This window comes from Mucilaginibacter straminoryzae (genome assembly GCF_022953055.1).
Classification (GTDB): domain Bacteria; phylum Bacteroidota; class Bacteroidia; order Sphingobacteriales; family Sphingobacteriaceae; genus Mucilaginibacter; species Mucilaginibacter straminoryzae.
Genome location: NZ_JALJEJ010000003.1, coordinates 1 through 57671, shown reverse-complemented (window position 1 = coordinate 57671; position 57671 = coordinate 1). Strand labels below are relative to the sequence as shown.

Below are 57671 nucleotides of genomic sequence, written 5' to 3'. Positions count from 1 at the left end.
ACAACCCGTCAGCCTGCTTGTTCAGGGTATTCAACTGAGAATCGATCGCGTTAATTTCGGTTCGCTGCCCGTTATAATATTTCATTACATCGGCGTGATCCTTCCCCTTGTATTCCATATTGAACTTCTGCATCCAATTGCTCATGCGTTCGTCTGTAGTTTGCAGGTCTTTACTTAAAGCAGTAGCAGAATCTTTTCCGGCAGTAATGAGGTTATTCTTCAGCAAAGAATCAAGTATCATTTTATGATCAACCGCTTTGCCGTCGGCTTCCATTACCGTTTCGTGCTTCGCTAAAATATCGTCCAGTACTTTTTTTTCTTCCTGTTTATCGTTGTTACAGGCAGATGCAGTGATGGCTAAAAGAAGGGCTAAGGCTGACTTTTTCATGGTGCGCAAATTTAATATTTAGCTTTAATTGGATTGGTGCATATTACGGATAAAAAAGATATAATCTGTAACCGGTAGTTTATCAAGCTCCGCAGTTTTCAGCAACTGGCCTATCTGCGCACGATGATGAGTGCCATGATTTACAAGGTGTGCCAATATATCACTTAAAGTATCACTGAAACTATCTCCTTTGGAATTCACATAACTAACCTTACGATTAAGATCAGTTTCACGGTTTAAAAAATTTACCCAAAGCTGATGATTCTCTTCATTAATTTGGTACAAATCGTCGGGTTCCCACTCGGGCCATATCGCACCTTTCTGTGCATTGGGATCACCAACACAGCGGCCCAACCAAACCTGTTGCGCACCTAAAGTGTGGCTCATCAGGCGGATGGGCTCTGTCGGATTACCCATTTCTTTAATTGACTGTAGAATCAGTTTATTAGCATAGTAGTCGTAAGCCAAAAGCTTCAGGAAGTAATCTTTCATAGGAGATAGCGGTAAACCGGAACGAAATTAATAGCTTTAACCAAATTTAAAGAACCAACTGCCTTAAAATACAGTTATATCTATATGAATCCTTTTGAAGTAGCTATTCCTATGAAAGATCATCCGATGATGATCACCGTTAAACCGGGAGAAAACGAAAATACGTACGATCTTTTTTACGAAGACGAACTATGTGGTTATATGATCTGTAATGAGCATAATGTTTGGATTTACGAGCCGCACCATCATGCCGCTCTATTGCTGGACGCTGATCAGATCCAACATTTGGGTAGCGAGATCAGTAAGCAGACCAAATGCTGATACAACATCGAAGAAATACTTATAAACCCACTATTAACAGGAAAAGGCTTGCCAAATTGGCAAGCCTTTTTTTTTTCGCGTAATCGCAAGGAACGAAGCGATCTCTTTTAATGGAGCGGCCCGATACTATCCTAACAAAACTGCTTTAGTAGCATCCAGAATTTTGAATGAATCTTCAGAGCTTGGCGCTTCTGAGTAAACACGCAAAACAGGCTCGGTTCCTGAAGGACGGATCATTACCCATGAACCATCTTCAAAGAAGAATTTGAAACCATCCAGATCTTCGCTGCGGGTGATATTATAGCTACCGAATGCTTTATAAGCACCTGATTTGCAATTTCTGATGATCTGTTGCTTCAACTCTTCAGTTACATGTAAATCGTAGCGTTCTACCGCAAATTTGCCAACAATATCATAGATCTCCTGGATCAGATCAGTCAGGCTTCGGCCGGTTTTCGCCATGAATTCCCAAATGATCAAACCGATCCAGATACCGTCACGTTCAGGGATGTGGCCGTCTACAGCAATACCGCCAGACTCTTCACCACCCACCATAAATGGTTTGCCAGAGTTCACGATCAGGTCGCAGATATATTTAAAGCCAATCTTGGTTACGGTGTTGTTCAGCCCATAGTGATCACAAAGCTTTTGAATTTTGCTGGTACAAGAGAAGGTAGAATACACTTCGCCGCGTTGTCCTTTCACTTTGTACATGTAATGGATCAATAACAGCAGGATGTGGTGCGAATCAACGAAGTTGCCATTCTGGTCATAAAGGCCGATACGGTCCGCATCGCCGTCGGTAACTAAGCCGCAGGCAATTTCACCTTCAGACATTTTAATCACGTCTTCAAACTGCTGCAAGTTACGCTGAATCGGTTCCGGAGCCTGCCCTTCAAAGCCTGGATTGTGATCACAATGCAGCATGGTAATTTCAGGGAATAAACGCTGCATTACATTTTGGCCTGCACCGTACATGGCATCGTAAGCCCACTCTTTTCCGGAGTTGCGGATAGCTTCCAGATCAAAGCTGTTTTCTACGTGCGTAATGTACATTTGCTCCAGGTCTACCATTTCAACCAGGCCGTCTTTCTTGTAATCGTCAAGAGATTTCAGGCTAAGCTCAATAGTATCCGGGATCTGGCTTTCTACTTTTTCGATATCGTCCGGTGTTGCTGGTCCACCATATGAAGCCTTAATTTTATAACCATTATAAGCAGGTGGGTTATGGCTTGCAGTAATGATGATACCGGCCGAAGCATTTTGACGTACTGTACCTAACGAGATCATCGGCGTTGAAACGAAGGTATTTTCCGCGCGATAAACCTTAATGCCTTCTGAAGCTAAAACACGGGTAGTAACATCCGCAAATAACGGGCCGGCGAAACGAGGGTCGTTACCAACCACAGCAGAAGGGTTTTCAAAATTTTGTTTCAGCCAAAGCGCGGTGGCATACGCAACGCGTTTTACGTTTTCAACTGTAAAATCGTCTGCAATGATGGCTCTCCAGCCATCGGTACCAAATTTAATTTTGATCATTATTGTGGATATATAGTGTTTAAAATCCTATTTTTAGCGCCTCAGAAACGGGTTTAGTCGCTCTTGAAGCATTATGCCACGGTGGTAATACCCGTGGTTTACATCAGCACAGTGCCCGGAATACAGGTACAAGGATATAAATATTTGTCATAAACAGAAACTAAAAATGAAAGTTTTAAAATTTGGCGGAACATCTGTAGGTAGTCCCGAACGGATGAAAAGTCTGCTAAATATCATTAATCCAGCGGAGCGGCAGATCGTTGTGCTTTCGGCGGTATCAGGCACCACTAACAGCCTGGTAGAGATTGGGCAAGCTTATTTACAAAGCGATAAGGCAAAAGCAGCCGAACTGATCAACGCACTGAAGGAAAAATATCAACTGTTTATTGAAGACCTTTATACCGACACCAAATACCTGGAACAGGGCAGGGAAGTAGTTGCTTACCACTTTGGCCTATTAAGCCAACTTGCAAATGATCTTTTTACGCCGATAGAAGATAAGATCATCTTAGCCCAGGGCGAGCTATTATCTACAACGCTTTACCATATCTACCTGCAGCAAATTGGTGTGCCTTCGATACTGCTACCGGCCCTTGACTTTATGAAGATTGATGAAGACCAGGAGCCCGTTGTTGATTATATAACCGAACATCTAACTCCGTTACTCAATAAGCACCCCGAAAATAAGCTGTTCATCACACAGGGTTATATCTGCCGCAATGCTTTTGGCGAGATTGATAACCTGCGCCGCGGCGGCAGCGATTATACTGCTTCTTTGATTGGCGCGGCTATCCGCAGCGAAGAAGTGCAGATCTGGACAGACATTGATGGCATGCACAATAACGATCCTCGCATAGTTGAAGGTACACAACCTATCCGCCGTATTTCTTTTGATGAGGCAGCAGAACTGGCCTATTTCGGAGCGAAGATACTTCACCCCCAAAGTGTGTTTCCGGCTCAAAAGTACAAGATACCTGTTCGCCTGCTGAATACCATGGATCCAAAAGCAGAAGGAACCCTGATCACTCACGACAGCCAGACCGAGGGCATTATCTCTGTTGCGGCGAAGGACGGCATTACGGCTATTAAGATCCAGTCGAGCCGGATGCTGTTAGCCTATGGTTTTTTACGCCGGGTGTTCGAGGTTTTCGAACGTTATAAAACCGCTATAGACATGATCACCACCTCAGAAGTGGCCGTTTCCGTTACTATTGATGACACCACCCGGCTGGAAGATATAATCGCTGAACTTAATACTTTTGGTAAGGTAGAGACGGATGTAAACCAAACCATTATTTGTGTGGTGGGCGATTTTGCAGCGGATAAACATGGTTATGCTGCACGTGTGTTGGAAGCCGTGAAGCATATTCCAATCCGGATGATCTCTTATGGCGGCAGTGATCATAATTTATCGCTACTGGTGAAAACAGAACACAAAGCAGAAGCATTGCGCAGCCTGCATAGCCATTTATTCTAATTATTTAATACGACTTGATTAATGTTCAGCAACGATACCATACAACGTTTTAAACAAACCGAGACACCATTTTACTATTACGATCTGGGTTTATTACGCAATACTTTAACTGCCTGCCGCGATGCGGCTGATGTTTACGGTTATCAAGTGCATTATGCCATGAAAGCCAATTTCAACCCGAAGGTGCTTCAAGCAATTCAGTCTTTTGGCTTTGGCGCAGATTGTGTAAGCGGTAATGAAGTGAAATCGGCTGTAGAATACGGCTTCGGAAAAGACAAAGTGGTTTTCGCGGGTGTTGGTAAATCTGACCGGGAAATCAATGCCGCCCTCGACCTGGATATTTTTTGTTTTAACGTAGAATCGGTTCAGGAACTGTTAGTGATCAATGATCTGGCAGGGGCAAAGGGTAAAAAAGCAAAACTGGCTATCCGGATCAACCCGAATGTTGATGCACATACCCACCATTACATCACTACTGGGCTGGACGAGAACAAGTTCGGGGTAAATATGTGGCAATTGCCGGATGTAGTGGATACGCTGAAGAATTGCCAAAACCTGGAACTGATCGGTATCCACTTCCACATCGGTTCGCAGATTACTGATCTGGAAGCTTTTAAAAGCCTTTGCGTAAGGGTAAACGAAATGAGCGTTTGGTTTGAAGAACGCGGTTTCAATATTAAAGTACTGAATGTTGGCGGTGGCCTTGGCGTGAACTATTACAAGCCTGATACGGACAATATCGCCGATTTTAACGCTTATTTTAAAGTATTTAACGACTTCCTGACCGTAAAACCCGGACAAGAGGTTCATTTTGAATTAGGCCGTGCTTTGGTGGCACAATGTGCCTCTTTGATTGCGAGCGTTCTTTACGTGAAAAATGGCTTGAAAAAGAACTTCCTGGTACTAGACGCAGGCATGACCGAGCTGATCCGCCCGATGTTGTACCAGGCCTATCACCAGATTGAGAATTTAACGCAGGACGCGAAAGCCGAGCCGGTGAAATATGACGTAGTAGGGCCAATCTGCGAAAGCACAGACTGTTTCCGCAAAGATGTAGAACTACCGGAATCGTTCCGCGGTGATCTGATCGCTGTTCGAACCGCCGGTGCTTACGGCGAGGTAATGGCTTCGCACTACAACCTTCGCGACCAGGTACAGAGCGTGTACAGCGAATAAAATTTTAACGTTAGTTTTCCTTCCCCTTTGGGAGGGTCAGGGAGGGGTTTCTAATGGTAGTTACCCCTTCCTGTTCCTTCTCTTAGCATGGGACCATAGCGCAACCCGCTAATGGTTTAATTTATGCTTCCTATCCAATCTACTCCGTAAATTCCGACACTATGCAGACGTTCTACCAATTGCCCGATGTGGTGTTGTAAATGTCGCAAATTGTAAAGATGTAGCTCAAACTTATTCATGGGCAACCACTCAAAGCCCGACGGAGCTTCCATATCCTGCCTATAAATCTTAACATGGAGCGTATCAATTATTTGCCGGGCCAGTTCTTCCATTTCTATTTTAAGATAAGCCTGACTAACAATAATCGCTGCTGAATTCCCTAACTGATGGGCACCTAAGCGGTGACCTGCCCAGGGGCTGAATAGTGTTTCATTGTCTGATAGGTATAAGGCTGTGAAATGGAGCGAATGATAGACGATTTGCCAATAAGGACTCTGATGGTTGGTATCATCCCATAGCTCGTCAGGACATTTGCTAATGGTTTGTATAAGCATTTTAAGTGATGCGCTGTATTGCGATACCAATTCCTGTTTCATTCTTTTAAAAATTTACTATAACAAGTTTAATGAAAATAACTGCGCCTAAATAGAGCGTAATTATGGAAGCAATACGCCGCGTCTGTAACTATAATTTGTAGAGACACGAGGTATCGTGTCTCTACAAATTCAGCAAGAAATAAATTGATTCTTTTTCTTAGACCGTAGAGACGCAATACCTTGCGTCTCAAATTACAATTTAGATAAGACACGAAGTATTGTGTCTCTACAAATTTAGCAGGACATAACCCGGTTCTTCTTTTGAAACCGTAGAGACGCAATACTTTGCGTCTCGAACTATAATTTAGACAAAGCACCAGGCATCATGTCTCTACAAATTTAGCAGAACACAACCCAGTTCTTCCTTTGAAACCGTAGAGACACAATACCTTGCGTCTCCAACTAAAATTTAGACAAAGCACCACATATCGTGTCTCTACGATATGCTGTAATCGAAAATGAGGTCACTTGATTCTTGGTTCTTGCTTCTAACCTATTAACATAAACATCACATCAACTGCACTTTAAATTCATAACCTATACCGACCTTGTATCAAAACGGAGGTGTTATGAATTTCGTAAGTAAAGTATTCAGAATATTTAGCCGCATCCGCGAGCGGGTGATGCTCAAAAGAATGAGTTCTGCGTTTATGCACTAATTGCACGTGCATTCTATATTTCCTGTTTGCCTGTTATAGCTACGGCAATCAATCTTTTTGCGAAAACTTTAAGCGCCCTTAATTAGTTTCTTGTTTCTTTGCATGTTTTTTAAGGGGCTGTATTACTAATGGATCAAATAAACAGGAAACTATTCGGCGAAGATTTTTACTGGGGCGTATCATCGGCGGCACTTCAAACGGAAGGTGCTACCACCGCTGATGGTAAAGGCCAATCCATTTGGGATGTATTCGCCCAAAAAAAAGGGAAGATCAAGAACGGCGATCACCCCCTTACTGCATGCGACTTCTACAATCGTTATCGAGAAGATATCGACCTGATTAAACAGCTGGGTATCCCTTGTTTCCGCTTCTCTATCTCCTGGACACGTATTCTACCTAAAGGCACCGGTGAGATTAATATTCACGGCATCCAGTATTACAACGAGGTGATTAACTACTGCCTTGAAAAAGGCGTACAACCCTGGATTACCCTTTATCACTGGGATCTACCGCAGGACCTGGAAGTACTTGGCGGCTGGACCAACCGCCATATTGTGGAATGGTTTAGCGAGTTCGTGCGCATTTGCGCAGAAAGTTTTGGCGACCGGGTAAAGCACTGGATGGTGATGAATGAACCTTCCGTATTTACCGGTGGAGGTTATTTCCTGGGCATCCATGCACCGGGAAGGAGTGGATTGCGTAACTTTCTACCTGCCACACACCACGTAATTTTAAGTATTGTTGCCGGGGCAAAAATATTGCGCGAGCTTTTACCCCCGGATGCGCAGATCGGAACGACGTTTTCCTGTTCGCATATAGAACCGCTTACCAATTCAAGCAGGGATGTGTCTGCGGCTGCTCGTGCAGATGCATTGATCAACCGGTTGTTTATTGAACCTATACTTGGTTTGGGCTACCCTACAAAAGAGGTGACAGCTTTAAAGAAAATAGAGAAGTATTTTAAGCCCGGCGACGAAGACAATTTACATTTTGATTTTGATTTTATCGGCCTGCAAAATTATACGCGTGAGATTGTGCAGTATTCTTTCTTTACGCCGTACATAGGCGCCAGCCTTGTAAAAGCAGAAAACCGGAATGTGCCGCTTACGGAAATGGGTTGGGAGGTTTACCCGCCTGCGATCTACCAAGTGATCAAAAAATTCAGTCAGTATCCTCAGATTAAAAAGATCATCATTACCGAGAATGGAGTTGCCTTCCCGGATGAAGTGGTGAACGGCGAGGTGAACGATGATAAACGTATAGCTTATCTACAGGATTATCTTGCCCAGGTTTTGAAAGCAAAAAACGAAGGCTGCAACGTACAGGGCTATTTTGTGTGGACGCTACTGGACAACTTTGAATGGGCAGAAGGCTATCACCCACGATTTGGTTTAATCCGCGTCGACTTTGACACACTGAAACGAACCGTCAAAAAATCAGGCTATTGGTATCGCGATTTTTTAAAAAGCTGATTATTTAAACGCATCTAACCCGGTAACATCCATACCGGTAATCAGCAGGTGGATGTCATGCGTACCCTCATAAGTCACCACAGATTCCAGGTTCATCATATGGCGCATAATACTGTATTCGCCGGTAATACCCATACCGCCCAGCATCTGCCTTGCTTCGCGGGCAATATCTAAAGCCATAGCTACGTTGTTTCGCTTGGCCATAGATATCTGTGCAGCGGTAGCCCGGTTTTCGCTTTTTAACGTTCCCAGGCGCCAAGCCAGTAATTGTGCTTTGGTAATCTCGTTGATCATCTCCGCTAATTTTTTCTGTTGAAGCTGAAAACCCGCAATGGGTTTACCAAACTGAACACGTTCCTTAGCATAGCGCAAGGCAGTGTCATAACAATCCATTGCCGCACCAATCGCGCCCCAGGCAATACCATAGCGCGCCTGGTTGAGACAACCTAACGGGCCCTTTAACCCAGAGACATTAGGGAAAATATTTCCTTTGGGCACTTTTACGTTATCGAACACCAGTTCGCCAGTAGCAGATGCCCGCAGCGACCATTTGTTGTGTGTCTCCGGTGTGGTAAAACCTTCCATGCCGCGTTCAACAATTAATCCTCGGATTTTCCCTGATTCATCCTTTGCCCAAACCACGGCGATATCCGCAAACGGTGCATTAGAAATCCACATTTTGGCGCCATTTAACAAATAATAATCGCCCGCATCTTTAATATTGGTGACCATTCCGCCTGGGTTAGAGCCATGGTCTGGCTCTGTCAATCCAAAGCAACCCATTAATTCGCCTGTCGCCAGTTTAGGGAGATATTTTTTTCTCTGCTCTTCGGACCCATAAGTGTAAATGGGGTACATCACCAATGACCCCTGAACTGATGCCGTAGAACGGATACCTGAATCGCCCCGCTCCAGCTCCTGCATCATGATGCCGTAAGCGGTATAATCCAATCCCGCGCCGCCATATTCAACAGGAATCGTTGGGCCGAAAGCGCCCAGTTCGACCAATCCGCTTAGCAACTGCTTCGGGAACTCGGCGCGCTGGGCGTAATCTTCAATCACCGGGCTCAATTCTTTTTTTACCCAGCTGCGTACCATCTCCCTGATCAGCTTATGCTCTTCAGATAAAAGTTCATCAACAAGAAAGTAGTCGGGTGATTCAAAAAGGTCTGTTCTTGGCATAATTGGTAGTAACTTGGTAAGCAAATCTAATGAAAGCGCGCGTTTCCTGCTCATTTTTATATGCTTTAATTTACTTTTGACACATGATTGAAGTTGCTTTGCACGAAGCTGAATTTTTTGCCCGCCACGGTTATTACCGGGTAGAGCAGGACCTGGGCAACCGTTTCCTGGTGGATATTGCGGTAAGTTTTAAACCTGCGGAAAATTTAAACGAAGACAACCTTTTACATACCCTCAATTATGAAAGGCTGCACCAGATAGCCGAAGCAGAAATGGCGGTGCCGCGTAAGTTATTGGAAACTGTGGCGCAAGGCATACTGGATCAGATCCGTGCAGAGTTTGGTTTCGCTGAAGCCATAAAAGTACAGGTGCGTAAACTGAACCCGCCGTTGAAAGGGCAGGTAAAGGCATCTTCGGTGACTATTACTTATCAGAAATAAAGCATGGACTGCGACCGTATAACCCCTGAAATCTTAGCCTTGTTTATTCAGGCTGTTGGTGCCGATGCAATTTTCACTAACGAAGAAAGCCTGGAAAAATACAGCCATGACGAGACGGAAGACCTTCGCTTTTATCCGGAAGTAGTCGCCAAACCGTCAACCCCGGAACAGGTTGCCGCTTTATTAAAGCTATGCAATGAATATTTGATTCCAGTTACACCACGCGGTGCCGGTACAGGTTTAAGCGGGGGCGCTTTGCCGGTAAATAAAGGGCTGGTGATTGCAATGGAACGGTTTAACCAGATACTTGAAATTGACGAGGCGAACTTGCAGGCTACGGTTCAACCTGGTGTGATTACCGAAGTTTTTATGAATGCCGTTGCAGAGAAAGGCTTACTTTATCCTGTCGATCCGGCCAGTAAAGGGAGTTGCTTTATCGGTGGAAATGTAGCGCATGGTTCAGGTGGCCCGAGAGTTGTAAAATATGGCACCATTCGCGAATATGTTTTAAACCTGCAGGTGGCATTACCTGCAGGCGAATTGATCTGGACAGGGGCTAATACCTTAAAATATGCCTCTGGTTATAACCTTACGCAGTTGATGATCGGTTCTGAAGGGACATTGGGTATCGTAACGGCGATTGTGGTTAAATTGATCCCTAAGCCCACGCACGACGTTTCGATGCTGGCCTCATTTCCCGATAATGAATCTGCCTGTGCTGCGGTATCTGCAATTTTCAGGGCGGGTATTATTCCTTCTGCACTGGAATTCATGGAGCGAACAGGAGTGGCGTGGGTGATGGAACACGAAGGCGTTGTTTTCGATTTAAAAGACGATGCCCAGGCATTTCTGTTGATTGAGGTAGATGGCAATAATCCCGATATGATTTTTGCTGACTGCGAAAAGATCAACACCGTTTTAGAAAGCTTCAACTGCCTGGACGTTTTACTTGCCGATAGTGCTGCGCAAAAAGAAGAGCTTTGGCGGATGCGGAGAAGAATGGGTGTTTCAGTAAAATCTAACTCGGTTTATAAAGAGGAAGATACCGTAGTGAAACGGGCAGAACTACCAAATTTGATCAGAGGCATTAAAGAAATTGGCAACCGGTACGGCTTTGAGTCCGTTTGCTACGGCCACGCTGGTGATGGCAACCTGCATGTGAACATCATCAAAGGCAGCATGAGCGACTACGATTGGAAGAACAAGCTGAATGATGGCATACGCGAAATATTCGAACTTACCGTAAAATTGGGCGGCACGTTATCCGGCGAGCACGGGATCGGCTATGTGCAGAAAGCCTTTATGCCCATAAAGTATTCGCCTGTCCATTTTGCGTTATGGAAAGGAATCAAACAGGTATTCGACCCGCATAACATCCTCAATCCCGATAAGATCTTTTAGTTAAACTATTCATTATTAAGAATTGGAGATTTGCACCTATTCTTATCAATTGGATTATAAAAAATAAGTTATGCGCTGGGAAGATTGGAATCTACAAGAGGTTTTTCCGCGATAAATATATCAAATTTTATTTTTTGAATATTTTGATTTGAGTCCGATTGTTTTAATCCGCCTCCAATATTCGCAAAAGCTATCTTTATACCTCCTTTGGCACTATTTTCCGAGGTTTCATTCACTACAACAGAAACGTCGAATTCAACTCTTTGTCCAGACTCTTTAGTTCCATGATGAATATGGCTTGTTAGTCGAAACCGATTTTTTTCTTGATTAGCTTCTTCAACGCCATTTACAATATCCAATAACGACTGTTTTATGAAATCTTTCAACTCCATTTGAATTATTAATAAGTTAGTTGGTATTTGTGATCAAACCAGGCTCGTCGTAATGGATCATGCTCTCGCGTTCCTCAGTCGGGATCGGGATAGATTCTTTTGCACCATAATCATAACTGATACAAACAGATTTACCGGTGGTGCAAATCTCTTCGGAGCCCTCAGCGGTTTCTCTCGTCAATAAATACATCACATCAAAGCTGCTGGTCCCGATACGTGAAGTGCGAACGTAGCAGTTGATTTTATCGTCGATGGTGAGCGTTTTAAGATAATTTATCTCTGACCGCCCCAAGATAACACCTGCTTTATTAAAATCCCATTTGATCGCGTCGCGCCAATACGCAAGTCGTGCAATCTCAAAAAATGTGAAGTAAATGGTATTGCTTACGTTTCCATAAGCGTCGATGTCCGAAAAGCGGATGGGAATAGGCGTTTTGAAGTTATAATCAGCAATAGTTTCAGCCATGTGGTGTCAAAATGTCTTTTGTTTTCCTGCACACAAGCCAAAATGTCTGCTTTCGCTTCTTTTTCGGCCTTGGTATAACAGTTGATTAGTATGTAAACGAAGTTAATAAACAAAAATTCTGGAGGATATAAAAATGACACTTGTAAAATTTAATCCAAGCAACAAAAATAATGGTTTAAACCCTTGGTTCGGCGATGTATTTGAATCAATTTTTAACGACTCATTCGTAAGCGACCGTTTAGTAAGCAGAATACCTGCGGTGAACATTGCAGAAACCGAAAACGAGTTCCACATTGAACTGGCCGTACCTGGTTTAAAGAAAGAAGATTTTAAAATCAACCTTGATAAGAACGTGTTAAGCATTTCTGCTGAAAAGAAAAGCGAAAACAACGAACAAACCAAGAAATACAGTAAACGCGAATATGCTTACAATTCATTTGTACGCTCATTCACTTTACCAGAAAGCGCTGACCAGTCAAACATCGATGCTGAGTATACCGATGGCATCTTGAAGCTGACTGTAGGCAAAAAAGAAGAAGCTAAAGTTCAGACCAGAGAAATCTCTGTAAAATAACCTGAACAGTCTAATGGTCCGTCAGGAATAACTCCGGGACTTATACAAAAACAAAAGTTTTCATAACGAGGTGTTGGTTTAGTTGATGAAGGGCGGTTGCTGATAAGGCGTCGCCCTTTTTATTTGGTCCCTCCTTAACGCTCCCCGAAGGGAGGGAACTAAACAAACCGCTTTACGTCGTAGGGCTTTTTTTCACCATTTATAAGTCTCCCCTTTGGGGAGATTTAGAGGGGCCATGGCTGCTAATTCCTCATATTGATATACTGCAGTGGTTGGCCAAAATCCTCACCACGGCAAAGGCTGATCACCGCCTGCAAATCGTCTATCTTTTTTCCCTGCACACGCACCTGATCGTCCATAATAGACGCTTGTACCTTTAAGCCGCTGTCCTTTATTTTCTTGACAATCTTTTTAGCGGCTTCTTTATCAATTCCTTCCTTAATTTTAATTTCCTTACGAATCATGTTACCAGAGGCATAATGCTCTTCACCCATGTCCAATGCTTTAGGGTCAAGCTGCTGTTTAATCATCCGGCTGATGATGGCATCCTGTATAGCTTTAAGGCGCATATCATTTTCGGTAACGATAGTGATCTCGTTTGATTTTTTATCTAATTCTACGGTACTTTTAGAGTCGTTGAAATCATAACGGTTCAGGATTTCCTTTTTGGCGTTGTTGATCGCGTTATCAAGGGTTTGTCCATCTATTTTACTAACTATATCAAATGAAGGCATATCGGTTCTGTTAATTTACTGCAATAGTAGGCTTATTACTTAAAACTGTCAACTTTAACAGTGAAGCAAGCTATTGTTAAAACAGGCTTCTTAAAATTAAGTTAATATTATTTTAACAAATAAAATAGCAGATTTGCGATCATACCTTTTTTACCGAGGCGCAACACTTAATGGCTCAAGATAAACGCATACCTTTAATCAACCGCGAGATCAGCTGGCTTTACTTTAACGACCGTGTTTTACAGGAAGCCGCAGACCCCACCGTGCCCCTGATCGACCGTATCCGTTTTCTGGCGATATTCTCATCAAACTTAGATGAGTTTTACCGAGTAAGGGTAGCCACGCTCAGCCGCCTTTCTAATCTGAACGAAAAGGCCAAGGCTTTACTGGGATACAATCCCAAAAAGGTATTATCACAGATTAAGACCATTGTTGTACGGCAGGAACGCAAGTTCAATAACCTCTACGAGAATATTATCGTTAAAGAACTTGCTGAGGAAAAAATATTCATCCTGAACGAAAAGCAGCTGAACGTTACGCGCGGCGCATTTGTGAAAGAATATTTCACAAATAAGTTATTGCCCGCACTGGTACCGATCATGTTGGATGACAGTCAGCCACTGCCTGAACTGCGCGACCGTGCGATCTATTTCTTTGTAAAATTAACTACCCAGAAAAAAACACGTTACGCACTGATCGAGTTTCCGGATAACCTGCCGCGTTTCCTGGTGCTGCCAAACACCAATAACCTGAACTTTATTATCCTGCTGGACGATATTATCCGCTATAACCTGGATGATATTTTCTTCATTTTTGATTATGAAAGTATAGAGGCTTATTCCATTCAGTTGACCCGCGATGCTGAGCTGGATCTGGATAAAGAAGTGAGCGAGAAGTTTATCGATGCATTGTCTAAAAGTTTACAAAAAAGACGTAAGGGTAAACCAATGCGGCTGCTGTATGATTCGGAAATGCCTGCTGATATGGCAAACTTCCTGGCGAAGAACATGCATCTGCATTCAGAAAACCTGATACCCGGGAACCGTTACCATAATTTTAAAGATTTTATCAAGTTCCCGAACGTTAACAAACCTGAACTTGAATATAAGCGCTATCTGCCGCTACCGGTTCAGCATTTGACTATCGGCAAAAGCCTGATCGCCCAGATTGCCAGGCGCGATTATTTGCTGAGTACCCCATACCAGCCCTTTGACTATATCATTCACCTGCTTCGCGAGGCGGCTATCGATCCGAAAGTACGTGAAATCAGCATTAGCCTTTACCGGCTGGCGGAAAACTCCAGTGTAATCCACGCGCTGATCAACGCCGCGAAGAATGGCAAGAAAGTCAATTGCGTGATAGAGCTTCGCGCAAGATTCGATGAACAAAATAATATTTACTGGAGCAATAAGCTGGAAGAAGAGGGCGTAAATGTGGTTTATGGCGTACCGAATTATAAGGTTCATGCTAAAACCTGTCTGATCCGCCGGAACGAAAAAGACAAGAACGTTTACTACGCGATATTATCTACCGGTAATTACAACGAAAAAACGGCGCAGATCTACGCAGATCATACCCTGTTCACTGCAAATGATAAGATAACTGAGGAACTGTCCCTTTTCTTTAAGTCGCTAACTAAATCGCAATTACCTAAAGGTTTCAAGCACCTGATTGTATCGCCGATAGATTCGAGACCTGCACTTGAAAAGCTTGTCGACACAGAAATAAAAAATGCAAAAGCCGGAAAGAAGGCTTACATCATTTTAAAAATGAACAGCCTTTCAGACGAGCAAATGATCGCCAAGCTGTACCAGGCAAGTGCAGCAGGGGTAAAGATTCAATTGATCGTGAGGGGAATGTGTTGCCTGATTCCAGGTGTTAAAGGCGTAAGCGAAAATATTCAGGTAATCAGCATTGTAGATAAATACCTGGAGCATGCCCGTGTGATGATATTTTGTAATGACGGCAAAGAGAAGATCTTTCTGACATCTGCAGATATGATGACACGTAATATTGATAACAGGGTAGAGGTTGGCTTCCCTATTTATAACAAAGCCTTGCACCAGGAGGTAAGGGATATCATCAACATACAATTACAGGACAATACCAAGGCGCGCGATTTGAATGCGCGCGGCACCAACAGGTATCATAAAACGAATGCCGATACTGCACACCGTGCGCAGATAGAAATTTACAATTATCTAAAATCTAAATAAATTGAGATACGCAGCTATAGACATAGGCTCTAACGCAGTAAGATTACTGATAGCCGACATCGTCCAGAACAACAATACGGTATCTTTTAAAAAGAATACGCTGATCCGGGTACCGTTAAGGTTGGGTGATGATGCGTTTTTGAACCAGTTTATCTCGCCTAAAAAGGAAGAAGACCTGGTGAAAACCATGCGTGCCTTTAAAAACCTGATAGAGGTTTACAAAGTGGACGATTATATGGCCTGCGCCACCTCTGCCATGCGTGAAGCACAAAACGGGCCGCAAATCGTAGAGCGGGTAAAAAAAGAGGCTGAGCTAAACCTGGAGATTATCCACGGCGAGCGCGAAGCAAATATTATTTACGCCAGCCACATAGAAGATAATATTGATAACACTAAAAACTACCTGTATATAGATGTTGGCGGTGGCAGTACAGAGCTTTCGTTGTTCTCTGCGGGGAAGCTGTTTGCTTCGCAATCCTTTAATATCGGCACCATACGTATACTGGACAACCAGGACCGGGAAGAAACCTGGGAAGAAATGAAAAAATTTATTGTAACCAATACCCGTAAGTTTAAAAACGTAATGGGCATCGGTACCGGCGGAAATATCAATAAGCTTTATAAATTATCGGACGAGAAGGATAGCGCACCGTTGAGCTATGCAAAACTGAAGGCTTTATATAACTACCTTAATTCGTATTCGCTGAAAGATCGCATCAATGTACTTGGCCTAAACCCGGACCGTGCAGATGTGATCATCCCTGCCTGCACCATCTATTTAACAGTAATGAAGTGGGCCGATATCAAGCAAATATATGTTCCAACCGTTGGTATGGTAGATGGCATTATCCAAACGTTGATTGAAAAGAACATCAGGTTGTAAACTTATGCTTTGTTTTGCATTATTTTTTAAATAAATGTTTGCAATATTAAAATAATTACTACTTTTGTAATGCCCTCTCAAGGGCATGTTTTTCATAGGTAGATGTAGGGTCGAGTACGAGTTATTCGACCCTTTTTTTATTTATATATCCGTATACTTGTCCCCGTATTTATTCTGCTCGAAACATGAGGAAAATAGTTGTTGCCGTTACCGGCGCAAGCGGTGCCATTTATGCAAAATTGCTGTTAGACCAGCTGGTGAAGCTACAGGCGCAAATAGCAAAAGTAGCGGTAGTGATGTCTGATAACGCGAAAGAAGTATGGCGTTATGAACTTGGTAACGACGAATACCAGAACTACAACTTCGATTTTTATTCAAAGAAAGATTTCATGGCCCCCTTTGCCTCGGGTTCAGCGCGATATGATACCATGATTGTGGTGCCTTGTTCTATGGGGACGCTTGGGCGTATTGCATCAGGCATTTCTGATGACCTGATTACACGTGCGGCGGACGTGATTTTGAAAGAGCGCCGGAAGTTGATTTTGGTAGCAAGAGATACCCCTTTAAACCTCATCCAGATTCGCAATATGGCAACAGTTACTGAAGCAGGGGGAATTATTTGTCCGGCAGTGCCGTCATTCTATAGCAGACCGCAAACCATAGAAGAAGTAGCTATGACGGTAGTAAACCGCGTGATAGACTTAATTGGCTTAGAAAACGATAGTTACCGCTGGATAGAAGAACAATAACATAAGCAGAAAGGCGCCGTTGAGCGCCTTTCTGCTGTAATAACTATTAAACTATGCTTAGTTACCCGTGCTAGCTGGTGCAGCGGGCTTGGCATTCTTCACGTAAGTGTCCATCCACTTGTTAATCTCCCAAAGTTTATGCAGCAGGTTTTCGCGACCTCGATAGCCATGCGCCTCATAAGGAAGGAAAACAAAACGGACTGTTCCCCCAAAACCTTTTATCGCGTTAAATAAGCGTTCGCTATTGATAGGGAAGGTGCCGGGGTTATCATCCGCATCACCATGAATTAACAACAATGGTGTTTTAATTTTATTGGCGAAGCTGAACGGGCTCATATCGTAATACAATTTCGGGTCGTCCCAGTAGGTACGCTCTTCATTCTGGAAACCGAATGGGGTAAGGGTACGGTTGTAAGCACCGCTTTCAGCAATACCAGCTTTAAACAAATTGGTATGCGCTAACAGGTTAGCCGTCATGAAAGCCCCATAGCTATGGCCGCCAACCGCTATACGGTTCCTGTCACCTACGCCCATTTCTGCCAGTTTGTTAATAGCTGCCTCTGCGTTCAATTGCAATTGTTCTACAAAGGTGTCATTAGGTTTTTTACCCTCTTTCGCTACAATCGGCATTTCTGCATTATCTAAAATAGCGTAACCATTGGTAACAAAGTAAACCGGACTGCCGCCACCGATGGTAGTAAATCGATTTTCTGAGCCGCGTACCTGTGCAGCATCATTGGCCGAATTAAACTCGCGCGGGTAAGCCCATATCAACACAGGCAAGGGGCCGTCTTTATCTTTATTATAACCTTTGGGCAGATACAAATCGGCAGTAAGATCTATCCCGTCTGCACGCTTGTATTTGATCTTTTGTTTACTTACACCCACTAACTGCGGATAAGGATTTGCGAACTTTGTAATGGCTGTTAAGCTGCCCGGGCGGGAAAAGTCACGGATAAAATAATTCGGCACCTCTGTCTTCGACTCACGGCGGGTAATGATCACCAACTTAGTAGGGTTAACCACATCTACAACACTTTCGAAAAAGCCTTCTTCGCAGCGCCAGATGATCTCACTCTTTTTAGTTTCAAGGTTATACTTTGCCAGGAAAGGCAGGTCACCTTTAGGTGACGCACCCACCGGATTGTTATAAAGTAATTCTTTGCCGTTATCGGTAGTGGCAATTACATCACGGTCGTATTTATTTTTTTGTGTAACCGGGAATCCAAGTGCATTATATGCATCGGTTTCATTCCGGTCATAAAGTTTTTCAACCGTTCCCGATGTAGGGTTAAACCTACTCACCCGGCTTTGCTGTTTGCTCCTTAATCCTTCGCTGATCAGTGCGACAGTCGCATTACCCCATTGAACACCGCGATAGCGCATCTGCGTTTTAAAAAGTTCTTTTCCTTCGCCCGAAAATGGTGCGTTAAGCGCATACACGGCATCATGATAGTCCACTTTTTTTCGGATCATGCCACTATCTAAAGGCATAGCCCAGGTGATGGTAGCAGGTTCATCATCGCGCCAATCGAAAGAACGCGGAATGTTCTGTACGTTGTCATAACCAGAAGGACGACCCTCTGCCGATGGCAGGTTAGCCAATGTTTTGATGGCTTTACCGTTAACGTCTTCAATCTCTACCTTAGACGGAAATCCGCCGGCGGTTACCAGGTAAGAGAATGGTTTATGCAATGTGCGCACCAGCATGTATTTTTTATCCGGCGATAGGGTGACGTCTGAATAGATCTGGGGTTTACCAATAGCTGTTTCTAAACCATTTTTGTTTCGCACCAACTGCGAGGTGGCATAAAACTCGAACAACTGTTCGTCATAAGGAGACTTGATCAAATCCTCGTAAGTGGCGCTTGGGGCAGCTTTACCTAAATTCTGCTGCACCACCGGGCCTTTGGGCATCGCCGGTTTAGCAGGAGCCGCACTTGCCGGGGCTGTAGCTACATAATACTGTAGCGTGTTGGCATCTGTCCAGGTTACGCGGGAATTAAGCACCGTGTTCAGCGAACGCTTATTCATCTTAGTGGCTTTGTGTGTTGCCACATCGATCACATAAATGTCTACACCCTTAGCGGTAGTTTGGGTAAATGCTATTTTGGTTTCGTTTGTGTTCCAAACGGGTATACCGGCAAACAGTGGCGAAGGCAGCCCTACCACGGGGAACGACTGACCTGTTTTGATATTCTTTAAGGTAAAGCCGCTGATAAAGTTCTGACGGCTCAGTGCAAAATTATTCGGGTTGATCCGCAAACCGGCTATGCGCAATTCCGGCCGGGCCAGTTCTTCTACAGAGGGGTAGGAATTACGGTCGCTTAATAACATCCATTCGGCTCTAGAATCAATGCTTACGCCCGGAGTAGGTTTTGCCAGCAGCAGATCGGCCATTTCTTTTGGCGGCATCTGGTAGCTTACAGCGTCCTGCGCTTTTATCCCATAGGGCAGCAGCAGTAACAAGTACAGGTAAAGTTTTTTTGTCATAACAACAAGGAGTTTCGAATACGATGAAGTTAGTTATATTCTTAGCTCGCTGTTAGCAACAGATGTAAAAATGCTGATATACGGTTAACCCTTAGTTTCTGAATGAGTTAACCTGCGTTCGATACGTTTATCCGGCACCAGCCAGATCAGGGCTACCAACACATAAACAACCATACCTCCAACGGCATTAAAATAAGAGACTGTAATGCCAATGGTGTAAAGTATAATAGATAAAATACCTTTGTAATCCTTGCCTATCGCGACTGCTAAAGCCGAATTTTCGCCCGTGTGTTTAACAAGCGTCCGGGCTAGGATGTAGTAAGAAATTCCGCAGATTAAAAGAATGCAACCATAACAAAACACGGGCCACTTAGAGAAGGAATTCTCACCAATCCACGCGGTTACAAAGGGGATAAGCGAGAGCCAAAAAAGCAGGTTATGATTTGCCCACAACACAGCGCCGTTTATACGTTCTACCAGGTAGATCATGTGGTGGTGGTTGTTCCAGTAAATGCCTACGTAAACAAAACTGAGCAGATAACTGAAGAAAACCGGCAACAAATGCACTAAAGCACCTAAATCAGCAGTATGCGGCACTTTTAGTTCCAATACCATGATGGTGATAATGATTGCTAATACGCCATCACTAAAAGCTTCCAGCCGTCCTTTTTTCATGTGTTAAACCCTATCCAAAGCTGACTAAGATAGAAAATGATCGACTAAGCACCAAGCAGCGCTTTTTGGAGTTTATCAATTTCTATGGGTTTGCGTAAAAAGCCGTTAAAGTAATTTACATATTCGCTTTGCTGTTCGGCCGTAATATCTGCGGTAAGGGCATAAATAGGCGTTTGGGAATTGGGGTTCCTTTGATTGCGGATATGGGCGGCAGCGTCAAAACCATTCATCTCGGGCATGTGAATATCCATCAGTATCAGATCGAAACACTTCGTCATTGAAAGTTCTACCGCTTCCAGGCCTGTTTTTGCATGCTCTGATGTAATACCCCAGTTGGATAATAATTTTTTTGCGACCATTGCATTAATCATATTATCCTCCGCCAGTAAAATATGCTGCGACTGTATTTTATTATGCGTCTGGATATTGTCTTTCTGTTCCGGCAAGGCCCTTTTTAATCTCAGATCAAAATAGAAGACCGAACCTTTACCCAGCTCGCTTTTTACAAATATTTCACTCTGATGTAGTTCTATCAATCGCTTAACGATAGCCAGGCCTAAACCAGTCCCCCCTTGCTTGCGGGTGGTAATAGATTCTGGTTGCGAAAAACTATCAAATAGTTTACCGAAATAATCAGCAGGAATTCCCAGGCCGGTATCTGAAACCATAAATCTCAACGTATCCCGGTATTCGTCGCCATCAATTTTTTTGATATTCAGTTTTACGCTTCCTGTATCTGTATATTTTATCGCATTACTGATAAGGTTACCCAAAATCTGCATCAGCTTGGTATCATCCATTTCATACCAGCTCCAGATGTTTCGGTCAATGTGCAATTCCGGTTTCAGGCCTTTTTCAACGGCCATCTTTTCGTAAGTAAGCACAATCCTTCTCATCAGTTCGCTAAACTCAAAGGGTCGCATGCGCAGTTGTACCTTGCCTGCATCAAGCTTAGTAAAATCGAGTATATCGTTAATGATATTCAGTAAGTTATCTGAAGCAAACTGAAGCGAATCTATCAGTTCTCTGTCGGCCTGATTGGAAGATTGCTTCAGCATAGAAGAAATACTGATAACTGCATTCAGAGGTGTGCGGATCTCGTGGCTCATGGTCGACAGGAAATCCTGTTTCATTTTAGCCGTCTTCTCTGCAATCTCCTTTTTCTCCATCATCTCATCCCGTTCGCGTTGCATGCGCGCTTCCCGTTCAAGCGCCTCCATCTTTATCTTCAGGTCGTAATTCTCAATTACCTTTACGGTCTGCGTATTAATCACTGCCTCTTTCTGTTGCAGAAACTTTTCGAGGTAAGTCAATGCCACAACGGGTGCGTTTTCCTGTTTGTAGATCTCGTACAACAGGTAGTTACACTTAATGATGATAAATGTGGTGTTTAGCTTCGTGCTATAGTTAATGGCTTCGAGCGCTTCTATTTTGGCATCGGCCAGCCTACCCATCGCTTTATATAATACGGCTTTGCGGTAGTAAGCCATACCAGTACCTAATGCTTCTTTTGCATCGAGATGAATTTTCAACGCCTCTGACAGATCTTCTTCTGCTTTTGTAAATTCTCCGGTCCTGATATAAATTTTAGCCCGCCCATACAACGCAAAAGCTAATCCGCGGATATCGCCCGACTCTGTTTTTAACCTGATTGATCTTTCTATCAGTTCGGAAGCTTTAGTAATATCGCCTTGTTTCAGGTAGATGCCGGATAGGGGATTATAAGCGTTCGATATCAGGTTATTATCCTTCACCTTTTTAGCAGCGTCGATAGAATTCTGGTAAGAACGGATAGCGCTTTTAATATCGCCAATGAATTCGTAGATGGTACCTAATGATTTTTCTGTTCGTGCCTGGTTATGATAATCCTGATACTTTTTAAAAATAATCAGGCTATCGATCAGGTAGATCAGCGCCAAATGATAATGATCTGTTTTATAATAAACGCCTGCAATATTATACTTTGCACTGGCCACGCCTTTTTCATCCTGAAGCTGCTCATAAAGTTCTATGGCTTCCTTCGCCAATTTTATAGACTGGCGGTGCTGCCCGCTGATCATATAAAATAAGGAAAGGTTATTCAGACTTTTGGCAGTCAGCTGCGGATAATTATACTCCCTACTATGCGAGAGCGCTTGTTTAGCCAGTTCTATGCTTTTGTTAAGGTTGTGAATGCGGATACGGTAAGCCTCGTCAATGAGTAATTGAATATCTTCAGCGGAACAGTAAGGATGAGTCATTATCGGATTGGCTTTTACCAAAAAAGCAGCAAGCGCTGCCTCTTATAATCAGTTTTATTAAAAACTAATGTAATAATATTATCAATATAAACAACATAATTTTCTCACAACAAAAAAATTATAAGCTATTCTTAGTAATTATATCGTTAATGATTATATCTGCGTGTATCCGCGAGTTTTCTATAAACCACAAATGGGTGTCCATACCGCCGCATACTACTCCCGCAAGGTATACCCCAGGCAAATTGGTTTCCATGGTATCCGGGTTATAATGGGGGATGAACCGTCCATCGTCGCTCAACTGAATACCCATACTTTTTAAAAAGTTGAAATTAGGTTTATAGCCCGTCATAGCCATTACAAAATCATTTGGAATAGTAACCAAGCCATCTGGCGTTTCAATATCAACTTCAGTTTGCCGTATAGCTTTCAGATTAGAATTAAAATAAGCCTTAATACTACCTTCCTCTATCCGGTTAATAATATCCGGGCGAACCCAGTATTTAACGCGGTGGCTAATCTCGCTGCCCCTGATCACCAGGGTCACTTCGGCGCCTTTACGCCAGGTTTCCAGCGCAACGTCAATAGCTGAATTGCTCGACCCCACTACCACTACTTTTTGCAACGTATAATAGTGCGGGTCCTGGTAGTAATGTTTCACCTTTGGCAGATCTTCGCCCGGAATATCCAGGTTTACAGAAATATCATAAAAGCCTGTAGCGACAATTACTTGCTTTGCCAGGTAAGTAGCTTTGGGGGTGGTAATTTTATAAACGCCTTCCTGCTTTTCAAATCCCGTTACTTCTTCAAACAACCTCAGGGGTAAGTGATTAGACAACGCTACACGTCGATAATACTCCAGCGCATCTGCCCGGTTGGGCTTAGTATGGGTAGTAACAAACGGAATACCACCGACCTCCAGCTTTTCAGAGGTGGAGAAAAAAGTCATGGTTGAAGGGTAATTATACAGCGAATTAACCAGCGTACCTTTTTCTATAATTAAAAAACTAAGGTTTGCTTTCTGCGCTGCTAAGCCGCAAGCGATACCGATTGGTCCGCCGCCAATAATTAAAATATCTAAAACCTCTGACATGATCTGTTAAGCAAGTACATCGTTAAAATCCTTGCGCCGGGCAAAAACGCCCTGTGCATAACTACAAGACGGCACGATGCGTAATTGATTTTTACGAGCGTAATTTACGCTGTTTTCAACCAATAATTCGCCAAGGTGCCGTCCCTGATATGCTTCTTTTACGTGAGTATGATATATGGTGATAACTTTAGGTTCAGTTATCGCGGCATACATCTCACCGATATGGGCCGAATCTTCTGCTATAAAAAATAACAGTTCATCATCGCCCTTATTTTCCAATTCTACCCGCATGCTTCATAGTTTTATTATAAAGCGCTAAAGCAGGCACAATGTTTAGCTTAAACTTTAGCCGCCTGTTCTGCCTTGGCATGGTCTGCCAGGAATTGCGCTAAGCCATTGTCTGTTAACGGGTGCTTCAGCAGGGCGGTAATTGCACTCAGCGGACCGGTGATTACATCGGCACCAACTTTTGCACAATTTACAATATGCATGGCATGGCGAACAGAAGCAGCCAGGATCTGGGTTTCGTAACCATAGTTGTCATAGATCAGACGGATATCTTCGATCAGTTGCATACCGTCGGTAGAAACATCATCCAGACGGCCAATGAAAGGAGATACATAAGTTGCACCTGCTTTGGCAGCTAACAAAGCCTGCCCAGCAGAGAATACCAGTGTACAGTTGGTACGTATACCCTGATCGGTAAAGTAACGGATAGCTTTTACACCGTCTTTAATCATCGGTACTTTTACCACAATCTTTTCGTGCAGTTTGGCTAAAGCTTCGCCTTCGGCAACCATTTCGTCAAAAGTGGTCGAGATTACTTCAGCGCTTACATCGCCATCCACAATTTCGCAAATGGCCTTATAATGGTTGATCACGTTATCATGACCAGAGATACCTTCTTTAGCCATCAAAGATGGGTTAGTGGTTACCCCGTCAAGAATACCTAAATCGTATGCTTCTTTGATCTGTGCCAGGTTAGCTGTATCAATAAAAAATTTCATGTGGTTAATAAATTGATTTGTCTATTTAGTGATTTGTTGATTCGATGATAGCAATAATGTAACAAACCCAGCGCTTTTTTCTGCAAGATTATCCAGAGACGGAGGTTTGATCATGGTTAATGGGATGGAAGAAGAGCCCCGATTAGCTAATTAACTAATCGACATATTAGCTAATTTTAAAAAATAAAAAAGGGGCAAGCACCTTTTATCGCACCGCTACAACCCTCTACCCTTGCTGCGTTCCCACCCTGGGGGAGTTCAAGAGGAGCTGGTCGTAAAAGACTTACCCCGGCGCAAATATAGAAAAAAGCAGTGCTTTTGTAAACTGTTTAACGCATTTGCTGCTGATGCGCTGATAATGAAGCGGATAATTTTATTTTTTCTGAAGTTCTACCGCTAAATCCTGTTCCCTATAGAACTTAAACTCGCGGCAAATACTCCATTTAGAAGATGGGTTTAAGGTTTCTTTTTCTAAAACGGTTAAATTATCCAGTAAACATTGCGCTTTGAACGGAACAAACCTGAAATGGGGCCATAGCCGCAGGAACTGGTTTTCGTTAATTGTCCGTGCCACGGTGATATGCGGTGTCAGCGATTTTCTGTTGATACGCATGTGCTTGCAGATCTGGTTAAACCAGTTATCGCTTTGCAGGTTAAGATCAATAGCCGCATAGATGGTGTACGTATTATTCTTGTGGACAAAGAATTTGAAGTTGTTAACCGTTACACTAACCGGCTTTAAGGTTTCCAGCTTTCTCTGTAAAATATCCAGTGCCGGCTGAAACATAAAGGGTTTTTGCCTAGGGTACTGGGCAATAGAAATATGTGCGGTCGACTTGCAAGAAGGATATTCGCCGACAAGGCTTTCCGCAACTGCTTTATAATAGGCTATTTTACCGGTAACAAATTCATCCGGCCTTAATAACAACATGTAGTCTCTGTATCCGCTCATAATTTTGTCAAAACAGGCATCAAAAATGCTAATATTTTTAGTAAATTATCAAAAATTTTTTCCACATTTGTAGTATGGAAGCCAAGCGGTATTTCGTGCATATTGATCTGGATTCTTTCTTTGTTTCCGTGGAACGGAAGTTTAACCCTGAGCTGATTGGCAAACCGGTGATCATCGGTGGTTCTGCAGACAGGGGAGTGGTGGCCTCCTGTAGTTACGAGGCAAGGAAATTTGGCGTGCATTCCGCCATGCCCACCCGCCAGGCACTAAAGCTTTGCCCGGATGCCATCCTGATCCGTGACTCGCATGGTCGATACAGTGAAGCGTCGCGTGAGGTGACAGAGATTATCCATGATTCTGTTCCACTGTATCAGAAGACATCTGTAGACGAGTTCTATATAGACCTGACTGGGATGGACCGGTTTTACGATCCGTATGAGATTGCCACCAATTTGCGGCACCGGGTTACCCGTGAGACAGGTTTGCCAATTTCATTCGGCATGGCCTCCACTAAAACTGTCGCTAAAATGGCAACTAATCAGGCCAAGCCCAATGGGCAGCTTTATGTACAGCATGGTAAAGAAAAGGAGTTTATGGCGCCTTTACCCATTGCCAAAATACCGATGTTGGGTAAGGCTACCTGCCAGAAACTATACGGCTATGGCATCGAAAAAATAGGCGATCTGCAACGGGTAGAACTTCGTTTTTTGCAAACCATATTTGGGAAGGCCGGACTATACATTTGGGAAAAAGCCAGAGGACTAGATAACAGCGAAGTTGTACCCCATACCGACAGGAAGTCTATTTCTACAGAACATACCTTTCATAACGACGTAAAGGATGAGAAATCGCTGGAGAATATCCTGATCTCGATGACCGAAGAGCTTTCTTTTAAATTACGAAAAGAAAGTAAGGTAGCTGGTTGCCTGGCTATAAAGATCCGGTACAGCAATTTCGAAACGCACACGGTACAAGAAAAGATCAGCCTGACGGCTGCCGAACACATCCTGATACCAGGCATCAAGAACCTGCTGAGAAAAGCGTGGGACAAAAACAGGGCCGTACGACTAATTGGCGTAAGATTAAGTAACCTGGCCGGCGGCGGCTATCAGATCAATTTATTTGACGACAATGAAGAGCAAATTAAGCTTTACCAGGCGATGGACACCATCAATTTTAAATTTGGTGATAAAACGGTATGCCGCGCAGCCGGAATGGAAATTGGTACCCGCAATTTTAATCCGTTTCATCCGAATAATTCTTGAGGACTTTAGGGGAAGCTCTACCTTAAATACTAATAAGGTTTGCTACGTTTTTCGTGTCGGAAGTGGTATTTGAAGGCCTTGACCCCTCCCTAACCCTCCCGTGGGGAGGGAATTACTAAATCTTTGAGATCATAAAGATTAATGCCTTCTCCTTTGTGTATAAACCAGCAAGATAAAAGGGGGGCGTTAAAAGTCCTCCCTATTGGGGAGGATTTAGGTGGGGCCTCATTCACGCCATACTCCTCCGAAGGAGTCCTTTAGACCGGCCCGACCGTTTGGACGTTAGCCAATGCTCTCTTTTAAACATCCTTGCATCATTTCGGCAATGCTTCCAATACCGCTTTCACCAAACCATCCATACTTTCGTTCTTGATCCAGCGGGCGACAATCACCAAATCGTGCTCGGTGTCGCAATAGATCATGTTGGTACCATTGCCGATATGCACCCAGGCTTTCTCCGGAGCAGAGGGTAGCAGCTTTTTATCGGTATTTAAAAACCAGTTCATGTAACCGTAACCGGTGTTGGCGGTAGTGGGCGTTAACGCCTTCGCCACCCATTCCTTGCTGATGATCTGTTTGCCATTCCAGTTACCATAGTGCAGTGTCAATAGCCCAAACCGGGCCATGTCATAAGCGTTAATGAACATGCCACCGCCCCAGTGGCCACCACCGCTAACCGATTGCATAATTTGCCCGTCGAGTACGATCCACGAATTGCGGTAACCGTACCAGCGCCAGGTGCTTGATGCGCCTATCGGGTCCATTACATTTTCTTTCAATACCTGTGGTAGCGGCTTGCGCCAAACACAGGTAGCAGCCAGAGCTAGCGCATTAACGCGTACGTCGTTATACTTCCAAGTGCTGCCGGGTTCATTCCTTTGGCGAAGTTTGTACTGCTCAATATCTCCCTGCGGCCGGTCGGCCCAGTCTGGTTTACCCCATAACGTACCTTCCCAATCACTGGTCTGGCGCAGCATTACCTCCCAGGTCAAACGGTGATTATGAGGTGAAGCGAAGGGATAGATGAGATCATTCTGATTACTTTCCGACCCGTTACTGCTGCCTGGTTGATACACCTGCACCATATCTACATAGTTGCTTACCGTATCGTCGGTGCTTTTAATTAGCCCGCGATCAACCGCTATACCAATTACCGAAGACAAAAAGCTTTTAGTTACACTATGGGTAATATCTACTCGTTTAGGGTCGCCCCATTGCGCTACGATATAACCTTTATAGATGATCAACCCGGCGGGCGCACCACGCTCATTAAGCGGGCCAAGCGCTTCACTAAACGGCTCTTTACCAAAACTTTGATATTGTGATATAATACCATTTCTGGAGGATTTAGCTTCGTTAGCGATTGCAAAACTAACGGCCTGCTGAAGCTTACGTTCGTTTAGTCCTATTTTAGCAGGCATACGCGCTTCCCAGGTATTGGCCGGAGGAAAGTAGTTATTCAGTTTCGGGGCTTTCTGCGCGAAAGAAAAACAACTGATAAATGTAAACGCAAGAAGTAAATAGGATTGACGATTCATAAACGAAATATAGGGTTAATTGCACTACTATGCATTCGCACTTCTAATTTACCATAAATGAAATATTGGCACAGTAATAGCAATACAAATACTGTAATTGCTATACATGAAAACGCCAATTAAATTACCAAAAATAAAATTCGATAAAGTTAAAGCCGATCTTCGCGAAGCGTTCAGGAAACTATCAGAAGGCGGTTTTCAACAGATCTTCAATCATATCGATCAGCTGACCATCAAAAGAGGTGTCGATAAACTGGGACTTGACGGATTTATCAACCAGTGTGCCATACTGGCAGCCGGTTCCGGTGCCGTTGCCGGTATTGGCGGTATTTCTACCATGATTATTGGCATTCCTCTTGATCTGATCAATCTGATCACTCAGCAATTCAGGGTTACCATGGCTATTTCTTACCATCGAACCGGTGAATATAAACTTACGTTTGAAGAGTTTATCATCATCGTCGCAACGGCTTTTAAGGTAGATACAGGCGTTACCGTTACCAAAGCCATCATGGAAGAAATTGCCGAAAAAATGATGTTAAGCTTTGGCTCTAAAACAGCAGAACGATTGGTGCCTGTAGTCGGTGCCGTGATTGGTGGAGCAGCAAATTATTTGTTTATCAAGCGCATGGCCGAGAAAGTGAAAGAGTTAAAAGGCAACAATAACCAGGTGATACACATCAAATAAACCGTATTAGTCAATAAAGCACTGATAGATAAAAATTTATTTGGTGTAATGGCCGATAATTTCTTCAGGGATGCGTAAGCCTTTGCCTGTTTTGATATCAATCATCACGTAATCAAACCATCCGTCACAGCTCACTTTTCCGGTAGATTTGTTCGTAATGGTAAATATTACCCGGCAGCCCTTCTCGCTGATGGTTTCTATAGCAGTCCGCACCAGGAAATAGTCGCCCATTATCAGCGGACGTTTATAGTCTAAATGTACCTTGCGCACTACCCACCCGAAACCAAGCTCTAAGAATTTCTCCATGCCCATGCCGTAAAAATCTTCCATGTGCTCATAGCGTGCAGCCATTACATAATCCATGTATTTGCTGCTGTGTACGTGCTGAAACATGTCGATATCATCCGGGCGAACACGGTATTCGGTCTCGAAACTGGCGTATTTTTTCTCTTCCATTTAAATAGTCATTTGTCAATGGCCTTTGGTTACTGATGATCAGTTTCCATGTACGATTGACGTGTCAAATGTAGAGAAACAAACGAGGAAACAGGCTAAGCGGTTTGCTGCAATTCAATAATCTTTCCTCTTACGTCTGTTTTAAAAAAAGCGGACACCAGGTTAGAGAGCCCTTCAGTTTCTATCAGGAAACCATCATGCCCCTGGAAGCAATGCAGTTCTGCAAATGCAGCTTTAGGGATATGCTGAAAAAGATATTCCTGCTCCTCGATAGGGAATAAAAGATCTGTACGGATGCCAATTACCAGCGTTTTTGCAATGATATTGCTCAGCGCTTTTTCAATGCTTTTTCGTCCGCGGCCCACATCATGCGAATCCATTACTTTGGTTAAGTACCAATAACTATAGGCGTTGAACCGCTTCACCAGCTTTTCGCCCTGGTAACTCTGGTAAGAAGAAGCGCGGAAGTTATCAGTTACATCGGCCTGCTCTTCCTGCTGTGTAAGTCCATACGTTTTATAGTTGCGGTAAGAAAGCAAAGCAAAACTTCTGGCTGCTTTTAAACCTTTAGCGCCACCGTCGGGCTTATTTGCATAGAAGGTGCGATCGGCTGTGATGGCCATCCGTTGCGATTCGTTGAACGCTATACCCCACGGAGAGTGTTTGGCGTTCGTCGCAATCAGGATCAGATTTTTAATCCGGCTTGGCTCAGAAATGCTCCATTCCATCGCCTGCTGTCCGCCGAGTGAACCACCGATCAGGGTTTGGATCTGCCCGATACCCAGATGTTCGGCCAGTAGCTGATGTGATTTTACAATATCGCGAATGGTAAACTGTGGAAAGCTGAGGTAATAAGGCTGGCCTGTTGCCGGGTTAATACTTAATGGATTAGTGGTACCATAAGGCGAGCCTAAGATGTTAGCACATACAATAAAATGTTCTTCGGGGTTAAAAACGCATCCTTCACCAACAAAACCTTTCCACCAATCAAACACATCGGAATTTGCGGTGAGGGCATGGCATACCCACACCACATTATCACGATGCTTATTTAAGTTACCGTAAGTATGATACCCGATCTCGAGTCCTTCGATCTTGCGTCCCGATTCTAAAACAAATTCTTCGGGATGTTGATATATTTCCAAGCTCATTTAATACGCTTACCAGCTATCCTAAAATTTTAACTACGCTAATTCAGCTTCAGGCTGTAGTTGTTTAACTTTTTCGAATGCCTGCTGAAAATCTGCCTTGATGTCTTCGATATGTTCGATACCCACCGCAACACGCAAAAGGGCAGGTGTTACCCCGGCCGAAAGCTGCTCTGTTTCAGACAACTGCTGGTGAGTGGTAGCAGACGGCTGGATGATCAGTGTTTTGGCATCGCCAACGTTGGCAAGATGACTTACCAGTTCAAGGGAATCAATAAATCTGCCTGCGTTTTCTTTATCGCCTTTTACTTCAAAAGAAAGCACTGCACCGAAGCCATTCTTCAAGTATTTTTTTGCCAGTTGATGGTGCGGAGAAGATGGCAAACCCGGATAGTTAACTTTTTCTACTTGCGGGTGTTGCTCCAGCCATTGGGCTAATTCAAGCGTATTGTCTACGTGGCGTTGTACACGAAGGGACAATGTTTCCAAACCCTGGATGAACAGGAAAGAGTTGAAAGGTGATTGCGACGGACCAAAATCGCGCAAGCCCTCTACACGTGCACGGATGATATACTGGATGTTACCAAACGGGCCGCCGATGCCGAATACATCGTTAAATACTAATCCATGGTAACCTTCTGCAGGTTCTGTAAATTGCGGATACTTGCCATTACCCCAGTTATAATTTCCACCGTCGACGATTACACCACCAATGCTGGTACCATGCCCGCCGATCCATTTCGTAGCAGATTCAACAACCACATGCGCACCATGTTCTAACGGGCGGAACAGGTAACCCCCGGCGCCGAATGTGTTATCTACAATAAATGGCACATCGTGCTTAGTAGCCAAAGCACCGATCTTTTCAAAGTCGGGGATACTGAAACCGGGGTTACCAATGGTTTCGGCGTAAATTGCTTTGGTGTTACTATCTATCAGGCATTCAATACTTTCCGCGGTATCATCTTTAGCAAAACGCACTTCTATACCCAGGCGTTTAAAGGCTACCTTAAACTGGTTATAAGTTCCACCGTACAGGTAAGGCGAGGTAACAAAGTTATCGCCGGCCTGCAAGATATTGTTTAATGCCAGGAACTGTGCTGCCTGCCCCGATGAAGTTGCCAAAGCAGCCACACCGCCTTCAAGCGCAGCAATACGCTTTTCGAACACGTCCGTAGTAGGGTTCATTAAACGGGTATAGATGTTACCAAACTCTTTTAAAGCAAACAAGTTAGCGCCGTGCTCGGCATTTTTAAATACGTATGAAGTAGTTTGATATAATGGCACTGCGCGTGCACCTGTTGTCGGATCAGTTTCCTGTCCCGCATGTAATTGCAGTGTTTCGAAGCGAAGATTTTTTAATGTTGACATAATTAATAGGTTTGGTAGTTAAACTTAAATTGATACACGAAGGCAGATTGGTCAATCAGCCAGTTACACGTATAAAATCCTTAAAAGAGGGGGAGTAAACGTGCCTGCAGTTAACAACAGCAGCAACACATGCACATACAGCTATTTGCTTTAACCGGAATTAAAACAACGTTTGACACTTTGTTAGGTGTAAGAATTTGCTGAATGATGCTTAAAATAGTTTTCATTTTTTATCCATTTATATTTCCCGGGTTAATTATTTCCGGGTCAGGAATTGGCACCTTCTTACTCGGTAAGGGTTGCCAGCGGGTCAGTTGAGCCTGTTCTCTCGCCGCTTCTATATAAATCAAAAACCTATGAGGAGATTGATCTTGGTATCTCTACCAAATATTGTTTCAAAGGTAGGTGTTTTAAAAAGTAAATTCCAAATTAAATTCTATTTTTTTAAATTTCCTTAATAAACGATAGCAAAAAACAAGATAAATTAATGATAATTTAATAACCGGCCACAAAAATAAACGATTCAAAAAATCGAACTTTATTAAATTTAATCAATATCCCGACTATGAACTACCTAACCATTACCATCGTTGCTGTAGTTGTAATTCTTTTGCTGGTATTTCTGATACGCCAGAATAACCGTGATAAAAAGAACCTGGAACGGCAGATAGAAGGCTCTGAACTTAAGCCCGAAAAGCACAAAAAAGAGGATGAGAAATTCTAAATCTCGCCCAGGGCGGCGGCTATATCTTCAATCAGGTCGTCAATGTGTTCTAAGCCAACAGAAACCCGTAAAAGATTTTGCGGCAGGGTGCTGTCCGGCCCTTCGTTAGATGCGCGCTGCTCGATCAGGCTTTCCACACCACCCAGGCTAGTTGCATGGGTAAATATTTTGCAGGATGCCGCTACCTTAAATGCTTCTTCCTTGCCGCCTCTTACTACAAAAGAAAGCATACCGCCGGCATAGTTCATCTGCTTTTTCGCAAGTTCATATTGCGGGTGCGAGGGCAAGCCCGGATACATTACTTCTTCTACTTTGGGGTGCTTTTCCAGGTATTCTGCCAATAACTGCGCGTTTTGTACGTGGCCGCGCATGCGGTAAGGCAGGGTTTTTATGCTGCGGGTAAGCATATAGCAGTCCAGCGGCGAAGGAATAGCCCCGCCCAACTGTTGTATCTGCCTGATTTTCTCCCACCATTCATCTTTAACCGGGGTAATCAAAACACCACCGGTAATATCGCTATGCCCGCTCAGGTATTTTGTAGTCGAATGCATCACCAGGTCGGCCCCTAACGTTAGCGGCTGCTGGCAAACAGGAGAAGCGAAAGTATTATCACAAGCTACTTTAATGTTTCGCTCGTGCGCTAACTTAACCAGCGCGTCAATGTCCGTTATTTTCATCAGCGGATTAGAAGGCGTTTCAATCCACAAAAGCCCGGTGTTGGGTCTGATTGTTTTTTCAAAAACAGAAATATCGGTCAGGTCTACAAAATCAAATTCCAGGATACCTGCAAACAGGGTCTTCAATTGGTTACGCAAACCGTGGTACATATCGTCCGGCCCGATCACGTGGGTACCCGGTTTTAACGACTGGAATACAGCCATACCTGCTGCATTGCCAGAAGAGAAAGCCGCCGCATCTGCGCCCAGCTCCAGCTTGGCCAGTACATTCTCCAGCAGCTCGCGGTTGGGGTTAGCCGCACGGCTGTAAATATACCCCTTCGGATAATCACCTGTTTCATTTCTTTCAAAAGTGGTAGAAAGTACAATAGGCTGAATAACTGCTTGCGAAGCTTCGTCGGTTCTGTTGCCCGCGTGTATGGCGATGGTCTCGATATGCATAGCTTCAAAATAAAGAAGAATTTTCGAAGTGTGCTGTTGCGAAATAGAAATATAGAACGTAACAATTTAAAAACAACCCGATGAAAAAAACTTTACTTATCGCACTAAACATCGCTGTAGCTTTGGTTTCATGCAAAAAAGACGACATTAGCCACCAGTCCGAATTTAATAAAAGCTACCAGGCCTGGAAAAACTTTCAGCAAGAAGTAAATAATTCTTACAGCTACACTGTTAACTATGGTTCTGTATTTGGTTTTGCAGCAGATACTAAAATAACCGTTACAAACGGGGTGGTTACTAAACGCGAGTATAAAGCAATCTATCCCGCAAATAGCCCTGCACCGGTTAATCCGGTGGTGTGGACAGAAGACCAGGGACAGATCGGCAGTCACAGCGATGGCGCACCTGCGCTAACTTTAGATCAGATTTATGATAAAGCTAAAAACGAATGGCTGAACGTAAATACCAAAGATAATGATGTGTTTTTTGAGACGAAAAATAACGGAATGATCTCTGGCTGCGGTTATGTGCCAAAAGGTTGCCAGGATGATTGTTTTCGCGGTATCACCATTACCAATATATCGCGGGTTGTTAATTAAACCTAACCCGGGTTAAATAATTCTTTACATTTCTTACATGTAACTGATATGCGTTAACGCAGGGATTATTACTTTTGCAAAAAGTGATTTAATGGACGCTGACGAACAAATACAGTTATTATTAAATGACGACCGCCTTTCTGACGATCTAAAAAATATAGCCCGAAAAGTTTCAAACCAACAACGTATTACCTTTGATGAGGGTGTACTGTTGTTTGAAAAAGGAGAACTTGCCTATCTTGGTGTATTAGCGAATTATATCCGCAACAAGCGCCACGGCGATAAAACCTACTTTAATCGAAACTTCCATATCGAGCCGACTAACCTTTGCGTTTACGATTGTAAGTTTTGCTCTTATTCTCGCCTGATTAAACAACGATCAGAAGGATGGGAGTATACGATGGAAGAAATGCTGGACATCGTAAAAAAATACGATAACGAGCCGGTGACAGAGGTACATATTGTAGGTGGAGTTTTACCACAATATGATATGCCTTTTTACGCGGAACTTTTCAGCCGTATTAAGGAACACCGTCCGGAGCTGCATGTGAAAGCACTGACGCCTGTTGAATACCACTATATCTTTAAAAAAGCTAAAGTGGATTATGCAACAGGGATGGCCGCCATGAAGGCTGCCGGGTTAGAGTCGATGCCGGGGGGCGGCGCCGAAATTTTCCATCCCGAGATAAGGGAGCAGATTGCCAAAGACAAATGTACCGCCGATCAGTGGTTGGATATTCACCGCGAGTGGCATAAATTAGGCATGCGTTCAAACGCCACCATGCTTTACGGCCACATTGAACAGTATTGGCACCGGGTAGACCACATGGAACGCTTGCGCCAGCTACAGGACGAAACCGGGGGATTCCAAACCTTTATTCCGCTAAAATTCCGTAACCAGGATAACCAGATGTCGCACGTGCCGGAATCAAGTGTGATCGAAGACTTGCGTAATTATGCCGTTGCACGCATTTACCTGGATAATTTCGACCATGTGAAGGCATACTGGGCCATGATCAGCCGTACCACCGCCCAACTTTCTTTAAATTTTGGTGTTGATGATATCGACGGTACTTTGGATGATACTACCAAGATCTATTCCATGGCAGGTGCAGAAGAACAGCACCCGGCCATGAGTACTAAGGAACTGGTACAGTTGATAAAAAATGCGGGAAGGCAACCCATTGAAAGGGATACGTTGTATAACGTGGTGACAGATTATACGAACTACGAATTTCCTGAAGAAACCAAGCCGCAGTTTTACAAGCTGCCCGTTGTGAACTAAAACACTTTACAAACTAACAAATACGCTACTATTTAAATGGTTCTTAAAACTTTATACATCGTTCGTCACGGACAAACAGATCTTAATAAACAGGGTATTGTACAGGGACGGGGGATGGATACTGATTTAAACGACGAGGGCCGCAAGCAGGCCGAGCAGTTTTTCAAGGCTTACGGTTATCTGCATTTTGATAAGATCTATATCTCTATGCTGAAACGTACGCAGCAGAGCATACAACCATTTATTGATAAAGGGATTCCGTTTGAAAAACTTTCAGGCCTTGACGAGTTAGCTTGGGGCGTGCAGGAAGGGCAACCCAGTACACCGGAAACTAAAGCAGCTTATTTAAGTATTATGCGGAAGTGGACGTCCGGAGATCTGGATGCCAAGTTTGAAGGTGGTGAAAGCCCACTGGAGGTACAAGCGAGACAACGCGAGGCCATGGCACATATCATGAGCAAGCCAGAGGAAAAGAACGTGTTGATCTGTATGCACGGCCGCGCCATGCGGATGCTTTTATGTCTGCTGACAGATACGCCGCTTACCAAAATGGAAAACTTTCCGCATCAGAACCTGGTGCTTTACAAACTCACTTTCGACGGCGAGAAATTCACCATCGTCGATTTTAACAATTCTATTCATTTACAATATTTTTAATCTGCCTTGAATAAGATACGCATATCTGCTGTAAGCTATACCAACACCAAACCGTTTTTGTATGGCCTGCAGCATACCGATATTATTAATAAAATTGATTTGAGCCTGGATATCCCGGCAGAATGTGCACAGAAACTGATAGACGACCGGGTAGATATTGGTCTGATACCGGTAGCAGCTGCGTTAAGCTTACCCGAGTGGCACATTGTTTCTGATTATTGCATCGGCGCTGTAGGCGCAGTTAATTCAGTTTTTATTTTTAGCAACTGCGAAATTCATGAGGTAAAAAAAATTCAATTGGATCCTCAGTCGCGCAGTTCAAACAACCTGGCGAAGGTGCTGATGAAGAATTACTGGAAGATTAGCCCCGAGCAAATAACAGACGCTGCCGATTATAGTAACTCGCAAGATCCGTATACCGCTTTTGTCCAGATCGGCGACCGTACTTTTGGTAAAAAAGATAAATATGCTTACGTATACGATCTGGCAGAAGAATGGCAAAAATTTACCGGTCTGCCTTTTACCTTCGCAGCCTGGATTGCTAATAAGCCCATCCCTCAGGAGTTTGTGGACGAGTTAAACAAATCTTTACAGTTTGGGCTTGATCATCGCGAGGAGCTTTTTAAAGAATTGCCGATGCGGGAGGATTTTGATATCCGCGATTACCTGATGCATAAGATAGATTTCCCTTTAACTGATGCAAAGAAACAGGCGCTTTACCTGTTTTTAGATTATATTAAGGCGCTGTAATCTCCGGTTTTTATAAAAACGCCATATCGTCCTCTGGTTAAAAGCAAGGGGATTTTTTATTGCTGATTTCTCAAAACATATTGGATTAAAATCTATTGGATAGATATATTTAGAAAAATATATCTGATATGAATACAACACCCTTGAAAGGCCAGGCGGCCCTCATCACCGGTAGCGACAGCGGGATAGGCAAAGGCGTGGCGTTGGCCATGGCTAAAGCAGGAGCGAAGGTAGTGATCAACTATGTTCATAATAAGAAACATGCCGAAGAGGTAGTTAACGAAATTACAGCTGCCGGCGGCGAGGCTTACAGCTGGCAAACAGACGTAAGCCAGGAAGACCAGGTGCTTGGTATGTTTAAGGAAATGTTCAGCCGCTATGGTACCATTGATATCCTGGTGAACAATTCCGGCTTACAGCAGGATGCTAAGCTGGTAGATATGACGCTTGAACAATGGAACAAAGTAATCAGCGTAAACCTTACCGGGCAGTTTCTTTGCGCCCGCGAAGCCGCGAGGGAATTTATCCGTAGGGGCGTGGTTGATGGCGTAAGTAAAGCGGCTGGAAAAATCATTTGCATGAGCAGTGTGCACGAAGTGATTCCATGGGCAGGGCACGTTAATTACGCATCGAGTAAGGGAGGAATTTCGATGATGATGAAAAGCATGGCGCAGGAACTGGCTCCGCATAAGATCAGGGTAGTGGCAATTGGTCCGGGTGCTATTCAAACACCGATCAATAAATCAGCGTGGGAGACTCCGGAAGCTTTGAACAAACTTTTGGAACTGATCCCTTACGGGCGTATCGGTCAGCCGGAAGATATTGGTAACCTGGCGGTGTGGCTTGCCTCTGATGATGCTGACTATATCACCGGCACCACCATATTTAGTGATGGCGGCATGACCTTGTACCCCGGTTTTGCAGATAACGGTTAAGGTATTTGGTTCAATTATATCGAAAGCAGCTCAAAAAGGGCTGCTTTTTTTATATCCCAACGTTACCTTATTGTTAAATATACACTAACTAAAACTCACTAACTTTAACAGATTTCAAAAAAGAGCAAGAAATAAGGGTGTCAAAATTTACTTTTTATAAAAAACCTATATTTATTATCAAATTCACATAAAAATTAAATTTTATTTTTCAATTTTTCAATATGTATTTATATTTGTTGCGGATTTAAAAATTAAGAACTATGAAAAAGATTATTTTAACCGCAGCAGTTGCTGTAACTTTATGCACAAGCGCTTTTGCAATAGATAAAGAAAAAGCAAAAGCGGAGTCTAAAACTTCAAACGTTTCTTATCAGGCTTTAAACCAGTTCGAAGCTCAGTTCAGCGGTGCAGAAAATGTAAACTGGTCATCTACCAACTTCGGCGAAAAAGCTGAATTCGTTTTAGACGATGTTAAAATGAGCGCGTTCTACAACAGAACAGGCGAGTTTTTAGGCACTACCCAAGCCGTTGCCTACAAAAAACTGCCTTCTTCAGCTAAAAAAGAAATCGAATCAAGATATAAAGACTACACTGTAGGCGAGGTAATCAAATACGAATCTGCAGAAAACACCGATGGTCTTGACCGCCTTTTAGGTTCAGTTGAGCCGGTAGCTTATTTTGTTGATTTGAAGAACAATAACGAAGAAATCGTAGTGCGTGTTACACCTCAGGCTGGTGTTTACTACTACACCAAACTTAAATAATTAAGGTTTAAAAATTAAGCTTAAGGGCAGTACCAAAAGGTGCTGCCTTTTTTGTTTATAGGCTAAAATGGCAACATAATAGGGAAAAAACTGTTATTCCCTTGTTATGCCTAAAGTAATTATTGTATCTAACCGCTTGCCGGTTAAAGTAAGTAAGGACGAATCGGGCTACCAGCTTTCGCCGAGCGAAGGAGGTCTGGCAACCGGTTTGGGATCTATTTATAAAAAAGATGATAACTTATGGATCGGCTGGCCCGGTCTGGAAGTTGATAACGAAGACGAGCAAAAGCAGGTTAGCCAGCAACTGCAGGAAATAAGCCTTTGCCCTGTTTTTCTTACGCAGGATGAGATCAACCGGTTTTACGAAGGTTTTTCTAACGAGGTACTTTGGCCGGTGTTTCATTATTACGCATCTACCTATGCGCATTACCACCGCGCCAATTGGGAAGCATACAAACGGGTTAACCAAAAATTCTGCGATATGGTGCTGGCCAATGCCGAGCCAGGCGATACTATCTGGGTACACGATTATCAACTGTTGTTACTACCCGATCTGATCCGTAAGGCCATGCCGGACGTTGCTGTCGGTTTCTTTTTACACATCCCGTTCCCTTCGCACGAAATGTTCCGGCTAATTCCCTGGAGAAAAGAGTTACTGGAGGGGATTATCGGCGCGGATCTCATTGGTTTCCACACCTTCGATGATGTAAGGCACTTCCTGAGCGCAGTAACGCGGATCCTGCCTGTACATGCCTCTGCTAATATTTTAACTTGTGGCGAACGCAGCATCGTGATCGAATCTTTCCCGATGGGTATAGACGATAAGAAATACGACCAGCTTGCCCGCAGTGCCTCGGTAAGGGAAGAGTCTGAACATATTTGTGAAACCTTTAAAGAACAAAAATTAATACTTTCTATAGACCGGCTGGATTATAGCAAGGGTATTCTGCAGCGCTTACAGGCTTTCGAGTTGTTACTAGAGACACATCCCGAACTACACCGGAAGATTTCGTTATACATGATCGTGGTACCATCGCGGGATCAGGTGCCGCAGTATAAAGAACTTCGTGATCATATCGACCGCCGGGTGGGTAACATCAATGCCAGATACCGCAATATCGACTGGAGCCCGATTCAGTATTTTTACCAGTCTTTCCCGATAGAAACGCTTTCTGCACTGTATAGTACGGCCGATGTATGCCTGGTAACGCCCATGCGCGACGGCATGAACCTGGTGAGTAAAGAGTATGTAGCCAGCCGCGTGCAGAATGACGGCATTCTGATCCTGAGCGAGATGGCGGGGGCATCAAAAGAGCTGATCGATGCGATCATCGTTAATCCTAACAATACCCACGAGGTGCGCGATGCCATTGTTACGGCCATCAATATGCCTGTAGAAGAGCAGCGGCGGCGGATGATCCAGATGCGGTATAATGTATCAAAGTTCAACATCGGGCACTGGGTGAAGATATTCATGGACCGGCTGAACGAAGCCAAACAATACCAGCGGTCTATGCAAACCCGGCATGTGAGTTCTGCCACCAAACAGTCGATCATCAACCGTTATATTAAAACAAAAAAACGGCTGATCTTTTTAGATTACGATGGCACCCTGGTTGATTTTAAACCAAACGCCGATATGGCTTTACCAGACGGGCAACTTTACCACTTGCTAAAATTGCTGGCTGCCGATCAGCAAAATGATGTGGTATTAATTAGCGGACGTAAGCACGAGAATATGGACGAATGGTTCGGTGACCTACCGGTAATGATTGTTGCAGAGCACGGCGCATGGTCTAAACCGGAGGATGGCGACTGGCAACGGATCACCGGGCTATCCAACAACTGGAAGCAGGATATTTACCAGATTATGGAAACGTATGTGGACCGTACGCCCGGTACTTTAATCGAAGAGAAGACCTTTTCACTGGTATGGCATTACCGTACGGCGCCGAGGGGTTTAGGAGAGCTTAGGGCGAACGAATTAATGAATACCCTTAAATACATGCTGGCGGATAAAGGCTTACAGCTGCTGCCTGGCAATAAAGTTGTGGAAGTAAAGAATATGGAGATCAGCAAGGGGAAAGCTTCATTAAGCCTGTCGCAGATGAAAAACTATGATTTCATTATTGCTTTCGGCGACGATACCACTGACGAGGATATGTTTAAAACTCTGCCGGAAAGTGCAGTAACGATAAAGGTGGGGAGCAATCTTTCTGCTGCAAAATTCTACCTGCGTAACCCTGCCGAGGTTAGAACCTTATTGAACGATTTTATAGAACAGCACGAGCCGCAGGAATATTAACTGTACTTGCGGCTCAGCTCTTCGCTTAGTTTGTATGCATTATCAATGATCTGGCTTGGATAACCTGCAGATTGCAGTACAGCAATTGCATTCCGGCGTTTCAAAATACCCGGTTTAATTTTATAATCGAATATCAAACGGGTATCTGCCGCTGTTTCTTCGAACGAATAGGGTTCATACTCGTCGCCCAGCAGTTCGGCCAATTCAAGGTCGTGCGTAGAAACGAATACAAAGTTCGGGAACGAAGTCAGGTATGAAAGGATAGCTTTAGAAGCTGCAACCCTTTCAATGGTGTTTGTTCCTTTAAAGATCTCGTCGATAATGATTAGGCAGTTCCCTTTATTACCTGCTTCTAAAATTCCATGTATAGCCGTAGCTTCTGCCTGGAAATAACTCACCGACTCCTGAAGGTCATCCGTAGTTCGGATGCTCGTACATAACTTTAATAGGGGTGCGCGATATTGTTTGGCTACAGACACATATAATGTTTGTGCGAGTAGCGTATTTACAGCAACAGCGCGGATGAATGTTGTTTTACCAGACATGTTCGAGCCTGTAATCAGCACGCCGCGATCTGCCCGAACGGTGATTGAATTTGAGGAACAATCGGCAATCAGCGGATGATAAAGTTCTTCGACGGTAAAAACGCCGTCCTTATTAAAATCAGGCTTTGAATAGTAGTGCAACCCTTCCATAAGCGAAACCGCGCTGGATACGACATCCAGGTAACCAACATATCGGTATAAAACTTCTATACTTGCCGCATGGGCATTTACCTTATCTATGGCATTGATAAACACCCGCGGTTCTACCAGGAGCAATATTTTAACCAGCTCCCACAAGGCGAACCCCAGATCGGTTTGGTCACCCGCAGCGCGGCCATCAAGCGTGATTAGCCCAAGCCCATTATTGATGGGTACCAGCGTCTTCAATGCCTGTTCCACCTCGGGGTGCTGATCTGACGGTGCAATCGTAACAAGCGCTTTCGCAGATTTAATCAGCTGCTTTAGCTGCGGCAGTGAACTTACAAAAGCGGCTATTTTATTTTTGTTGGTATAGTGTAGGTATAAATTATATAACGTACTAAATAATAGTAAAATAAATGGGATTTGATGATGCGTTATTGCAAGTAATATAACCAATCCTAACCAGATGATCCATGAGAAACGAATGTACAACCGGTCGGCGTCAGCATAAATCAATGTCGCTTTTTTCAGGAAAAGCTCGGGTAGGAAATAGGCGTTTTTATGATCAAGCTGATGCAGCAGCAGGCACACTTGCAGGCGCTTTTGCGGATCGCTCACCAACTGTTCTGCTGCGGCATCGAACGCCTTCAGCTCGTCCAGATCATAATCTTCACCCCGCAAACGATCGTACAAATATTGTTGACCTGGCCTTGAATTGGTGCGGTCAATAAATTCAAAAAGCTTTTCTAAGTCAATATCATTCGCTAAAGCATCTGACAACGCACTTAAGGGTTTTCGGTTGTAATATGCGCTGATCTTTTTAAAATCGAAGTTCTCATTTTTAGGCTTACCCCATCCTTCTACAATCTCGTCTATCAGCGCTTTTTGTTTTGCCCTTTGCTTGATGACGTTGATGACTGAAATAATTGCAATAATAACCGGGACAAGGATCAGCCAGAGTATCATAATTTACGACAATATAAATTGAGCGGTATTGCGGCTTAATTGTTCCAGCAGTATCTTTCGGTTTTCGGTGAGGTGCTTTAAATCTTCCGCATGATAATGACGTACGGTGATCAGCGTCAGCCCGGTGTTGTACTTCACGTTAAAATCCTGTTTCAGTTGCTGTAAGATATTGTCAAACTTTCCGGGCTTATCGTCAAAGCAAACGCTAAAACTAAGGGCAGAAACCTGCATGGTGTTAATTTTTACATGGTTAGCCGCGAAGCAATTAAAAACTGCGCTTAGATGCTGTTCGCTGATAAAGCCGTAGTCTTTAGCCGATACCGATAACAAAATTTGCTCCTGCTTAACAATAATGACCGGCTTTTCAAATTCAGCAGCCGCGGTTGCCGATATAACGGTACCCGGAGCTTCTGGATCATTAAAAGGCTTTACCAATAAAGGTATACCTGCATTTTGCAAAGGCTTTATGGTTTTAGGGTGGATGACGCCCGCACCATAGTAGGTCATTTCTATTGCCTCTGTATAAGAAAGATGATCAAACTTAACGGTATCGGTAAAATGTTTCGGATCTGCATTCAGCACGCCGGGTACGTCTTTCCAGGTGGTTACAGATTCTGCCTTTAAACAGGCTGCAAAAATGGCTGCTGTATAATCTGAACCTTCACGGCCAAGGGTAGTGGTAAAGTTTTCAGATGTTCCGCCAAGGAAGCCTTGAGTTACTACTACCTGGTTCGCTAATAAAGCGGGCACATCCTGCTGAATATGCTCGCAGGTTTTTTTCCATTCAACTACGCCTTCGCGGTAAGTATTGTCGGTATGGATATACCCGCGGACATCTAACCATTTACTTTTGACGCCCGCCTTGTTCAAATAAGCATTTACGATGCGTGTAGAAACCAGTTCGCCAACGGAAACAATCTGATCGTAAATGAAATCATAATCGTCATGCGGTTCGTCTTCCAGCATCCAGTCAATCTCTACAAAAGTGTTCTCGATGTCGTCAAATATCTGATCATTTGGCTCGAACAACTGTTGTACGATATTAACATGGTATTCTTTTATCTCATTGAAAATCTGATGTAATGAATCAGACTGTTGAACATAAGCTTTAGTTAAATTTTCTAAGGCGTTCGTTGTTTTACCCATCGCAGAAACCACAATCAGCAATTGCTGTCCGGCATATTTCCGTACAATCTCTGATAGGTTGATAATACCCGCTGCGTCTTTAACAGAAGCGCCGCCAAATTTGAATACAAGCATTTATAAAAGGGTTGGCAAGAAATTTTGTTTAAACTGACTAATTAATGTTTAATGTATTGCGAAACTACCGTACCCGGCTTCAGCAACGACTTGATGTTGTGATATGGTATCAGCAGATCGGTCTGCCCGGCGGCATAGGGTTTAATCTCGTATTGATTGTACAGGAAACGTATACCTACCGGCGTAATCAGGTAGTTATGGTTCAAGCTGAATTTGCCGTCATTGAAGAAATAGTTTTCCTTCAGCGAAGCATCCGGTTTCAGATTTTCCTGCTTACGGAAAAGCTTCTCTGCCACTGCATTCAGTGGGGCCCAGTAATCTGGTTTCAATACATCATCTAAGCTGATATTTTTATGCTCGCTGGTATTCCAATTAATGAAAGAGGTAAACTCGCCACCATGGGCACCGCCGGTATAAGAATAGCCATCTACCTGTATGGTTGTCAGGCTGGAATCTTGCCTAACTACTACCGCTTCACTTTCCAGTGTATAAAACATGCCTGGCCGGTCGCTGTTGGCGCTGCCTGCTTTATCTGCTTTATAGGCAGACATGAATTTCTCTGTCTGAACTTTCCATGAAGTATCTGCTTTCTCCAAAGGGAAGAAGGCAGCCAGCCGGAGCCTGACAGAATCATTCAAAGCAGCCTGATGTTTAAAAACCGGGTATTTAATTTTTACTACTGTACAAGCGCTATCCGGTTTACTGCCGCAATCTTCTGCGCGTTGTTTAAAGGTTTGATACTGATATTGTAAAGTATCCTTGGTTATGCCCGACTTAACCGCCGGCTGTTTTGCAGAGAAATTACAAGAACACGCAATTAAAGCTATAATTGCAGCAGTAGCACTTAACTTCATAATTTATAATTATTTATCTGTTCTTTACTTAGAGAAGCATTCAACCATCCGGCTTCCAGCCCGGCTTCATATTTATTGTAAAAATTAATAGCAGGTTCGTTCCAGTCAAGCACCTGCCAGCTCATGCCATTAAAACCAAGCTCCTGCGCTTCCTGTAGCAAGCGGTTAAACAACAATTTACCGGCACCCTTACCACGGAAAGCTTCCGTAACAATCAAATCTTCCAGGTATAACCGCTGTCCTTTCCAAGTAGAATAACGGATGTAATACAAGGCGAACCCAATAATGAAATTATCCACTTCAGCTACGAATGCTTTCCATACCGGTTTATTGCCGAAGCCGGCTTCCTCAAACTCTTGCAGGGTGACCGTTACTTCCTGCGGCGCCTTTTCATATAAAGCAAGTTCGTGAACCAGGTCTAACAAGCGGGAACAGTCTTCCCGGCGGGCAACTCTCAGGTGGATATCTAATTGGTCATTAGTCATTGGTTCACTGGTCATTAAGAGGTTTGTAATTAAGTGTCTGTTTTAAAAAGTTAAGGGTATGGTTTTGGCTCTTGATTCTTGACTCTTGACTCTTGATTCTCCAAACTAGTTGTTCTTCCAATGTTTAATTACTCTGCCGCCAAAAATGGTACTGCCTAACCTTACCATTGTACTGCCTTGCTCGATAGCTATTTTATAGTCGGACGACATGCCCATGGAAAGCTCATTAAAATAATCGTCCTTACGGAAGTAGCTTTGTTTGATGCCCTCGAAAAAAGTTTCCAGCTCGTAGAATTCCTCTTTGATCTGCTTTTCGTTATCGGTGTTAGTCGCAATACCCATCAGTCCGCGAACGCGTACGTTGGTCAGTTCCTTAAACTCGTCCGAACGCAGCAGTTCAATCACCTCATCAAACCCAAGGCCATATTTAGTTTCTTCATCAGCAATGTACACCTGCAGCAATACGTCAATAACCCGGTTGTTTTTCAATGCATGCTTGTTAATCTCTTGCAATAGCTTCATGCTATCGACTGATTCGATCAGGCTAATAAACGGTGCAATATATTTTACCTTGTTGGTTTGCAAGTGGCCAATCAGGTGCCATTCAATATCCTTCGGAAGCTGCTCATACTTTTCAACCAGCTCCTGTACCATGTTTTCGCCGAATACGCGCTGCCCTTCATTATATGCCTGCTGGATGTCTTCAACCGGTTTTGTTTTTGATACCGCTACCAGCTTAACGTTAATGGTTTCCAGTTCGTTTTTTAAGTTCCTGATATTCTCTGCAATGCTCATTAAATGCGTAATTTTGCGTTTTTACAAACGCCGCTAATTTACAGAATGCGCACCTATATTAACTTGTTTTTTTTAGTAGCACTTTTTTTTGCAGCCTGCAAAAATGATGCTGTACCAGAAAATGTTCTGCCGAAAGACAGAATGGTAAAGGTGCTGACAGACGTACACCTGGTTGACGGAAGCCTTTACAATATTGTGATTACACCGGATAGCCTTTACAAGTACGGGATGGGCAAATACCTGCTGGTTTTTAAGAAAAACCATACCGATACGCTTCAGTTTAGGCGGAGCGTGCAGTATTACAGTTCTGAACCGGCGCTTTTTGACGAGGTTTACGAGCAGGTTGTACAGAATTTGCAGGCAAAGAATGACTCACTTTTAAAAGCAGGAACAAAGGATAAAAAATGATATACCCGGAAAATAGTGTTGATAAGCTGGGGTTTACCGAGGTAAAACAATTAATAAAAGCACATTGCCTGAGTATGATGGGCCAACAGATGGTGGACCGAATACAGGTGATGAACAATTATGATCAGATCAGGAAATTTCTGAGTCAGGCCAGCGAGTTTAAGAATATCCTGCTGAATGACGATGCATTGCCGATCAACCACTTTTATGATATCAAAACACTGGCGAACAAGATCAGGGTGGAAGGGGCTTTTCTATCAGAGGAAGAATTCTTTCAGACCCAAACTTCGCTTGCCACTGTATTTGCGGTGATCAGTTACTTTGACCAGCGCGAAGGGATCTACCCAAACCTGGAAGCGCTTTTTGAACATTTACCGATAGAGAAAAGCATCCTGCGAAAAATAGACCAGGTTATCGATCAGAAAGGGAAGATCAGGCCGAATGCCTCGCGCGATTTAATGGAGATTACTTCTGCGATAGCTAAGGCGGAGCAGGAAGCCCGGAAAAAGATCGAAATGATCTTTAAAAGCGCTTCGTCAAACGGGTGGACTGCCGACGGTACCCTTACCATTAGGGACGGGCGCTTGTGTATTCCTTTACTGGCCGAAAATAAACGGAAACTGAAAGGCTTTATCCATGACGAATCTGCTTCTGGCCAGACGGTATTTATTGAACCTGAAGAAGTATTTACCCTAAATAACCGCGTGCGCGATCTTGAATTTGAACGCCGCCGCGAGATTGTGAAGATATTAACCGCACTTACCGATGAACTTCGCCCATATGTGCCCTTGTTGTTGTCGTACCACTCGCTGCTTACCAAGCTGGATTTTGTACGTGCGAAGGCATTGTTTGCCATAGATATCGAGGGAGAAATGCCGCAAGTGGTGAACGAAGGCCGTGTGCGCCTGATCAACGCTCGCCACCCGCTGTTGCTGCTTAGCTTTAAAAAAGAGCAGCGCACCATTGTTCCGCTGAATGTGCAGATTGATGATGCTACCCGTATTGTAGTAGTGTCCGGGCCTAACGCGGGTGGTAAATCGGTGTGCATGAAAACCGTAGGATTGCTGCAAATGATGGCGCAGGCTGGATTACTGATCCCCGCGGATGAGCATAGTACAGTAGGTGTATTCAAACAAATCTTTGCCGATATCGGCGACGATCAATCCATAGAAAGTGACCTGAGTACCTACAGTGCGCATCTGAGCAAAATGAAATATTTTGTGGAACAGGCTAACGGTAAAACACTGATCCTGATAGATGAGTTTGGTACCGGTACCGATCCCCAATTTGGCGGACCGATTGCCGAAGCGGTACTGGAATCGCTCAATCAGAAAAAGGTGAGGGGAATGGTGACCACCCACTATTCTAACCTGAAGATTTTTGCCAGCAATACCGAAGGGCTGGAAAATGCTTCGATGCTGTTTGACAACGTGCAGATGAAACCGTTGTACGTACTGGAAGTGGGCAAACCGGGCAGCTCTTATGCTTTCGAAATTGCACAGAAGATCGGCTTGCCGCCAAACGTGCTGAACCTGGCTAAAAACAAGATCGGTGCATCGCAAAAGAAAGTAGATACACTTTTAGTAGACCTTGAACGGGAAAAGAAAGAGATTTTCGATACCAAAACCAAGCTGGATAAACAGCAGCGTAAAGTAAACGAGCTTTTAAGCGAAAACGAAAAGCTGAAAAGCTATTTGGAAGAAAACAAACGAAACCTGATCCGCGAGGCCAAGCAAGAAGCTCAAAGTATTATCCAGAATGCCAATAAACTGGTAGAAAATACCATTGCGGGCATTAAAAGCAGCCAGGCAGACAAAGAAGCTACACGTAAGTTACGTGAAAACCTGAACCAGGAATTAAAGAAACACGAGGTAAGACCTGTTGTTGCAAAACCTGCTGCCCAGTCAGAAGACGACGAATTAAAACCGGGCGATTGGGTAAAGCTGGTAGATTCTGATACTACGGGGCAGGTGATGGAAATTGCAAAAGACAATGTCATTATTGCTATAGGCGACCTGAGAACCGTAGCTAAACGTAAACGGGTTCAGAAGGTATCGCGGAAAGAAGTGCCAAAAGAAATCAGGCGCTCTTTTTCAAGTAGTACCAGCGATGTAGCCAGCTTCAGCCCAGAGATTGATGTCCGGGGCATGAGAGGCGAAGATGCACTCGGTGCGATTGAACGGATGTTAGACCGGGCTGTGATGATGAGCGTGGGCAGCCTTAAAATTATTCACGGAAAGGGTGATGGTATCCTCAGGAAGCTGATCCGGGATTATCTGAGAAAATATGACCAGGTGAGCAGGATGGAGGATGAGCATGCCGACCGTGGCGGAGATGGCATTACCTACGTTTACCTGCGGTAATATTATCTGAACGTAGCCATTTTAACCAGCTTGCTTTTAACCGGGAAATCGCCTTTTTCTAAATTCATATCGCTGTAGTAAATGCGCAGATAGGCAGGCTTTCCCGGTACCTTTTCCACAAACTTTGGCTCTTTCTGCTCTACCTGTGTGCAGTAAGTAGGGAAGCCGGTAACCAGTTCTTTCCAGGTGTTTTGATTGTAGGTAAACACATGGTACATCCGCCAGCAGCTGGTAAACCAATCCGGAAGATAACCGATCTCGTCTTTACCATCATTATTCAGGTCGCCAAGATTGGTTAACATAACCGCGCCGATACTGTTTACCTGTGTTATCGGCTGGACGTTATTACCCGAAAATACGATTTTGATCACACATGGGCCGTTACAGCTCAAGCCATCCGCATTAATCTTCGGCTTTACGAGCGTGGCGGTTTCAATTTTGCCATCGCCATTAAAATCACCTTTAATCTGGGTGGCTTCAATCTTGCTTTGCGCAAAAGCAATTGCGGGGAATAAAAGTAAGGACAGTTGTAACAGAAGGGTTGGGGCGCTTTTCATGGTATAGATAATCTGATCGGAACTTATAATCCAACAACGTCAAAATAGTTAACTTTGTATATCAAATGGATAATAATTCCCATCCTAAAAATTTCCGGACAGCAACTGCGGTATTTTTCTTCAATTCTGGTTTTGGGTATGCAGCCTGGGCTTCGCGGATCCCTACGATCAAGCATAACTTGCATCTGAACGAGGCTGAACTTGGGGCGCTGCTATTTGCGCTGCCGGTAGGCCTGATGGCTACTATGCCTTTTACCAGCTTCCTGCTTTCCAGGTACAGCAGCCGCAAAATTACGCTTTGGGGTGCTGCCTTTTTTAACATCATGCTTGCGCTGGTAGGTCTGGCGGCTACACCCTGGCAACTCGCACTGGTGCTGTTCGGCTTTGGCTCGTCACGCAACATGTACAACCTGAGCATAAATGCACAAGCGGTAAGCGTACAACGTTTATACACGCGTTCTATCATTACCACATTTCATGGTATCTGGAGTTTCGCGGGCTTTGCAGGCGCTGCTTTAGGTTACCTGATGGTAAGCCTGAACATTGCTACAACATGGCATCTGCCTGCTGTAGGCGTTGCTATGCTTTTGCTGGCTTTTTATTTCTATACAAATACGTTTGACGACCAACCCATTAAAACCACTCAAAAGAAACCGGTATTTTCTTTACCTGATAAACACCTGCTTACTTTCGCTATCATCGCTTTTGCCAGTATGGCGTGCGAAAACACCATGTATGATTGGAGCGGTATTTATTTCATCAAAGGCTTGGGCGCATCGCAACGGATGGCTACTGCAGGCTTTGTATTTTACATGGTGGCCATGACGATCGGCCGCTTTGCCGGCGATAAACTGGTAGACCGTTTCGGCATAGAAAAAATTCTGAGCTACAGCGGTACGCTGATCACTGCTGGTTTGCTCATTAGTGTGTTGATACCCTATACCATTGCCGCAAGTATTGGTTTTATCCTTACAGGCTTTGGGGTATCCTGCATTATACCGCTGGTATTTAGCCTGGCGGGTAAATCAAAAACCATGAGCAGCGCTACGGCGTTAGCCTCTATTTCAACTGTTGGTTATATCGGCTTTTTAGTGGTACCGCCAATGATCGGCTTTGTTGCACAAGCGGCGGGTATCAGGGCTGCTTTCGGTATTATCGCAGCTTTAGGTGTGCTTATCCTATGGATGGTATCACTTATAAAACCAGCGAAAGCGGGCGTTATGTAACTTTAATGTTAAGTTGAAAACTTCAGCTTAAAAACAGTTGCACATTTATTAACAATTGATACTTTTGACCAGCCAATTATAAACGGGTTGATTTAATTGACGCTCGATCAGTTAAAGCAGCCCGTTACCTATTTTTTAAAGCTCGCCGGTTAAAAACAGGTTTTCAGAACTGCCGTTTTTCTTCAGCAACATAAAGTGCGAATAAATAGCCTCGTGCAGCGGATAGGAACGATACTCCAAGTTGTATTTTTCTGCATATTTTCTGATGATGGGCGTGATCGACGGATAATAGGTATGCGCTACGGTTGGAAACAAATGATGCGCCACGTGATGGTTAAATCCTCCGAAAAGCACATTCGCAATACGGCTTTCGGTGCTAAAATCCTTTGTTTCGCGGATTTGGTACATGGCCCAAGTCATATCGATCTGGCCATCAGCCGGTGGTTCCGGAAATTCGGCATGCTCATCGGCATGGGTAGATAGCAAAGCGGTAACCCCGAACGCACTTGCCATAAAATGCATCAGCAAGAAGGCCGCCAAAACATGATACCATGGTTGCTGCAATACCAACATCGGGATACCCAGCATAATTACCAGATTAAGAATTTTGGCTGTAAAAAGTTTAACGTATTCGATCTTGGGGATCTTAACTATACGTTTCAGATAATTATCTTTCACACCAAAAAAGTCTTTAAAATCACGTACCAGCAACCAGTTTAGGGTATACAAAAAGTAAAGGAACCACATATAGTAGTGCTGGTAACGGTGAAAATGATACCATTTGCTTTGCGGAAAAATGCGAACAATGTCGCTCTGCTTCACATCGATATCCCAATGCTGCATATTAGGGTAGGGATGGTGCAATACCAGGTGCCGTTTTTTCCAGATGTAACTATTACTGCCAAAAAGCTCCAGTACCCAGGTTAATGCTTCATTCTGCGACCTCCGCGGGAAAATAGCACCGTGGGCAGCATCATGGAAAGCGTTCAGGAATACCAGGATCATAGTAATACCGGTGAGCACGTAGAACAATAGCAGCAGGGGTAAACTATTACCGTACACCAGTATACAGCTGTAAAACAGAAAGTATAAGGCGATGAAAAATATCGATTTGAAGATGATCTGGTTTTGAATCCGCTTATTGGTCAATACTTTTATCTGCACCTCTTTATAGAGATCTTTGTAAAAATCGTCAGAGCCCGCTTTTTTAAATGAGGGTTTTACTAGCGTATCGGTTGTCATGGTTGATGTAAGTTTAATGCGTGTTTGCTATTAAGTACACAAACTTTTCAAAAACATGTTTAAACAACTATAACAGATCAGAGCGAATAAAGCCTTTTATATTTTTAGGAAAATTTATTTCGATATAACTTATTTTTGAAAGTTTTCTATTTCAAGGCCAACTCGTTAATCAAAAATAGTGGTATAAACCACGTTTTATCCATTTTACAATTCAAAGTTTATGCCGATTACATTATATTGCGTGTCGCAAAATTAACAAGAGCTATATTTGACACAGCGCAGATATAACGGAATTGAATTTAATATGACAGACGGTATATCAGACCAGGTGCTTGAACAGTACGAAGTTGTAGTAGGTCTCGAAGTTCACGCGCAGTTATCTACCCAAAGCAAAGCTTTTTCTGCAGATTCTGCCCAATTTGGCGCCGAACCCAATCAAAACGTCAGCATGGTTTCTCTAGGCCATCCGGGTACGCTGCCATTCATAAATAAAAAAATGGTAGAATATGCGGTAAGGCTGGGCTTAGCCTGCGACTGCGAGATCAATACTTATAATACCTTCGCCCGTAAAAACTACTTCTACGCAGACCTGCCAAAGGGCTACCAGATCACGCAGGATCATCAGCCCGTTTGCCTGGGTGGTAAGATTACCATCAAGCGGTCGGATGGCTCGTTAAAAGAAATCGCCATTCACCATATCCATATGGAAGAAGATGCCGGTAAGAGTATCCACGATCAGGATCCTGAATATTCACTGATCGACCTGAACCGCGCCGGTGTGCCTTTGTTAGAGATTGTATCGCAACCGGATATGCGCAGCGGCGAGGAAGCTTCACTGTTCCTGGCAGAAATTCGCAAAATAGTACGTTACCTGGATATTTGCGACGGTAATATGGAAGAAGGGAGCCTGCGCTGCGATGCCAATATCTCTGTCCGTAAAAAAGGGGAGATTGCCTATGGCAACCGTTGCGAGGTAAAGAACCTCAACTCGATGCGTAACGTACAGCGGGCCATAGAACACGAATTTCTACGCCAGATAAAAGTGATCGAAAACGGCGGATTCATTGATCAGAATACGCTTAACTTTGATGCCAATACCGGTGAAACATCGGTGCTACGGACAAAGGAAATGGCGAATGATTACCGATATTTTCCAGAACCGGATCTGATCCCAATCAGCCTGACGGAGGAATACGTCGATTCGATCAAACAACAAATGCCTGCCTTGCCGTCTGCATTGTATCAGAAATACACCGCAGAACTCGGCCTGTCCGACTATGATGCTTCGGTACTAACCGCCGACAAGGACCTGGCCCTGTTTTACGAACAAGTAATCAAGCAGACTAATAATTATAAGTCTGCGGCAAACTGGTTGATGGGACCTGTAAAGTCATATCTGAATGAGCAGAACATCACACTGGCTGACACCGGGCTTACCGCTCAGGCGATAAGCGAACTGATTGCTTTGGTTGACGGTGGCAAAATCAACAACAGCAATGCCGCGCAGAAGCTTTTCCCTGCAATGATAAAACAATCGGGGAAAACAGCCGGGGAACTGGCTATTGAACTTAACCTGTTAATGAGTGATAATGGTGATGAACTGGAAGGATTTATCCGCGAAGCGCTGGCCAAACACCCGGACAAGGTTAAGGAATACAAAAAAGGTAAAAAAGGCGTTTTAGGGTTGTTCATGGGCGAGATTATGAAAAGATCTAAAGGGAAGATCGACCCAAAGAAAACAAACACCCTTTTGATACAAGCATTAGAGCAAGCATAATGAAATTAAATAAAGCAATATATGGCTTATTAATAGCCGGTGGTCTCGTTTGGACGGGCTGTTCAGATAAGTCGGCATTTAAGGTTGAGGGCGAGGTGAAAGATTTCGGCAAATCGAAAAAAGTAACCTTACTTTCTGCCGATAGCGTGATCGACTCTACCCAATTAGGTTCGGACGGTAAGTTTGAATTTAAGCAAAAGGCCCCGTTTGCGGGCTTGTACCGTTTACGTATTGGCGGAAACCTTTTTGATTTTATTGCCAAAAATGGAGATGAGATTAAGTTTTCGACAGACCTGGCAGATTCGGCACATACCTACAATATCAGCGGATCTGACGATTCCGAAAAGATCAGGGATTTTAACAAGATCAGTTCGGTATACGGTGCCAAGAATACACAGTTGATGGGGCAGTACCAGGAAAAAGCGCAAACTGGTGTAAACGAAAATGAACTTGCCAAGGAGTTCACACCTTTGTTTGTTGCCAACATCAGGGACTACAGCGAAGCCGTTCTGAAATTTGTAAACGATAATAAATCATCGTTAGCGGGCTTTTATGCCATCAACACACTCGACCCGATGCGATACGAAACGCAAATGGTAAAATACGCGGATGATATTAAAGGCAAGTTTCCGGATAATCCTTCGGTACAAAAATTCATAAAGCAAATGATGCTGGTAAAACCTGTTTCTGTTGGGCAGCCCGCGCCGGACTTTACAAGCAACACACTGAATGATAAGCCGGTTAAGCTGTCTGATTACAAAGGAAAATATGTGTTACTGGATTTCTGGGCGTCATGGTGCCCGCCATGCAGACAGGAAAACCCCAATGTGGTGAGGTTGTATAACCAGTATCATAGTAAAGGCCTGAACATTTTAAGCGTATCCCTGGATACCGAAAAAGCAGACTGGCAGAAAGCCATCAAGGCGGATAAATTGAATTGGGAGCATGTATCAGACCTGCAAAAATTTGAAGGTCCGACAGAAACTTTATACCGGATAGAAGCCATCCCGTCGAACTTCTTAATTGATCAGAAAGGCGTGATCATTGCAAAGAACGTATCAGGGGAAGACCTTGAAGAAATTTTAAAGAAAACCTTTAATAAGCCCTAACCTTTTGTTAAATCAATGTGAACTTTAACAATTATTTAATACAGGCTTAATTATTTGGTGCATTTTTGCCCGTACTTTTATCTCAAATTTCAACCGATGAGTAGTTTTAACAAACAAAAAATCCTGATCGTAGATGATGAGCCTGATATTTTAGAACTGATTGAGTACAATCTGAAGAAAGAAGGCTACCAGGTTTACCTGGCTCATAATGGTCAGGAGGGTGTTAATGAGGCAAAGAAGGTTCTTCCCGATTTAATTATTCTGGACATTATGATGCCAAGAATGGATGGGATAGAAGCTTGCCGCATTATGCGTACTATGCCCGAATTTAAAAACACCTTTATGGTGTTCTTAACCGCTCGCAGTGAAGAGTACTCTGAGATAGCAGGTTTCAACGTTGGCGCAGATGATTATATTGCCAAGCCAATTAAACCGCGTGCACTTGTTAGCCGTATCAATGCCATTCTAAGAAGAAACTCACCTACCGAGGAAGTAAGCGAAAACAAACTGGAGGTAAAAGACCTGGTGATTGACCGCGAAGCTTACCTGGTATTTAAAGATGGGCAAAAGGTAGTTTTAGCCAAAAAAGAATTTGAGTTATTGTACCTGCTGGCTTCTAAGCCGGGCAAGGTATACACACGTGAGAATATCCTGAAAAACATTTGGGAAGATTCTGTAGTGGTGACCAACCGTACCATTGACGTGCATATCCGCAAACTGCGCGAAAAGCTGGGAGATGATTATGTATCGACAGTGAAAGGTGTCGGCTACAAATTTGAAGGATAATAAAAGCGGCCCCGATGATGGGGCCGCTTTTATTTTATCAGCTTTTTTACCGGTTTTGTCAGTGACCCTTTGCTTTGCTTTCAATGCTGCGTGAGAGAACTTCATATCCACTGGCGTGCTAACTTTTACGACTATTTAATGTTTCAAATTAACCCGGTAGTATTGCTATACCGCAGGTATGATTTAAATAGCGTATTTTTGCTGCCTTTTAATTATGAAGATTCCAAAATTTACAGACCTGATACTTTTTGAAGACGATAATTTAATCGTTGTAAATAAACCACCGTTTATCAGTACCCTTGATGACCGCGGCGAAAGTGAAGGTGAAATTAATATGCTGCGGCTGGCAAAAAGCTATCACGGTGACGCCCAGATCTGCCATCGCCTCGACAAGGAAACTTCCGGTGCGCTAATCATCGCCAAAAATCCGGAGACGTACCGTTTCGTTTCCATGCAGTTTGAGCATCGGAAAGTAAAAAAAATATACCATGCGGTAATTGAAGGCACACACGTGTTTAATGATTTATTGGTGGACCTTCCTATTCTAAATGCTGGTAAAGGTAACGTAACCATTAGCCGTCAGGAGGGTAAGCATGCGGAAACGTATTTTCAATCGCTGAAATTCTTTAAGCACTATACCCTGGTAGAATGCCGTCCGGTTACCGGCCGTATGCACCAGATCCGTATTCACCTGGCTACCCAACGCGCCTCTATTGCCGGTGATGCCATGTACCGTGGCAAACCTGTTTTCCTATCGACGCTTAAACGCAAATACAACCTGGGAAAAGACCAGGAAGAACAGCCGATTATGAAGCGGTTTGCGCTGCACGCATTTGAGTTAACTTTTAATATTACACCCGAAACCGATATTACCATCCACGCACCGTATCCGAAAGACTTTGATACGCTGTTGAAGTTGCTGGAAAAATGGGATATGTAGCTTATCCTGTTGTCCTAATGTAAAGCTTTGGCGATGGTGGGGCTCATATAAGCCATCATCCGTATCTTTGCCGGATTACTAATAACGATAGCTATGTCAATATCTTCAGAAGCCGAACAGCAAGGCATGCAAAAAGTAAGTGATGCCGTTGCCATCACACTACGCGAAATGCGCGAATTTGCGAAGCCTGGTATTTCTACTAAAGAGCTGGATGATTACGGCGCTGCCATCTTAACCAAATTAGGTGCAAACTCGGCTCCTTATCTAACTTATAAATTTCCGGGATATACCTGTATCAGCGTTAACAACGAGGTTGCTCATGGTATTCCTTCAGCACAAACGATATTAAAAGAAGGCGACCTAATCAATATCGATGTGTCTGCCGAATTGGATGGCTACTGGTCTGACAATGGCGGCTCTTTCGTATTAGGTGAAGATATCTACGGACATAACATCCTGGTAAATGCTTCTAAAGCAATCTTGAAAAAAGCGATCAGCAATATCAAGGGTGGGGTGAAAATTTCCGACATTGGCAAACTGATTGAAACGGAAGCCCGCAAATCCGGCTATACGGTGATCAAAAATTTAACCGGGCACGGCGTTGGCCGCAGTCTGCACGAAGAACCGCACGAGATTGCCAACTACCCGGATTATTTCAACACCAAACGTTTCAGAAAGAATTCAGTAGTGGCGATTGAAACTTTCATTTCGACCAAATCTACTATCGCCGAAACCCAGGCAGACGGATGGACGCTGATCGGTAACAAAGGCGGCTACGTAGCCCAGCATGAACACACCATTATGGTAACAGACGGACAGCCTTTTATCTTCACTGCCCAAAACGGCATCTGGAACTGAGATTTTGTAGCTAAGCTGAGATAGTCACGATTTAATCTGACAGTTACGATTAATTAAAGAACGTAACTGAGATTAGAATAATGACAACACAAGCAAAGATCATCAAGAACAAGCTGGGCATATTGGAGCTTGCCCAGCA

55 protein-coding genes, 1 other RNA gene and 1 riboswitch (1 of these 57 running past the window's edge) are annotated in these 57671 nt (G+C 43.7%); of the genes, 28 read left to right on the top strand and 28 right to left on the bottom strand.

The genetic code is table 11. The features are described from left to right. Together MUY27_RS07445 and MUY27_RS07440 are read right to left on the bottom strand one after the other, a co-directional pair. Window positions 1-388: the 5' portion of a hypothetical protein gene (locus MUY27_RS07445; RefSeq protein ID WP_245129373.1), read on the bottom strand. The gene continues 23 nt to the left of window position 1, outside the view; only the first 388 of its 411 coding nucleotides appear in the window; it begins with the start codon at window positions 386-388; its stop codon lies beyond the left edge, outside the window. A 24-nt stretch (window positions 389-412) separates the two neighbouring features. Beyond that, window positions 413-880 (bottom strand): DinB family protein, encoded by a 468-nt coding sequence (locus MUY27_RS07440; RefSeq protein WP_245129372.1) that lies wholly within the window; start codon window positions 878-880, stop codon window positions 413-415. An 84-nt stretch (window positions 881-964) separates the two neighbouring features. On the opposite strand from MUY27_RS07440, the gene MUY27_RS07435 reads away from it, so the two are divergent. After that, complete coding sequence (locus MUY27_RS07435) at window positions 965-1201, top strand: hypothetical protein (RefSeq protein ID WP_245129371.1); 237 nt, start codon at window positions 965-967, stop codon at window positions 1199-1201. A gap of 126 nt (window positions 1202-1327) precedes the next feature. On the opposite strand, the gene MUY27_RS07430 is transcribed toward MUY27_RS07435, so the two are convergent. Next, window positions 1328-2740: a phosphohexomutase domain-containing protein gene (locus MUY27_RS07430; RefSeq protein WP_245129370.1), complete on the bottom strand. Its 1413-nt coding sequence runs from the start codon at window positions 2738-2740 to the stop codon at window positions 1328-1330. Between the two features lie 166 nt (window positions 2741-2906). Here MUY27_RS07430 and MUY27_RS07425 point away from each other — a divergent pair, with 166 nt between their 5' ends. Next, entirely contained in the window at window positions 2907-4217 is a 1311-nt protein-coding gene (locus tag MUY27_RS07425; RefSeq protein ID WP_245129369.1) for an aspartate kinase, read from the top strand. A gap of 21 nt (window positions 4218-4238) precedes the next feature. Then, window positions 4239-5393 carry a diaminopimelate decarboxylase gene (gene lysA / locus MUY27_RS07420; RefSeq protein ID WP_245129368.1) on the top strand — a complete coding sequence of 385 codons (1155 nt, stop codon included), beginning with the start codon at window positions 4239-4241 and terminating at the stop codon, window positions 5391-5393. Window positions 5394-5509: 116 nt separating this feature from the next. Here the strand turns inward: lysA and MUY27_RS07415 are convergent, their stop codons facing one another. Next, window positions 5510-5989, bottom strand: coding sequence for a hypothetical protein (locus MUY27_RS07415; protein ID WP_245129367.1), 480 nt, complete (start codon window positions 5987-5989; stop codon window positions 5510-5512). A 787-nt stretch (window positions 5990-6776) separates the two neighbouring features. Between MUY27_RS07415 and MUY27_RS07410 the strand changes: the two genes are divergently transcribed. Next, on the top strand, window positions 6777-8120 hold the full coding sequence (locus MUY27_RS07410) for a GH1 family beta-glucosidase (RefSeq protein WP_245129366.1): 1344 nt from the start codon (window positions 6777-6779) through the stop codon (window positions 8118-8120). On the opposite strand, the gene MUY27_RS07405 is transcribed toward MUY27_RS07410, so the two are convergent. After that, complete coding sequence (locus MUY27_RS07405) at window positions 8121-9302, bottom strand: acyl-CoA dehydrogenase family protein (protein WP_245129772.1); 1182 nt, start codon at window positions 9300-9302, stop codon at window positions 8121-8123. Window positions 9303-9385: 83 nt separating this feature from the next. Here MUY27_RS07405 and folB point away from each other — a divergent pair, with 83 nt between their 5' ends. Further along, window positions 9386-9742 carry a dihydroneopterin aldolase gene (gene folB, locus MUY27_RS07400; RefSeq protein ID WP_245129365.1) on the top strand — a complete coding sequence of 119 codons (357 nt, stop codon included), beginning with the start codon at window positions 9386-9388 and terminating at the stop codon, window positions 9740-9742. Between the two features lie 3 nt (window positions 9743-9745). Further along, complete coding sequence (locus MUY27_RS07395) at window positions 9746-11143, top strand: FAD-binding oxidoreductase (RefSeq protein ID WP_245129364.1); 1398 nt, start codon at window positions 9746-9748, stop codon at window positions 11141-11143. Window positions 11144-11211: 68 nt separating this feature from the next. Here the strand turns inward: MUY27_RS07395 and MUY27_RS07390 are convergent, their stop codons facing one another. Then, window positions 11212-11535: a trypco2 family protein gene (locus tag MUY27_RS07390; RefSeq protein ID WP_245129363.1), complete on the bottom strand. Its 324-nt coding sequence runs from the start codon at window positions 11533-11535 to the stop codon at window positions 11212-11214. Between the two features lie 16 nt (window positions 11536-11551). Further along, on the bottom strand, window positions 11552-12001 hold the full coding sequence (locus MUY27_RS07385) for an acyl-CoA thioesterase (RefSeq protein WP_245129362.1): 450 nt from the start codon (window positions 11999-12001) through the stop codon (window positions 11552-11554). 133 nt (window positions 12002-12134) lie between these two features. Between MUY27_RS07385 and MUY27_RS07380 the strand changes: the two genes are divergently transcribed. Next, window positions 12135-12575: an Hsp20/alpha crystallin family protein gene (locus MUY27_RS07380; RefSeq protein WP_245129361.1), complete on the top strand. Its 441-nt coding sequence runs from the start codon at window positions 12135-12137 to the stop codon at window positions 12573-12575. A 242-nt stretch (window positions 12576-12817) separates the two neighbouring features. On the opposite strand, the gene MUY27_RS07375 is transcribed toward MUY27_RS07380, so the two are convergent. Then, window positions 12818-13309 (bottom strand): YajQ family cyclic di-GMP-binding protein, encoded by a 492-nt coding sequence (locus tag MUY27_RS07375; RefSeq protein WP_245129360.1) that lies wholly within the window; start codon window positions 13307-13309, stop codon window positions 12818-12820. A gap of 170 nt (window positions 13310-13479) precedes the next feature. On the opposite strand from MUY27_RS07375, the gene ppk1 reads away from it, so the two are divergent. The 3 genes from ppk1 (at window position 13480) to MUY27_RS07360 (ending at window position 17157) form a co-directional block, all read left to right on the top strand. After that, on the top strand, window positions 13480-15525 hold the full coding sequence (gene ppk1 / locus MUY27_RS07370; RefSeq protein WP_245129359.1) for a polyphosphate kinase 1: 2046 nt from the start codon (window positions 13480-13482) through the stop codon (window positions 15523-15525). 1 nt (window position 15526) lies between these two features. Continuing rightward, entirely contained in the window at window positions 15527-16408 is an 882-nt protein-coding gene (locus MUY27_RS07365; protein WP_245129358.1) for a Ppx/GppA phosphatase family protein, read from the top strand. Window positions 16409-16593: 185 nt separating this feature from the next. Beyond that, on the top strand, window positions 16594-17157 hold the full coding sequence (locus tag MUY27_RS07360) for a UbiX family flavin prenyltransferase (RefSeq protein WP_245129357.1): 564 nt from the start codon (window positions 16594-16596) through the stop codon (window positions 17155-17157). A gap of 57 nt (window positions 17158-17214) precedes the next feature. Here MUY27_RS07360 and MUY27_RS07355 read toward each other — a convergent pair whose 3' ends face one another. From MUY27_RS07355 to MUY27_RS07320, 8 genes are all read right to left on the bottom strand, one after another. Continuing rightward, window positions 17215-19650, bottom strand: a complete 2436-nt coding sequence (locus MUY27_RS07355; protein WP_245129356.1) for an alpha/beta hydrolase family protein — start codon at window positions 19648-19650, stop codon at window positions 17215-17217. 84 nt (window positions 19651-19734) lie between these two features. Next, on the bottom strand, window positions 19735-20325 hold the full coding sequence (locus MUY27_RS07350) for a TMEM175 family protein (protein ID WP_245129355.1): 591 nt from the start codon (window positions 20323-20325) through the stop codon (window positions 19735-19737). A 44-nt stretch (window positions 20326-20369) separates the two neighbouring features. After that, window positions 20370-22565, bottom strand: a complete 2196-nt coding sequence (locus MUY27_RS07345) for a tetratricopeptide repeat-containing hybrid sensor histidine kinase/response regulator (protein WP_245129354.1) — start codon at window positions 22563-22565, stop codon at window positions 20370-20372. A 118-nt stretch (window positions 22566-22683) separates the two neighbouring features. Continuing rightward, entirely contained in the window at window positions 22684-23658 is a 975-nt protein-coding gene (locus MUY27_RS07340; protein WP_245129353.1) for a YpdA family putative bacillithiol disulfide reductase, read from the bottom strand. A 6-nt stretch (window positions 23659-23664) separates the two neighbouring features. Next, window positions 23665-23949: a GNAT family N-acetyltransferase gene (locus MUY27_RS07335; RefSeq protein WP_245129352.1), complete on the bottom strand. Its 285-nt coding sequence runs from the start codon at window positions 23947-23949 to the stop codon at window positions 23665-23667. 47 nt (window positions 23950-23996) lie between these two features. Then, window positions 23997-24665, bottom strand: a complete 669-nt coding sequence (gene fsa, locus MUY27_RS07330) for a fructose-6-phosphate aldolase (protein WP_245128447.1) — start codon at window positions 24663-24665, stop codon at window positions 23997-23999. 189 nt (window positions 24666-24854) lie between these two features. Continuing rightward, window positions 24855-24954: signal recognition particle sRNA small type (gene ffs, locus MUY27_RS07325), an RNA gene on the bottom strand. Between the two features lie 84 nt (window positions 24955-25038). Beyond that, window positions 25039-25617: a 2'-5' RNA ligase family protein gene (locus tag MUY27_RS07320; protein ID WP_245129351.1), complete on the bottom strand. Its 579-nt coding sequence runs from the start codon at window positions 25615-25617 to the stop codon at window positions 25039-25041. 74 nt (window positions 25618-25691) lie between these two features. On the opposite strand from MUY27_RS07320, the gene dinB reads away from it, so the two are divergent. After that, complete coding sequence (dinB, locus tag MUY27_RS07315) at window positions 25692-26882, top strand: DNA polymerase IV (protein ID WP_245129350.1); 1191 nt, start codon at window positions 25692-25694, stop codon at window positions 26880-26882. Between the two features lie 314 nt (window positions 26883-27196). Here the strand turns inward: dinB and MUY27_RS07310 are convergent, their stop codons facing one another. Continuing rightward, entirely contained in the window at window positions 27197-28420 is a 1224-nt protein-coding gene (locus tag MUY27_RS07310; protein ID WP_245129349.1) for a serine hydrolase domain-containing protein, read from the bottom strand. A 106-nt stretch (window positions 28421-28526) separates the two neighbouring features. Between MUY27_RS07310 and MUY27_RS07305 the strand changes: the two genes are divergently transcribed. After that, entirely contained in the window at window positions 28527-29108 is a 582-nt protein-coding gene (locus MUY27_RS07305; RefSeq protein ID WP_245129348.1) for an EcsC family protein, read from the top strand. A 36-nt stretch (window positions 29109-29144) separates the two neighbouring features. Here the strand turns inward: MUY27_RS07305 and MUY27_RS07300 are convergent, their stop codons facing one another. The 3 genes from MUY27_RS07300 to MUY27_RS07290 all read right to left on the bottom strand — a co-directional run bounded on the left by MUY27_RS07300 (window position 29145) and on the right by MUY27_RS07290 (window position 32083). Beyond that, complete coding sequence (locus MUY27_RS07300; protein WP_245129347.1) at window positions 29145-29564, bottom strand: acyl-CoA thioesterase; 420 nt, start codon at window positions 29562-29564, stop codon at window positions 29145-29147. A 95-nt stretch (window positions 29565-29659) separates the two neighbouring features. Beyond that, window positions 29660-30715, bottom strand: coding sequence for a homoserine O-acetyltransferase family protein (locus MUY27_RS07295; protein ID WP_245129346.1), 1056 nt, complete (start codon window positions 30713-30715; stop codon window positions 29660-29662). A gap of 33 nt (window positions 30716-30748) precedes the next feature. Then, the gene (locus MUY27_RS07290) at window positions 30749-32083 is read right to left on the bottom strand and encodes an O-acetylhomoserine aminocarboxypropyltransferase/cysteine synthase family protein (protein ID WP_245129345.1); all 1335 of its coding nucleotides are present in this window, start codon (window positions 32081-32083) and stop codon (window positions 30749-30751) included. A 235-nt stretch (window positions 32084-32318) separates the two neighbouring features. Then, window positions 32319-32431, bottom strand: a riboswitch (SAM riboswitch). Window positions 32432-32648: 217 nt separating this feature from the next. On the opposite strand from MUY27_RS07290, the gene MUY27_RS07285 reads away from it, so the two are divergent. Next, window positions 32649-32807, top strand: a complete 159-nt coding sequence (locus MUY27_RS07285; protein WP_245129344.1) for a hypothetical protein — start codon at window positions 32649-32651, stop codon at window positions 32805-32807. Here MUY27_RS07285 and MUY27_RS07280 read toward each other — a convergent pair. Beyond that, window positions 32804-33925: a trans-sulfuration enzyme family protein gene (locus MUY27_RS07280; RefSeq protein WP_245129343.1), complete on the bottom strand. Its 1122-nt coding sequence runs from the start codon at window positions 33923-33925 to the stop codon at window positions 32804-32806. The genes MUY27_RS07285 and MUY27_RS07280 overlap by 4 nt on opposite strands. An 80-nt stretch (window positions 33926-34005) precedes the next feature. Here MUY27_RS07280 and MUY27_RS07275 point away from each other — a divergent pair, with 80 nt between their 5' ends. The 7 genes from MUY27_RS07275 (at window position 34006) to MUY27_RS07245 (ending at window position 41220) form a co-directional block, all read left to right on the top strand. Continuing rightward, window positions 34006-34524 (top strand): DUF4468 domain-containing protein, encoded by a 519-nt coding sequence (locus MUY27_RS07275; RefSeq protein WP_245129342.1) that lies wholly within the window; start codon window positions 34006-34008, stop codon window positions 34522-34524. Window positions 34525-34615: 91 nt separating this feature from the next. Next, window positions 34616-35809, top strand: a complete 1194-nt coding sequence (mqnE, locus tag MUY27_RS07270; RefSeq protein ID WP_245129341.1) for an aminofutalosine synthase MqnE — start codon at window positions 34616-34618, stop codon at window positions 35807-35809. A gap of 36 nt (window positions 35810-35845) precedes the next feature. Beyond that, on the top strand, window positions 35846-36466 hold the full coding sequence (locus MUY27_RS07265; RefSeq protein WP_245129340.1) for a histidine phosphatase family protein: 621 nt from the start codon (window positions 35846-35848) through the stop codon (window positions 36464-36466). 6 nt (window positions 36467-36472) lie between these two features. Next, complete coding sequence (locus MUY27_RS07260) at window positions 36473-37216, top strand: menaquinone biosynthetic enzyme MqnA/MqnD family protein (RefSeq protein WP_245129339.1); 744 nt, start codon at window positions 36473-36475, stop codon at window positions 37214-37216. Between the two features lie 128 nt (window positions 37217-37344). Next, the gene (locus tag MUY27_RS07255; protein WP_245129338.1) at window positions 37345-38151 is read left to right on the top strand and encodes an SDR family oxidoreductase; all 807 of its coding nucleotides are present in this window, start codon (window positions 37345-37347) and stop codon (window positions 38149-38151) included. 260 nt (window positions 38152-38411) lie between these two features. Next, window positions 38412-38915, top strand: coding sequence for a hypothetical protein (locus tag MUY27_RS07250; RefSeq protein ID WP_245129337.1), 504 nt, complete (start codon window positions 38412-38414; stop codon window positions 38913-38915). Window positions 38916-39021: 106 nt separating this feature from the next. After that, a complete protein-coding gene (locus MUY27_RS07245; protein WP_245129336.1) occupies window positions 39022-41220 on the top strand; it encodes a bifunctional alpha,alpha-trehalose-phosphate synthase (UDP-forming)/trehalose-phosphatase in 2199 nt (732 codons plus the stop codon). Here MUY27_RS07245 and MUY27_RS07240 read toward each other — a convergent pair. The 5 genes from MUY27_RS07240 to MUY27_RS07220 form a co-directional block, all read right to left on the bottom strand. Further along, complete coding sequence (locus MUY27_RS07240; protein ID WP_245129335.1) at window positions 41217-42872, bottom strand: MutS-related protein; 1656 nt, start codon at window positions 42870-42872, stop codon at window positions 41217-41219. The two genes, MUY27_RS07245 and MUY27_RS07240, sit on opposite strands and share 4 nt — an antisense overlap. A gap of 3 nt (window positions 42873-42875) precedes the next feature. After that, window positions 42876-44132 carry an aspartate kinase gene (locus MUY27_RS07235; RefSeq protein ID WP_245129334.1) on the bottom strand — a complete coding sequence of 419 codons (1257 nt, stop codon included), beginning with the start codon at window positions 44130-44132 and terminating at the stop codon, window positions 42876-42878. A 41-nt stretch (window positions 44133-44173) separates the two neighbouring features. Then, complete coding sequence (locus MUY27_RS07230; protein WP_245129333.1) at window positions 44174-44986, bottom strand: DUF3298 and DUF4163 domain-containing protein; 813 nt, start codon at window positions 44984-44986, stop codon at window positions 44174-44176. Continuing rightward, the gene (locus MUY27_RS07225) at window positions 44983-45486 is read right to left on the bottom strand and encodes a GNAT family N-acetyltransferase (RefSeq protein ID WP_245129332.1); all 504 of its coding nucleotides are present in this window, start codon (window positions 45484-45486) and stop codon (window positions 44983-44985) included. The genes MUY27_RS07230 and MUY27_RS07225 overlap by 4 nt, the downstream gene beginning before the upstream one ends. 90 nt (window positions 45487-45576) lie before the next feature. Further along, window positions 45577-46266, bottom strand: coding sequence for a YggS family pyridoxal phosphate-dependent enzyme (locus MUY27_RS07220; RefSeq protein WP_245129331.1), 690 nt, complete (start codon window positions 46264-46266; stop codon window positions 45577-45579). 45 nt (window positions 46267-46311) lie between these two features. Here MUY27_RS07220 and MUY27_RS07215 point away from each other — a divergent pair, with 45 nt between their 5' ends. Both MUY27_RS07215 and MUY27_RS07210 read left to right on the top strand, forming a co-directional pair. Then, window positions 46312-46674, top strand: a complete 363-nt coding sequence (locus MUY27_RS07215) for a DUF4296 domain-containing protein (protein WP_245129330.1) — start codon at window positions 46312-46314, stop codon at window positions 46672-46674. Further along, a complete protein-coding gene (locus MUY27_RS07210; protein WP_245129329.1) occupies window positions 46671-49037 on the top strand; it encodes an endonuclease MutS2 in 2367 nt (788 codons plus the stop codon). The genes MUY27_RS07215 and MUY27_RS07210 overlap by 4 nt, the downstream gene beginning before the upstream one ends. Window positions 49038-49039: 2 nt before the next feature. Here MUY27_RS07210 and MUY27_RS07205 read toward each other — a convergent pair whose 3' ends face one another. Continuing rightward, complete coding sequence (locus MUY27_RS07205) at window positions 49040-49594, bottom strand: hypothetical protein (RefSeq protein WP_245129328.1); 555 nt, start codon at window positions 49592-49594, stop codon at window positions 49040-49042. A gap of 65 nt (window positions 49595-49659) precedes the next feature. On the opposite strand from MUY27_RS07205, the gene MUY27_RS07200 reads away from it, so the two are divergent. Next, on the top strand, window positions 49660-50820 hold the full coding sequence (locus MUY27_RS07200; RefSeq protein ID WP_245129327.1) for an MFS transporter: 1161 nt from the start codon (window positions 49660-49662) through the stop codon (window positions 50818-50820). A 135-nt stretch (window positions 50821-50955) separates the two neighbouring features. Here MUY27_RS07200 and MUY27_RS07195 read toward each other — a convergent pair whose 3' ends face one another. Then, a complete protein-coding gene (locus MUY27_RS07195; protein ID WP_245129326.1) occupies window positions 50956-52062 on the bottom strand; it encodes a fatty acid desaturase family protein in 1107 nt (368 codons plus the stop codon). Window positions 52063-52366: 304 nt separating this feature from the next. Here MUY27_RS07195 and gatB point away from each other — a divergent pair, with 304 nt between their 5' ends. The 5 genes from gatB to map all read left to right on the top strand — a co-directional run bounded on the left by gatB (window position 52367) and on the right by map (window position 57532). Continuing rightward, window positions 52367-53839 (top strand): Asp-tRNA(Asn)/Glu-tRNA(Gln) amidotransferase subunit GatB, encoded by a 1473-nt coding sequence (gene gatB / locus MUY27_RS07190; protein ID WP_245129325.1) that lies wholly within the window; start codon window positions 52367-52369, stop codon window positions 53837-53839. Further along, entirely contained in the window at window positions 53839-54948 is a 1110-nt protein-coding gene (locus MUY27_RS07185) for a TlpA disulfide reductase family protein (protein WP_245129324.1), read from the top strand. The genes gatB and MUY27_RS07185 overlap by 1 nt, the downstream gene beginning before the upstream one ends. A 96-nt stretch (window positions 54949-55044) precedes the next feature. Beyond that, complete coding sequence (locus MUY27_RS07180; RefSeq protein WP_245129323.1) at window positions 55045-55734, top strand: response regulator transcription factor; 690 nt, start codon at window positions 55045-55047, stop codon at window positions 55732-55734. A 214-nt stretch (window positions 55735-55948) separates the two neighbouring features. Continuing rightward, window positions 55949-56674, top strand: a complete 726-nt coding sequence (locus MUY27_RS07175; RefSeq protein ID WP_245129322.1) for an RluA family pseudouridine synthase — start codon at window positions 55949-55951, stop codon at window positions 56672-56674. Window positions 56675-56767: 93 nt separating this feature from the next. Beyond that, a complete protein-coding gene (gene map / locus MUY27_RS07170) occupies window positions 56768-57532 on the top strand; it encodes a type I methionyl aminopeptidase (RefSeq protein WP_245129321.1) in 765 nt (254 codons plus the stop codon). Window positions 57533-57671 lie beyond the last annotated feature (139 nt).

Coding starts and splice junctions, on each gene's coding strand:
- MUY27_RS07355 (WP_245129356.1), bottom strand. CDS start 19,650: ATGACAAAAAAACTTTACCTGTACTTGTTACTGCTGCTGCCCTATGGG.
- MUY27_RS07425 (WP_245129369.1), top strand. CDS start 2,907: ATGAAAGTTTTAAAATTTGGCGGAACATCTGTAGGTAGTCCCGAACGG.
- ppk1 (WP_245129359.1), top strand. CDS start 13,480: ATGGCTCAAGATAAACGCATACCTTTAATCAACCGCGAGATCAGCTGG.
- MUY27_RS07200 (WP_245129327.1), top strand. CDS start 49,660: ATGGATAATAATTCCCATCCTAAAAATTTCCGGACAGCAACTGCGGTA.
- MUY27_RS07285 (WP_245129344.1), top strand. CDS start 32,649: ATGAACTACCTAACCATTACCATCGTTGCTGTAGTTGTAATTCTTTTG.
- gatB (WP_245129325.1), top strand. CDS start 52,367: ATGACAGACGGTATATCAGACCAGGTGCTTGAACAGTACGAAGTTGTA.
- MUY27_RS07255 (WP_245129338.1), top strand. CDS start 37,345: ATGAATACAACACCCTTGAAAGGCCAGGCGGCCCTCATCACCGGTAGC.
- MUY27_RS07390 (WP_245129363.1), bottom strand. CDS start 11,535: ATGGAGTTGAAAGATTTCATAAAACAGTCGTTATTGGATATTGTAAAT.
- MUY27_RS07430 (WP_245129370.1), bottom strand. CDS start 2,740: ATGATCAAAATTAAATTTGGTACCGATGGCTGGAGAGCCATCATTGCA.
- MUY27_RS07290 (WP_245129345.1), bottom strand. CDS start 32,083: ATGTCAACATTAAAAAATCTTCGCTTCGAAACACTGCAATTACATGCG.
- MUY27_RS07335 (WP_245129352.1), bottom strand. CDS start 23,949: ATGCGGGTAGAATTGGAAAATAAGGGCGATGATGAACTGTTATTTTTT.
- MUY27_RS07215 (WP_245129330.1), top strand. CDS start 46,312: ATGCGCACCTATATTAACTTGTTTTTTTTAGTAGCACTTTTTTTTGCA.
- MUY27_RS07340 (WP_245129353.1), bottom strand. CDS start 23,658: ATGTCAGAGGTTTTAGATATTTTAATTATTGGCGGCGGACCAATCGGT.
- MUY27_RS07300 (WP_245129347.1), bottom strand. CDS start 29,564: ATGGAAGAGAAAAAATACGCCAGTTTCGAGACCGAATACCGTGTTCGC.
- MUY27_RS07180 (WP_245129323.1), top strand. CDS start 55,045: ATGAGTAGTTTTAACAAACAAAAAATCCTGATCGTAGATGATGAGCCT.
- MUY27_RS07435 (WP_245129371.1), top strand. CDS start 965: ATGAATCCTTTTGAAGTAGCTATTCCTATGAAAGATCATCCGATGATG.
- MUY27_RS07310 (WP_245129349.1), bottom strand. CDS start 28,420: ATGAATCGTCAATCCTATTTACTTCTTGCGTTTACATTTATCAGTTGT.
- MUY27_RS07410 (WP_245129366.1), top strand. CDS start 6,777: ATGGATCAAATAAACAGGAAACTATTCGGCGAAGATTTTTACTGGGGC.
- MUY27_RS07375 (WP_245129360.1), bottom strand. CDS start 13,309: ATGCCTTCATTTGATATAGTTAGTAAAATAGATGGACAAACCCTTGAT.
- MUY27_RS07295 (WP_245129346.1), bottom strand. CDS start 30,715: ATGAGCTTGGAAATATATCAACATCCCGAAGAATTTGTTTTAGAATCG.
- lysA (WP_245129368.1), top strand. CDS start 4,239: ATGTTCAGCAACGATACCATACAACGTTTTAAACAAACCGAGACACCA.
- MUY27_RS07405 (WP_245129772.1), bottom strand. CDS start 9,302: ATGCCAAGAACAGACCTTTTTGAATCACCCGACTACTTTCTTGTTGAT.
- MUY27_RS07210 (WP_245129329.1), top strand. CDS start 46,671: ATGATATACCCGGAAAATAGTGTTGATAAGCTGGGGTTTACCGAGGTA.
- MUY27_RS07205 (WP_245129328.1), bottom strand. CDS start 49,594: ATGAAAAGCGCCCCAACCCTTCTGTTACAACTGTCCTTACTTTTATTC.
- MUY27_RS07250 (WP_245129337.1), top strand. CDS start 38,412: ATGAAAAAGATTATTTTAACCGCAGCAGTTGCTGTAACTTTATGCACA.
- MUY27_RS07350 (WP_245129355.1), bottom strand. CDS start 20,325: ATGAAAAAAGGACGGCTGGAAGCTTTTAGTGATGGCGTATTAGCAATC.
- folB (WP_245129365.1), top strand. CDS start 9,386: ATGATTGAAGTTGCTTTGCACGAAGCTGAATTTTTTGCCCGCCACGGT.
- map (WP_245129321.1), top strand. CDS start 56,768: ATGTCAATATCTTCAGAAGCCGAACAGCAAGGCATGCAAAAAGTAAGT.
- MUY27_RS07360 (WP_245129357.1), top strand. CDS start 16,594: ATGAGGAAAATAGTTGTTGCCGTTACCGGCGCAAGCGGTGCCATTTAT.
- MUY27_RS07320 (WP_245129351.1), bottom strand. CDS start 25,617: ATGAGCGGATACAGAGACTACATGTTGTTATTAAGGCCGGATGAATTT.
- MUY27_RS07220 (WP_245129331.1), bottom strand. CDS start 46,266: ATGAGCATTGCAGAGAATATCAGGAACTTAAAAAACGAACTGGAAACC.
- MUY27_RS07175 (WP_245129322.1), top strand. CDS start 55,949: ATGAAGATTCCAAAATTTACAGACCTGATACTTTTTGAAGACGATAAT.
- MUY27_RS07395 (WP_245129364.1), top strand. CDS start 9,746: ATGGACTGCGACCGTATAACCCCTGAAATCTTAGCCTTGTTTATTCAG.
- MUY27_RS07225 (WP_245129332.1), bottom strand. CDS start 45,486: ATGACCAGTGAACCAATGACTAATGACCAATTAGATATCCACCTGAGA.
- fsa (WP_245128447.1), bottom strand. CDS start 24,665: ATGAAATTTTTTATTGATACAGCTAACCTGGCACAGATCAAAGAAGCA.
- MUY27_RS07385 (WP_245129362.1), bottom strand. CDS start 12,001: ATGGCTGAAACTATTGCTGATTATAACTTCAAAACGCCTATTCCCATC.
- mqnE (WP_245129341.1), top strand. CDS start 34,616: ATGGACGCTGACGAACAAATACAGTTATTATTAAATGACGACCGCCTT.
- MUY27_RS07440 (WP_245129372.1), bottom strand. CDS start 880: ATGAAAGATTACTTCCTGAAGCTTTTGGCTTACGACTACTATGCTAAT.
- MUY27_RS07345 (WP_245129354.1), bottom strand. CDS start 22,565: ATGACTCATCCTTACTGTTCCGCTGAAGATATTCAATTACTCATTGAC.
- MUY27_RS07380 (WP_245129361.1), top strand. CDS start 12,135: ATGACACTTGTAAAATTTAATCCAAGCAACAAAAATAATGGTTTAAAC.
- dinB (WP_245129350.1), top strand. CDS start 25,692: ATGGAAGCCAAGCGGTATTTCGTGCATATTGATCTGGATTCTTTCTTT.
- MUY27_RS07265 (WP_245129340.1), top strand. CDS start 35,846: ATGGTTCTTAAAACTTTATACATCGTTCGTCACGGACAAACAGATCTT.
- MUY27_RS07305 (WP_245129348.1), top strand. CDS start 28,527: ATGAAAACGCCAATTAAATTACCAAAAATAAAATTCGATAAAGTTAAA.
- MUY27_RS07185 (WP_245129324.1), top strand. CDS start 53,839: ATGAAATTAAATAAAGCAATATATGGCTTATTAATAGCCGGTGGTCTC.
- MUY27_RS07245 (WP_245129336.1), top strand. CDS start 39,022: ATGCCTAAAGTAATTATTGTATCTAACCGCTTGCCGGTTAAAGTAAGT.
- MUY27_RS07415 (WP_245129367.1), bottom strand. CDS start 5,989: ATGAAACAGGAATTGGTATCGCAATACAGCGCATCACTTAAAATGCTT.
- MUY27_RS07230 (WP_245129333.1), bottom strand. CDS start 44,986: ATGAAGTTAAGTGCTACTGCTGCAATTATAGCTTTAATTGCGTGTTCT.
- MUY27_RS07275 (WP_245129342.1), top strand. CDS start 34,006: ATGAAAAAAACTTTACTTATCGCACTAAACATCGCTGTAGCTTTGGTT.
- MUY27_RS07195 (WP_245129326.1), bottom strand. CDS start 52,062: ATGACAACCGATACGCTAGTAAAACCCTCATTTAAAAAAGCGGGCTCT.
- MUY27_RS07235 (WP_245129334.1), bottom strand. CDS start 44,132: ATGCTTGTATTCAAATTTGGCGGCGCTTCTGTTAAAGACGCAGCGGGT.
- MUY27_RS07240 (WP_245129335.1), bottom strand. CDS start 42,872: ATGATACTCTGGCTGATCCTTGTCCCGGTTATTATTGCAATTATTTCA.
- MUY27_RS07280 (WP_245129343.1), bottom strand. CDS start 33,925: ATGCATATCGAGACCATCGCCATACACGCGGGCAACAGAACCGACGAA.